Raw genomic sequence first — 52,380 nt, forward strand, 5'->3', positions numbered from 1 at the left:
TGCGCCAACTGCTGGAAAATGAGATGGGCCTGGTGTGGCTCAGCGCTGAAATTTCCAATTTCACTCAGCCCGCTTCCGGTCACTGGTACTTCACTCTGAAGGACGATGGCGCGCAGGTGCGCTGTGCCATGTTCCGCAACAGCAATCGACGCGTCAGCTTTCGCCCGCAGCACGGTCAGCAGGTGCTGGTGCGTGCCAGCATCACGCTGTATGAGCCGCGCGGCGACTATCAGCTGATTATCGAAAGCATGCATCCGGCCGGTGAAGGGCTGCTGCAGCAACAGTTTGAGCAGCTGAAAGCCCGGCTGGCGGCGGAGGGGCTGTTCGACCAGCAGTTTAAACAGCCGCTGCCGGAGCCGGCGCGCCAGGTGGGTGTGATCACCTCCGCCACCGGCGCGGCATTGCACGATGTGCTGCGCGTGCTGCATCGCCGCGATCCCTCGCTGCCGGTGGTGATCTATCCAACCGCAGTGCAAGGCGTTGATGCGCCCGCCGCCATCGTGCGCGCCATCGAGCTGGCCAACCAGCGTGACGAGTGCGACGTGCTGATCGTCGGTCGCGGCGGCGGTTCACTGGAAGATCTGTGGAGCTTCAACGACGAGCGCGTGGCGCGGGCCATCTTTGCCAGCCGCCTGCCGATCGTCAGCGCCGTTGGGCATGAAACCGATGTCACCATCGCCGACTTTGTTGCCGATCTGCGCGCGCCGACGCCTTCTGCCGCTGCCGAACTGGTGAGCCGCAACCAGATCGAGCTGCTGCGCCGTTTGCAGTCTCAGCAGCAGCGCATGGAGATGGCGATGGACTATTACGTGGCGCAGCAGCAGCGCCGCTTCACCCGACTGCAGCATCGTCTGCAACAGCAGCATCCGCAGCTGCGCCTGGCACGCCAGCAAACCACGCTGATTCAGCTGCAGCGTCGTCTGCAGGAAGCGGCCGATCAGCGGCTGCGCCTGGCGCATCGCCAGCAGGATCGCCTGCTGCAGCGCCTGCAATCCCAGCAGCCGCAGGGACGAATTCTGCGCGCTCAGCAGCAGTTACAGCAGTGGCACTACCGGCTGCAGCAGGGCATGGAAAAACAGCTCAATCACAGCCGGCAGCGTTTTGGTACGCTGGCAGCACAGCTGGAAGGCGTGAGTCCGCTGGCGACGCTGGCGCGCGGCTTTAGCGTTACCACCGATGCTCAGGGCCAGGTGGTGAAAAAGACCCGTCAGCTGCATACCGGCGATCTGCTGCGTACCCGGCTGGATGATGGCTGGGTGGAGAGTCAGGTGACAGCGTTACAACCACAGAAGACGCGCAGCCGTAAGGCGTGATAATCTTTTCAGCCGCATAAATGGTTGATAACCCCCCGTAAATCGCGCGGGCTGCAGACGCAGCGGCGCGCGATTGATAAGCGGGTCTATACTTTCTGACATACCCATCCGTCAGGGAGTCCGACATGCCTTACAGCGTTATTCCTCCGTACATTCTGCGAAACATCATCGATAACTGTTCCGGCGCACAGCAGGATTACGCGCGGCGCACCCTCACCCACGTGCAACAGCTGATGGCGGAACATCCTCACACCGCCAGCGCAGCCAGCACCGCGCAGCCCGGCAGTGTTTTGCGTGCTATCTACGACGCGGGTAATACGCAAAATCTGCCCGGCACCCTGATCCGTGAGGAAGGCCAGCCCGGTAACGGTGACGTCGCCGCCGACGAAGCGTGGAACTATCTCGGCATCACCTATGATTTCTACTGGCAGATCTACCAGCGCAACTCGCTGGACAATAAAGGCCTGAAACTGGATGGCACCGTGCATTACGGCAAGGAGTACCAGAACGCCTTCTGGAATGGCCAGCAGATGGTATTTGGCGACGGCGACGGTGAGATCTTCAATCGCTTTACCATTGCCATTGATGTGGTCGCGCACGAGCTGACGCACGGCGTGACCGAAACCGAAGCCGGGCTGATTTACTTCCAGCAGGCGGGTGCGCTCAACGAATCGATGTCCGATGTGTTCGGCTCGCTGGTGAAGCAGTATCACCTTAAGCAAAGCGCCGACCAGGCCGACTGGATCATCGGCGAAGGGCTGCTGGCGGCGGGTATTAAGGGCAGCGGCCTGCGCTCGATGTCCGCGCCCGGTACCGCCTATGACGATCCGCTGCTCGGCAAAGATCCGCAGCCTGCCGATATGGATCACTATATCGACACGCGCGAAGACAACGGCGGCGTACATCTTAACTCCGGCATTCCCAATCGCGCCTTCTATCTGGCGGCGACCGCGCTGGGCGGCTTTGCCTGGGAACGGGCCGGTCAGGCATGGTACGACACGCTGTGCGATAAGGAACTGCCGCAGGATGCCGACTTCAGCACCTTTGCGCGCTTTACCGTACAGCATGCCGCAAAACGTTTTGATAATACGGTGGCACAGGCGATCCAGTCCGCGTGGCACGAGGTAGGTGTAAGGTGAATATTCAGCTGACCGATGACGCCATCATTGAGCTGGCGCGTGAAGGCGGCATTGCATTTATCCCCGGCCTGCGCAGCGAGCGGCGATTTGCGCTGGCGCAGCTGCCGGAACCGCAAAAGCAGCGCGTGTGCAACGTGCTGGAGCAGGCGCTGCCGCTCGGCGAGCCGGAGGAACAGGCCGCCAGTATCGGGCGCGGCGACCAGCGCTATTTTCGCATCCAGATAAGCTACGCGACCCACCGCGAAGCCGGAACGATTGTGATTCTGATTCCGGAAAACGTTGCGCCTCCTGAACTGCAGGCGCTGTGGCGCGATGGCGAAGAATAACTTAGACAGTTCCCACAGCATCGCCGTAACTAACTGACTATACTGGATAACGTGGCTAGCTAGTCCACATCAAAGAAAATACCCTTAGATGAGGTCTCTGCTATGACACAAACCAAGCAACGAGGCGGTGCCGGGAACTTTGCAGAGGACCCGGAGCGCGCCAGGGAAGCCGGTAGCGCGGGCGGCAAAGTCAGTGGGGGCAATTTCAGGAACGATCCTGAGAGAGCCAGGGAAGCTGGAAGAAAAGGAGGTCAAAAAAGCCGTCGCCCCTCTAAGCAGAAGTAAGTAAGGATCCTTACAGGAAGGAGTACGCCACGGACGGTTAATAAAAAAGGCCGACATCATGATGTCGGCCTTTCTTTTACTGCGGCTTACTTGCTGTCGGGCAGCGCGTAAGCAATCACGTAATCACCGCGATCCGGCGACTGACGCGCACCGCCTGCAGAGATCAGGATGTACTGTTTGCCGGTTTTCGGCGAAACATAGCTGATTGGTCCGCCCTGGCTGCCCACCGGCAGACGTGCTTTCCACACTTCTTTACCGGTTGAGCTGTCGAAGGCGCGCAGGTAGTAATCCTGGGTGCCGGCAATAAATACCAGACCGCCCTGCGTTGCCAGCGTACCGCCCAGCGTCGGCATACCGACCGGCATCTGCGCATGCATTTTGATACCAAACGGACCGGTATCCTGCACCGTACCCACCGGCACCTGCCACACAATCTGACGGGTCTTCATGTCGATGGCCGACAGCGTACCGAACGGCGGTGCCTGGCATGGAATGCCCAGCGGCGACATGAAGCGGTTTTTGTTTACTGCGTACGGCGTGCCTTTCAGCGGTACCGCACCCATGCCGGTGTTGATGGCTTCACCGCCGTTGCTGGCAGCCGATTTGGTGGTGTCCTGCGGAATCATCTGCACCCACAGGCCGAGACGCATATCGTTAACGAACATGTACTGGTTGTTCAGATCGAACGAGATGCTGCCCCAGTTCATGCCGCCGAGCGAGCCCGGGAAGCTGAGCGAAACATCGGTGTCCGGCACCGTGAACAGGCCGTCATAACGCATGCCTTTAAAGGCAATACGGCAAGCCAGCTGGTCAAACGGCGTCGCACCCCACATGTCTGACTCGGTCAGTTTCTGATTGCCAATGTTTGGCATTTCTACCGAGTGCGGCTGAGTTTTGGTGTACTGCTCGTTCGGGATATGGCCCTGCGGCATCGGCAGCTCTTCAACTTTGGTTAAAGGCTTGCCGGTCAGGCGATCCAGCACCCAGATCATGCCGGTTTTCCCGCCGATCACCACCGCAGGTTTGGTGGTACCGTCCTTCATCGGGAAGTCCACCAGGCTCGGCTGCATTGGCAGGTCGAAATCCCACAGGTCATTGTGGACCGTCTGATACACCCACTTCTCTTTACCGGTGGTGGCATCCAGCGCCAGCACCGACGCGCCATATTTGTGGTCCAGCGCGGTACGGTTGGCACCCCACAGGTCCACCGACGAACTGCCCATCGGCAGGAACACGGTGTTCATCGCCGGATCGTAAGAGATTGGCGCCCATGAGTTTGGCGTGCTGCGGGTGTAATCCTGACCCGGCATCAGCACGGCATTCGGATCTTCATTGCCCGGGTCAAACGCCCAGCGCATCTGGCCGGTGATGACGTCGAAGCCACGCAGAACGCCGCCAGGCATGTCTGTCTGGACGTTATCCGCGACGCGACCGCCCACCACGACCGTGGTGCCCGCCACCTGCGGCGGCGAGGTCAGCTGATACTGCGGGTCCGGCGCGCTGCCAAGACCTTGCTTCAGATCGACCACGCCGTGGTTGCCGAAGTTTTCACACAGCTCGCCGTTATCGGCGTTGATGGCAATCAGACGTGCATCGATGGTGTTCATCAGGATGCGACGCTGGCAGCTATCGCCCGCCGCCAGCGTTACCGCTGGCACCGGCGTGGAGCCCGGCTGCGTTGGCTGCTGTACCGGTTTGGTGGCATCAAAGTACGCCAGACCACGGCAGCGGTTCCACACCTGCGCCTGCGCATTGATTTCGCGCTTCCAGATCTGCTTACCGCTGTCAGCTTCCACCGCAATCACGTTGTTGTGCGGCGTACACAGATACAGGGTGTTACCCACCTGCAGTGGCGTTTCCTGATCTTCTGCACCGTTACCGGTCGGGCTGATCGGCGTGTCGCCGGTATGGAACGTCCAGGCAACCTGCAAGTCTTTCACGTTGTCGCGGGTAATCTGGTCGATAGCGGCAAAACGGTCACCCTGCGGCGTACGGCCGTAGCTGCTCCAGTCCTGCTGCGGTTTGCTTTTATCTACCGGGATCAACGGCAGCTGCTTGCCGGTGAAAGCCACAGTCGGATGCGGCTGGAACATCTGGACAAAGGTGACCACCATACCAACGGCAATCACTGCTGACAGCGCATACGAAAGCTTCGCCAGCGAGGCCTTGCCTTCACGCTTACGCAGCGCCGGCCAGGTAATAAACGCCAGCACCATCAGGCCGGCCGGCACCATCAGGCGCGACACCAGCGGCCAGAACTGCCAGCCAGCATCGTACAGCGCCCAAATCAGCGTACCGGCGAAGACCAGAATGAACAGCGTAACCGCCGAGGATTTACGGCGAAAGAACTGAATCGCCGACAGTAACATGACGATACCGGCAATGAGGAAGTACCAGCTGCCGCCCAGGGCCACCAGTTTACCGCCACCGATCGCGAAGAACAGGCCGATCGCCAGCAGGACCAGCCCGAATAACACGGACCAGAGACTCAACCCTTTACCGGGACGAGCGGAATTTTCTGCCATAACACAAACTCTCCTGAAAAAATAACGCGTGGCGGCCGGAATGCGGGAGCAGCCGGTCAATGTCTTCCTGACTGAGCAGGGACAGGAAGTTATCCGTTACGCTTTATTTTATATCTGTTGGTACGGGAGCTACGCCCGTTATGCAGCGCTTGTGAGCGAGGCCGCAGGATCAACATCCGCTGGCATTCGCGACAAGGCGGGCAGGATTGTACCATCCGGTACAATTAAAAGTGAACATCCATAACGCGGTGGTTACTGGGCAATAGCATTTTTGCTACAAACGCAGCGCGAAGCGAGCAGCCAGCGCCACTTCGCGCTATCGCAAACCCTCATTCGATGACGTCTTCCGGGCGATAATGCACGCGCCTGCTGGAGATCAGGCCGTGACCGTGGGTACAGAAATAATCTATGGCACCGCACGCCTTCAGCACCTGCAGCGGCTGCTGGCAGTCGGGACAGCAGGCCAGCGCGGGGAAATGACGCTGGCAGTGCGGGCAGTCGAAGCGTTGTTCGCTGTAAGTGAGCGGTTGCTGACAGTGAGGGCATGGGGTGAGCATGATGACTCCGGAATCGTGGCTGAGAATCGTGATAAACCGGATGTTACGCCATAAAAAGAGGGCCCATCCGGGCCCTCATCATGTTTAGCGTTTGTTTTTCTTCAGATGCGATATCAGACGCTTACGCTTACGCTGCTGGGTTGGCGTCAGCAGGTTACGTTTGCCCGCATACGGGTTATCGCCCTCTTTAAACTGGATGCGAATCGGCGTTCCCATCACGTTCAGCGAGCGGCGGAAGTAGTTCATCAGATAACGCTTGTAGGAATCCGGCAGATCCTTCACCTGGTTACCGTGAATCACCACAATCGGCGGGTTATAACCACCGGCATGCGCATATTTGAGTTTCACGCGGCGGCCACGCACCAGCGGCGGCTGATGGTCGTCAGCAGCCATGTTCATGATACGCGTCAGCATGGAGGTATTTACGCGTTTGGTCGAGCAGTCGTACGCTTCGGTCACGGATTCGAACAGGTTGCCCACGCCGCTGCCGTGCAGTGCCGAGATAAAGTGCACGCGCGCGAAGTCGATAAAGCCGAGACGAAAGTCCAGCGTCTCTTTCACTTCATCTTTAATCTCCTGCGACAGGCCATCCCACTTGTTGACCACAATCACCAGTGAGCGCCCACTATTCAGGATAAAGCCGAGCAGCGACAGGTCCTGATCGGAAATGCCCGCGCGCGCGTCAATCACCAGCATCACCACGTTGGCATCTTCAATCGCCTGCAGCGTTTTGATGACGGAGAATTTTTCCACCGTATCAGTGATTTTGCCGCGCTTACGCACGCCCGCGGTATCAATCAGAATGTACTCGCGGTCATCTCGCTCCATCGGAATGTAGATGCTGTCGCGCGTGGTGCCCGGCATGTCGTACACCACCACACGGTCTTCACCGAGGATACGGTTGGTAAGCGTTGACTTACCTACGTTGGGACGCCCGACAATCGCCAGTTTGATCGGCAGACCGGTCGGATCGAAGGCTTCTTCCTCTTCTTCCTCCAGCGCTTCACCGTTCTCTTCGGCGGCTAACGCGGCCCAGTAGGCTTCGTTTTCGTCCTCTTCGCTGACTTCCCGCGGCGCGATGTCATCCATCCACGGCAGCAACGCGGTTTCCAGCAGGCTGGTGACGCCACGACCGTGCGACGCGGCAATCGGGTGAATCTCACCCAGGCCGAGCGCGTAGAAGTCCAGCACCGCAGCATCCGGATCGAGACCGTCGGTTTTGTTGGCAACGAGGAACGTCGCTTTATCGCGCGAACGCAGATGATTGGCGATCTGCTGATCCGCCGGCATGACGCCAGCGCGCGCATCGACTAAAAACAGCACCACATCGGCCTCTTCAATCGCCAGCAGCGACTGCTCCGCCATGCGGTTTTCCACGCCTTCCTCGGTGCCATCAATACCGCCGGTATCGATAACAATAAATTCGCGCCCTTCCACTTCGGCGCGACCATATTTGCGATCGCGAGTCAGTCCAGGAAAATCCGCTACCAGCGCATCACGAGTGCGCGTTAAGCGGTTAAATAGCGTAGATTTTCCCACATTGGGACGCCCAACCAGCGCGACCACAGGTACCATAACACTTGCCTCAGTTTTAAAAATAAATCGCCCGAATGGCGTGATTATAACGGCATTTGCCGTCAGGTTCAGGCCGCAGGCGCCAAGAATATCATGCCTGACTAAAAACAGAACGGCCCCTGACGAATCAGGAGCCGTATCAATGCGTGCGAAACGCTGCCCGTCGGGCCATCGCCTTAACGGGTGATGGCGTAGACCTCACCGCCTTTCGCCTGGATCAGCAGCTTGTCACCGGCCACGACCGGCTCGGTCTGGAAGCCATCGCTGTCCAGTTTCTGCTGCGCCACGAAGCGGCCGTCAAGGGTGTTGATCCAGTGCACGTAGCCTTCGCTATCGGCAACCACCAGGTAACCGTTGAACAGCACCGGAGACGTCAGGTTACGGTGCAGCAGATCGCTCTGACGCCAGATCGCCACGCCGCCATCGGCGTTGAGCGCAATCACGCGGTCATCCTGATCCACCAGATAGATGCGACCGGCATCGACGATCAGATCTTTGACGCCGCCGATTTCACGCTTCCACAGAATCTGACCGGAACGCAGATCCAGCGCCGTCAGGTTACCGTTGTAGGCCAGCGCATAGACCACGCCATTGACGATCACCGGCGTGGTGTCGACATCGTTAAGACGATCGATCTCGGTCGCACCGCTTGGCTGGGAGATACGCTGCTGCCAGATCAGCTGGCCCTGGTTCATGATCACCGCGCTGACGCGACCGTTATCACCGCCAACAATCGCGCCGCCGAACGCTACTGCCGGCGCCGATTCACCGCGCAGCGACAGCGCTGGCATATCCAGATTCACGCTCCATTTCACCGCGCCGCTGCTCTGATCGAGCCCCTGCAGCATACCGTTGCTGGTGTGAATCAGTACCAGGCCATCGCTGACCACCGGACGCGACAGCGCTTCACCGGCCACTTTGGTCTGCCAGGCAATGCTGCCGTCGCTGCTGTTCAGGGCAAATACCTGCCCCCGCTCGCTACCGATGTAGAGGCGATCGCCATTGGCCGTGATACCGCCAGACAGCAGTGCCGAAATGTTTTTCGAGAAGAAGCCGGTCTTCTCAGAGAGGTTCACTTTCCACTTCTCTTTGCCGTTGCTGGCGTCGAGCGCTTTCACGATACCGAAGCGGTCGGCGGCATACACGGTGCCGTCCTGCCAGGCGGGATGCAGATTGGAGTAGAAATCACCCACGCCGTCACCGACCGAGGTGCTCCACGCGGTTTCCGGCGTGAACTGGTTTTCAACCTTCGGCAGCGGGGCCATTTTCACTACATCTTCTTCGCCGCTGAACAGCGAGCAACCGCTGAGGAGGGTGACTGAAATCAGCCCTGGCAGCAGGTATTTACGTAATTCCATGTGCGCTCTCTTGACTGGCTTAACTTAAGTTATTCATCTTCATCTGCAGCATCTGCTTCAGCGCAGGAGAAGCCTGCGATTCCGCACCTTTGCTCCAGGCATCACGGGCGCCCTGCTTATCGCCTTTGCTCAGCAGTGCTTCGCCACGAATGTCCGCCACAATGGCTGTCCAGCCATCACCCTTCACATTGTTCAGGGTAGTAAGGGCGGCATCGGCCTGATTTTGCTGCAGTTGAATGCGTGCCAGACGCAGGTTGATCACCGCCTGCAGATTGGCATCTTTGGTGTCTTTCAGCCCGCTCTGTAACAGCGTGATGGCTTTGTCTAACTGATTGGCGGCAACGTACTGTTTAGCCAGATCCAGCGCGGCCAGCGCACCGTAGGTGTTGTTGTTCTCGCTGGCGAAGCTGGCGACCGCTTCCAGCGTCTGCGGCTTGTCTGCCTGCATGGCGCTGGTCAGCTGCTGATACTGCGCCGACGCGGCTTTGTCCGCTCCTTCCTGATGGCTGCTCCAGAAACGCCAGCCACCCAGCGCAGCGATACCGACGATGACCCCGACCGCCAGCGCTTTGCCATTATTGGCAAAGAAGCGACGCAGCGCATCAACCTGTTCGTTTTCGTTGCTGTAAACTTCCACGCAATCCCTCTCCTTAAAATGCCTGTTGCAGTGCTGCGCTTACTGCAGCAGCGTGTGCAGCGTCGCGGCGGCGTCGCTCTGCGCCAGCGTCTGCTGATCGCCGGTGCGCAGGTCTTTAATCACCACCTGGCCCGCTTTCACTTCGTCTTCGCCCAGCACCAGCGCAATGCGTGCGCCCCACTTGTCTGCACGGCCAAACTGCTTCTTGAAGTTACCGCCACCGAAGTTCGTCATGAGCTTCAGTGCCGGATCAGCATCACGCAGTTTTTCCGCCAGTTGCATCGCGGCAGACTGAACGCCCTGCCCCGAAGCGATAACATAGACATCAACAATGCGCGTCGGTTCAAATTCCGGATTCACCGCCTGCACCAGCAGCACCAGACGCTCGAGCCCCATCGCAAAACCGACCGCCGGCGTTGCGCGGCCGCCCAGTTGCTCCACCAGACCATCATAGCGACCGCCGCCGCACACGGTGCCCTGCGAGCCGAGGCTGCTGGTCACCCATTCGAACACGGTGCGGTTGTAGTAATCGAGGCCGCGCACCAGGCGCTGATTGATGCGGTATTTGATGCCGGCATCGTCGAGAAGCGCGCACAGGCCGCTGAAGTGTTCACGTGACTCCTCGTCGAGGAATTCACCCAGCGTCGGCGCGTCGTTAAGCAGCGTCTGAATATCCGGATTTTTGCTGTCCAGCACGCGCAGCGGATTGGTATACATGCGGCGTTTGCAATCTTCGTCCAGCACCTCTTTATGCTGTTCGAGGAAGGCCACCAGCGCGCTGCGGTAGTTGGCGCGCGCGTCCAGTGAACCGATGGAGTTCAGCTCCAGCTCAACGTGGTCAGCAATACCCAGCGCTTTCCACCAGCGATGGGTCAGCATGATCAGCTCGGCGTCCACGTCCGGCCCCTGCAGGCCAAACACTTCGACACCCATCTGGTGGAACTGGCGATAGCGCCCCTTCTGCGGACGCTCGTAGCGGAACATCGGACCGATGTACCACAGGCGCTGCTCCTGATTGTACAGCAGACCATGTTCGATACCGGCGCGCACGCAGCCTGCGGTGCCTTCCGGACGCAGCGTCAGGCTTTCGCCGTTGCGGTCTTCAAAGGTGTACATCTCTTTTTCAACCACGTCGGTGACTTCACCGATCGCGCGGCTGAACAGGGGGGTTTGCTCGACGATTGGCAGACGGATTTCACTGTAGCCGTAGCTGGCCAGCACCTGCTTCAGGGTGCCCTCAATACGCTGCCAGATGGCGGTATCTGCCGGCAGGTAATCGTTCATCCCGCGAATCGCTTGAATATTCTTCGCCACGTTAGAATCTCTTAATACAAAAAAACCTGTCCGGCATCATACCTTATGAGGATGAAACCGCACAGGTTCAATCACAACTGGCGTGCGCCGGGCGCACACCGTCCTTTATTTTTCCAGCTGCTGCACGTTGATGCGGCGGCTCTCGTCCAGCATGGTGGCTTTCGCACGGATGCGCGCTTCCAGCTGATCGATCATGTCATTGTTGTCGAGGCGATCGCGCTGGCGCACGCCATCTTCGTAGAAACCGCTCTTCTTGTTGCCACCGGTCACGCCGAGCGTCGAGACCGTGGCTTCGCCGGGACCGTTCACCACGCAGCCAATGATCGAGACGTCCATCGGCGTGATGATGTCTTCCAGCCGCTCTTCCAGTGCGTTCACCGTACCAATGACGTCAAACTCCTGGCGCGAACAGGTCGGGCAGGCGATGAAGTTGATGCCGCGTGAGCGGATGCGCAGTGATTTCAGGATGTCGTAGCCGACTTTGACCTCTTCAACCGGGTCGGCGGCCAGCGAAATGCGCAGCGTATCGCCAATCCCTTCCGCCAGCAGCAGACCAAGGCCGATCGCTGATTTCACCGCTCCCGCACGCGCGCCACCGGCTTCGGTGATGCCAAGGTGCAACGGCTGATCGATGGCTTTTGCCAGCAGACGGTAAGATTCCACCGCCAGGAACACATCGGAGGCTTTGACGCTCACTTTGAACTGGTCAAAGTTGAGGCGATCGAGGTGATCAACATGACGCATCGCGGATTCGAGCAGCGCCTGCGGCGTTGGCTCACCGTATTTTTCCTGCAGATCTTTTTCCAGCGAACCGGCGTTAACGCCGATACGGATCGGAATATTGTGGTCACGGGCGCAGTCCACTACCTGGCGAATACGCTCGTTGTTACCGATGTTGCCCGGGTTAATGCGCAGGCAATCGACGCCGTACTCGGCCACTTTCAGAGCGATGCGGTAGTCAAAGTGAATGTCCGCTACCAGCGGCACGTTGACCTGCTGCTTAATCAGTTTGAAGGCTTCCGCCGCATCCATGGTGGGCACGGACACACGCACGATATCCACGCCGACGCGCTCCAGCTGACGGATCTGATTCACCGTGGCTTCGACGTCCGTGGTACGGGTGTTGGTCATTGACTGAACGGCGATAGGCGCGCCATCACCAACCGGCACCTTGCCGACGTAAATACGTGTAGATTTGCGACGGATAATGGGTGCTTCGTTATGCATATTCTCTCTCCACAATTACCCGGAAAGCGCGCTGCGCGTTATTGCGCACCCAGCGTCAGACGGGCAACCTGGTTATTACGGATAAAACGACTTAAATCAACGGGCTGATTCTGATATTGCACGTCAACCGCACCCGGAGCGCCAATTTTCAGACGATACGGAGCGGTGCCGGACAGGCTGAGTTTACCGCCGCTACGTTGCAATCCGCTGAACAGCTTCTTACCGGTCGCATCGGTGACCTCCAGCCAGCAGTCAGCTTTGAAGTTCATCACCACGGCGTTAGGATCGCCCGCGGGCTGGCTGACGGCAGCGGTACCGGTTGGCATTGAGCCTGCCGGCACGCTGTTGGCCGGCGCCGGTAAGGTGGCCGCTGGCGGTGCGTTATCAATCGGCGCCTGGCTCGGAGACACCACCGCGTTGTCGCTGCTGGTTGCCGTGTTGCTGCTGGTCGCTGCTGGCGCACTGCTGGTACTGCCAGCGTTGTCTGGCGTGCTGACCGCACCGGCACCGGTGTCAATCGGCGTACCGGCTGCGTTAGTGTCGCTGTCGGTAGTGCTGTCCGTGCTGTTATCACCCAGCGGAATCGACTGGCTGTTGTCGCTGCTGCTGCCGTTCTGGTCAGCCATCGACACCAGATCCGCCTGTGAGGCTTTATGGTTCTGCCACCACCAGGCGCCGGTCAGGCCGACCACCACAAAAATCACCAGCCAGGTGAAGATCATCAACCAGCCGTCACGCTTTTTACGACGCTTACCCAGTGAGAAGCTCTGCATCGGCTCAATTTTCGCCGCACGCACCGGAGCCTGCTTTGCCATCATCGGCAGCAGATCATCTTCAGGTACATGCACCAGACGCGCATAAGAGCGAATGTAGCCGCGCAGGAAGGTCGAGGCCAAATCCGCCGGGGATTTATCCTCTTCAATATCACGCACGGTAGAAAGTTTCAGGCACAGGCGCTCAGCGACGTTTTGCTGGGTCAGCCCCATCTGCTCACGGGCCAGACGCAGGCGTTCACCTGTGGAATGTACTGCAGAATTCTCTTGAGTGGCTTCAGTATTCATTAGCTAAATAACGCTGGTACTGTATCGATTGTGGAAAACTTCGCGCCAACCGGTCGCCATAACGTGTAACGTCAGCAGCGTTTCCCTGTTGCGCGGCGAAACGTATCTGTAACCCCAGACTCTCTGCCGTTGCCGGCAAATGCTGATGGTAAACTTCTAAAAGCAGCGGCACTGAAGCCCACTGCTGCTGTTCAAGCCGTCGTTCCACTTCCGTCAGCAGCATACTGCCCTGCTCCGGTGCGGCATCCAGCGCGAGATCGAACTGCTGGCGCGCGGCGCGATCCTCTCCCGCCTGCAGGTAACAATAGCCCGAAAACAGCAGGGCATCCTGAGCGGCGTCGCTGTGCTGCGCTTCAGTTGCCAGCTTAAACTGTTGATGCGCTTCGTCATACTGCCTCAAACCGCAGAGAAACGCACCGTAATTGTTAGCCACATAACCATTCAGCGGCGCTAACTGCTGCGCGCGCTGGTAGTAATGGCGCGTCCGGGCATTATTCTGCTGTGCCTGCGCGACGCGCGCAAGCGCCAGCGGCACCCGGTAATCGCGCGGCGCGGCCTGCTGCGCGCGCAGCAAATTGCGCTGCGCCGCGGCATAATCCTTCACCGCCAGATAGTGCAATCCCAGCTGCAGCCGGATATCAGCCGCGCCGTGCCGCGCCGGTGCTTCGACACACCCGGTTACAACAAAGCCGGCCAGCAGCGCGGCGGGTAATCCTTTACGCATCTCAGTCTCTCCCTGTCAGTTCAGCGCAGAGACTGCCATGCCTGACGCCCGATGCGTAGCAGCGGGCGCGATCTTTCAGAGCGCCTTCACAGAGATGGCTTCACCGGCCATTTTTTTACGCAGCGTACGCTTGGTGCGGTCGATAACATCGCCGGCCAGCTGACCACAGGCGGCATCAATGTCGTCGCCGCGCGTTTTACGCACGATGGTGGTGAAACCGTACTCCATCAGCACTTTGGAGAAGCGGTCAATACGGCTGTTCGAGCTGCGGCCATACGGCGCGCCCGGGAAGGGGTTCCACGGAATCAGGTTGATCTTGCACGGCGTCTCTTTCAGCAGCGCCGCCAGCTCATGCGCATGTTCGGTGCTGTCGTTGACGTGATCCAGCATCACGTACTCAATCGTCACGCGGCCCTGATTAGCGTTGGATTTGCCAATGTAGCGCTTCACCGCCGCCAGGAAAGCTTCGATGTTGTACTTTTTGTTGATTGGCACGATGTCATCGCGGATGGTGTCATTCGGTGCGTGCAGCGAAATCGCCAGCGCCACGTCGATCATATCGCCGAGCTTGTCCAGCGCCGGCACTACGCCCGAGGTCGACAGCGTCACGCGACGTTTGGAGAGGCCGAAACCGAAGTCATCCAGCATGATCTCCATCGCCGGCACCACGTTGGTGAGGTTAAGCAGCGGCTCGCCCATGCCCATCATGACCACGTTGGTGATCGGACGCTGGCCGGTCACTTTAGCGGCACCGATAATTTTTGCCGCACGCCATACCTGACCGATGATTTCAGACACGCGCAGGTTACGGTTAAAGCCCTGCTGCGCGGTCGAACAGAATTTACACTCCAGCGCACAGCCTACCTGCGAGGAGACGCACAGCGTGGCGCGGTCGGCTTCCGGGATATACACGGTTTCCACCAGCTGATCGCCGACGCGAATCGCCCACTTGATGGTGCCATCGCTGGAGCGCATCTCTTCCGCCACTTCCGGCGCACGAATTTCAGCGCGCTGCATCAGCTTGCCACGCAGCACTTTATTGATGTCTGTCATCTGCTCGAAATCATCGCAGCAGTAGTGATACATCCACTTCATGACCTGATCGGCACGGAACGGTTTTTCGCCCATCTCAACAAAGAATTCGCGCATCTGCTGACGGTTAAGATCCAGCAGGTTAATTTTTTCGTTTTTTGGGGAAACAACCACGGGGGAAGCGGACGACGGCGTCACAATCTGTTCGGACATAATGTTCTCTGGCCTCGTTGTTACACGTTACGGCTCTGGTTAAGAATAGGAAAAAAACAGCGCCCTCGCTGAGCCGGGCTCAACAAGGGCGCATAATTGTACTACATCTGCTGCGTGATGCCAGGGGAACGTCTTAGCCACCGGTTACAAGGTGTAAAGACGCCTGTCCGCATCCGCTACCGCGCACTTAGCGGGTACGTGGGCAGACTTCGTTTTCTGCGAAGAAGTAAGCGATTTCGCGTGCCGCAGATTCTGCAGAGTCAGAACCGTGGGTGGCGTTTTCGGTGAAGCTGTCTGCGTAGTCAGCACGCAGCGTACCGGCCAGCGCGTTGTCCGGGTTAGTTGCACCCATCAGATCGCGGTGACGCTGGATAGCGTTTTCGCCTTCCAGAACAGATACCACAACCGGGCCAGAAGTCATGAACTCAACCAGACCATCAAAGAACGGACGGCCTTTGTGCTCCGCGTAGAAGCCTTCAGCCTGCTCTTTGGTCAGGTGCAGCATTTTCGCACCAACGATTTTGAAGCCAGCGCTTTCGAAACGGTTGTAGATAGCACCAATCACGTTCTTAGCGACGGCGTTTGGTTTGATGATGGAGAAAGTGCGTTCGATTGCCATGATTACCTCTGATTAGCATCCTGAAGAAACCGGGAACCCGCTCCCGGTAAGAAAACGCGCCGATTATAGGGAGATCGGCGCGCCTTGCCTATGAGTGAAGAGAGGAATTATTGAAAATAATTGATTTCTGTCGGGGCAAACACGCAAAAAATATGCCATAGCGCTGCGTTTAGCCACGCGTGAAGGACACCGAAGCCAGCTGCCCGGCCTCATCCATCACCACCAGCTGATAACGACCGGGCTCGCGCAGCACCAGCGAGGCGCTGTTTTTTCCCGCCGCCAGTTCCACCGGCTGCCCGTTTAAAAACCACCAGCGCTGCGTACCCTGCCCGCCCTGCACCGCCACCGGCAGCAGCAATACGACCTTACCGGGCAGCGGCTGCACGCGCTGGCCATTGATCACGCCGGTCACCAGCAGCGGCGCGCTGTCCCCCTGATTCAGCGGCGGACAGGTCGCATCCACCGGCGGCAGGCGCTGCGCCCGCCATTCGCCCGGTGGCAGCCACGGCTCAAGCGGCAGCGGCCACATCACGCGTTCCCGGCTTTGCGCATCCGGACAATCCGCCGCCACGCGCAGCCCTTTGCTGTTTTGCCAGAAGCGCTGGCGTAAGCCATTGACGCCCTCCTGACCCGGCGCCAGCAGCGTTGGCGGCACGGTCTGATTCAGCACCCAGCTGTAACGCCGCTGCCGGCAGTTCTCGTCGCCGGCGGGCAACGGCTGGCCGCCGGGCCAGCAGATACTGACGGCGCTGACCGTCGCCGGGCGCGGATCGCCGGGTACGCCGCGCGCCGGCAGGTGTCCCGCCAGCAGGTGATTAACCTGCTGCATCACCGGCACCGCCGACGCGTAACCGAACTGGCCGGCAACCGGCGTGGCATCCGGCCTGCCCACCCAGACGCCAATCAGATAGCGTGGCGTGATACCGACGCTCCAGGCGTCGCGATAGCCGTAGCTGGTGCCGGTTTTCCACGCCAGCGGCACGATATCGGCGACCGCCCCGCTGGCGGCAGGCTGCGCCTCACCGGCGAGAATGCGGCGCACAATCCACGCCGCGCCGGGCGACAGTAACGGGCGCTGCAGCAGCGGCTGCTGCGGCAGCCAGCGCAGCTGCGCAGCATTACCGTGGCGGGCAAAGGCGCTGTAGGCGGCGACAATGTCGTCCAGCCGCGCGCCGGTGCCGCCCAGCACCAGCGACAGATTCGGTTCACCGCCCGCCGGAAAGCGCAGATTCAGGCCGACGTTGCGCAGCCGCGCGGCGACGTTTTTCGATCCAAGCGCCTCCAGCAGCTGCACCGCCGGCAGATTGAGCGAACGCTGCAGCGCTTCGCTGGCGCTGACCGGGCCGTGAAAGCCGCTGTCGAAATTGCCGGGACGATAGTCACCAAAGCGGCGTGGCACATCCTGCAGCAGCGATTCGCCATGAATCAGGCCATCATCCAGCGCCATGCCGTAGACAAACGGCTTGAGCAGCGATCCCGGCGAACGCACGCTGGCAATCATATCCACATGGCCAAAGCGGCTGTCGTCATTGAAAGACACCGAGCCGACGTAGCCGCGCACCTTCATGGTGCTGTGGTCGACAACCAGCAGTGCCAGCGAGGTGCGCGGCGGCAGCCGGGTTTGCAGCGACGCAGCGAGGTTCTCCAGTTCGCGCTGCAGCGACACATCCAGCGTGGAGGTAATTTTGCTTTCGGGCGACAGCGACAGCAGCCGGCGCGCCAGCAGCGGTGCCAGCTGCGGCAGCTGGCGCGGCGGCAGCCATACCGGCTCCTGTTTGATTTCGGCGACGGTCTGCGCCGGCCACACCTGATACTGCGCCAGGCGGTCCAGCACTTTATTGCGGGCAGCTTCAGCGCGCTGCGGCCAGCGGTCCGGGCGCAAACGGCTGGGTGCCTGCGGCAGCACCGCCAGCAGCGCCGCCTCGCCGCGGGTAAGCTGCGACGCCGGTTTGCCCAGCCACATCCAGCTGGCGGCGCCGACGCCCTCGACCGTGCCGCCAAACGGCGCGCGGTTGAGATACAGCGTGAGGATCTCGCGCTTCGACAGGTGCCACTCCAGCTGCAGCGCGCGCCACGCCTGCACCACTTTGCCACGCAGGGTACGCGGCTGCGGATCAATCAGCCGCGCCACCTGCATGGTCAGCGTGCTGCCGCCGGAGACAATGCCGTGCTGCAGCAGGTTTTGCCCGACGGCGCGCACTATCGCCAGCGGATTAATGCCGGGATGGTGCCAGAACCAGCGGTCTTCGTAGGTCAGCAGCGCCTCGATATAGGCCGGTGACACCTCGTCCAGCGTCACCGGATAGCGCCACACACCCTGTCGATCGGCAAAGCGCCACAGCGGCGTGCCATCTTCCGCTACCACCACCCGCGCCGGCTGTAACTGGCGCAGCGGCAGCGGATCGAGCCGGTCCAGTAGCCATACTGCGCCCACCAGCAGCAGTAACAGCAGCGCCAGCCCGCACAGGCGTCGGTGGCGCTGCGTCACGGGCGCTTAACGCACATGAAGTTTTTCCGGCGTGGTGCCGATGGCGCGCCACGCGGGCACATACATCGACTCCACCTGCGGTGGCGGCAGACGATAGCTGCCCGGCGTCACCGCGCGCGCCAGATACAGCAGCGTGCCGGGCGTGTAGCCATCCAGCGCCAGCGCGGCGACAAAGCGGTCGTCGCGGAACTCAAGATGTTTAATGTTTGCCTGCTGCATGTCCATCATGCTCTCTTTCAGCGCATCGGCACTGTCGCCCAGGCTGGCGCTGCTGTCGCTCAGGTTTTGATTTTCCAGCTCCAGTCCGGCCGGCAGCAGATCCACCACCAGCGCATCGCTGACGCGCTGACTGGCGCCCACCTTCAGCCGCACCACCAGCAGCTCGCCGCTCTTAAGGTTATTGAGATCGGCCGGTTTACCGTCCAGCGTGAAGTATTCGCGACTGATGCTGAGCACGTTGCTGACCGGTGACGGCGCGGTACGCGGATAGCCCACCACATTGAGCGTACCGTACAGCGGCGACGGTGTGTCGCTGGTCACCGTCAGGCCCTGCTGCAACTGCTGCGCGCTCAGCCCGAGACTCAGCGGCCGATCGCTGCGCAGCGGCTGGTCCTGCAGCGTGGCCTGCCAGGCTTCACCCGGATGCTGCTGCAGCGTCCGCGCGGCGAGGAACAGCGCATTGTTCTCCTGAGTGGAGAACCAGCGCTGCCCGTGCAGCGTTTGCGCCAGTTCAATCAGCAATGGCCCCTGCTGCGCCGGCAGCAGCTGATTTTCCCTCAGCAGCGCCAGCGTCAGCGCGCGGTCACGCAGCGGGCTGCCGTAATCGCCCAGCCACATGTCAGGCTGGCGTTGCAGCGCGATGCCCTGCATCAGCGCCAGCTGCGCGCGCTGCGTATCGCCCGTCTGCTGTAGCGCCACGCCAAGCTGCACCAGCGCCAGTCCGGACTTCGCCTGGGCGCGTTGGTCATACAGCGCCCGCAGCGCGCCGAGCGGCGCCTGCTGCTGACGCGCCAGTACCAGCCCCGCATAGGCCTGCACGCTAAAACGCAGCGCATCGGCATCGCTACTCCAGCTGGTTTCGATTTGCGCCGGATCCTGCAAATAACGCAGCAGGCGCTGGTCGGCGCGATTAATCACGCCCTCCGGCACGCTGTAGACTGCTTCGCTGGCGCGCAGCAGGAAGTCAGTGACGTAAGCGGTGAGCCAGAACTCCTCGCTGCTCTCTTTGCTCCACAGGCCAAAGCTGCCGTTACCGCGCTGCATGCCGGCCAGGCGCGCAATGCCGGTGTCAATTGCCGCGCGGCGCGCCTCATCGCTGCTGGTTTTGATGCCCATCGCGCTGAGCTGGGCGTGATTAGTGAAGAGTGAAGGCCAGATACCGCTGGCGGTCTGCTCCAGACAGCCATAGGGATAAGCGTATAGCTGGCTGATGTAGCTGGCGATATTCAGCGGCGGCTGAGAACTCAGCGACAGCTGGCCGCTCAGCGTGCCAGCCTGCAGGCCGTTGAAAGCGCTTGCCATCACCTGCCAGCGCTGCCCGCTGTTCATTACGTTATCGAAACTCAGGGTTTGCGCCGGATAAGCCGGACGCACGCCAATCTTCCAGCGGCGCACGCTCGGTGCCAGCGTCTCGTTCGGCAGGCTCAGCCCCGAAACGGTCACCTGCACGTCGCCCTCACCAAAACCGTCCTGCGCTTTAACCGGAATCGCCAGCGTGGTTCGCGCCCCCTTCGCCAGCTGCACCCTGGCCGGGATTTGGCCGTTGAGTGCAATCAAGCCGCTGGTGTTAACCGTGACGTTCAACGTTTGTGGTTGATCGGTGAGGTTGGTCAAATCCAGCGCCAGTGTTGATTGATCGCCGCTGGCAAGAAAGCGCGGCGTCGCCAGTTCGCTTACCAGCGGTGCGGCGACCACCATTTTACGATCCGCCGCGCCGAAACTGTCTTCGCTCCACACCTGCGCCATCAGCCGCAGCTCGCCGTTGAAGGCCGGTACCGGCAGTTCCAGCGTGCCCTCGCCGCTGGCATCCAGCGTCACCGGTTGCAGCTGCTGCGTCACAATCTGCGCCTCGGTGACCGGCTTTTTACCGCCGCGCGACAGCGCATCGGCATCATCCCCGTCACCGCCAAAACGCAGCGCCGCCAGTTTGCCACCGCCCTCAATCAATTGCCCGAACACGTCATACTGATCGGCGTTGTAGCGCTTGCGGCCAAAGAAGCCGTTCCACGGATCGGGGGTGGCATAGTCGGTAATGCTCAGCACGCCGCTGTCCACCGCCGACAGCAATACCTGCACCTGCTGCGGCAGCGCACCGCCCTCGCGGCGGGCTTTAACCTTCACTTTCACGGTTTGTTCCGGCCGAATCCTGTCCGGTGCCTCAAGTGCCAGCGTCAGGCGGCGCGCGGCGGTTGCCATCGGCAGATGCAACAAGCCGACCGCGCGTTTTGGCGTGGTGCCGTTCGCTTTGTCGCCGTCGCGCACCACAATCGCGCTGAGATACAGATCGTGGCGTTTCCACTCCGCACTGACTGGCACATTAATGGTTGCGCCGCCCGCCGGCACATCCAGCGGTTGCCACCACAAGGTGCCGCTGCTCGACTCCACCAGCAGATAGCCTTTGCCGGCCGCCGGGGATTCCACCGTGACACGCGCGGTGTCGCCGGGTTGATAGGCGGCTTTGTCGATCTTCAGTTTGACCTGATCCGGACGCAGCGCGCCGGTGCCGTTGGTGTTGTCCTGCCACCAGTAACCTGCCTGGAAACGCACGCTGCTGACGATGTTGTCACCGGCATGCACTTCAAGACGATAGGTGCCCCACTCCACCGGGAAGCTGACTTTCTGGGTGCCGCCCGCCGCAATGCTGATGCGCTGCTGCTCTTCCTGCAAATCTTTTTCATCGTAACGTGACTGCCAGCCTTCGCTGTCGGAGAAGCTCCAGAAGTAGTCGCGACGTTCGTGGATCAAACGCACATCAAGATCCTGCGCCGCCAGCTTTTCGCCCTGCGCATTGGCGTACACCACGTCAAATTCGGCGAGGCTGTTTTCCGGCACGGTTGGCTCATCGTTATAACGATCGGTGCGATAGTCGTACACTGATTCGCTGTTAAACAACGGACGAATGCCCGGCAGCGCGGCCGCAGGCCAGATCGCTTGCGTGGCACGCCGCGTTACCGGACGACCGCCGGTCTCCAGCAGGCTGGCCTGCAAAATCAGGTTGAGCGGAGAGTGGCTCTCCGCCCAGCTGCTTTCAACCTTAAGCTGCAGCCTGCCGCTGTCGTCCAGCTTTTCATCCACATCATCAAGGCTACGTTTCAGTTCCTCAGTGATGTCGCCAAACTGATAACCTGGCAACGCAGCGACCGCTTCACGCGCCGGGCGCAGGAACAGCTGGCCTTGCAGTTCGTTGCCTGTCGCTGGCGCGCCATACAAATAGCGACCTTCGACAGCAAAGGTGACGTCGGCATCTGGCGACAGAGGCTGAGTGTTGCTTTTAAGCGACAGCGCCATCCGTTCGGGCAGGAAATCTTCTACATTGAACGGCCAGCTGCGCGGCTGGTTGTCGCCGCTGTTAATACGCAGCGTCCATTTACCGGTCATCGCCGAGGCCGGTAAGGCAAAACGTTGTTGATAAACGCCGTTCTCTGGCTGCCAGACGAAGGTTTGTGCCACTTCACCATTCGGCTGCACCACTTCAGCTTTCACCGGCTGCGGCGGCAGTGGTTTGCCATCGGCATCGCGCAGCAGCGCATTAACGATGACCGTTTCGCCAGGACGATAGAGATCGCGCGGGCCAAAAATGAAGAACTGTTTGTCGTAGCCTTGCGGACCATCAATTGGGAATTCGGCCAGATCCAGCGCCGGGCGATTAAGGTCGATGAGCGAAGTCTGGCCTTTACTGGTCGCCAGCAGCAGCTTGCCTTTGGCGTTAGCCGCTAAACGCAGATGCCCCTCGCTGTCGCTGCTGCCGCTCGCCAGCTGTTGGCCTCTTTCATCCAGTAGCTGAATGGTGACATCTTCTAACGGCGCACCGCTGGCAAGACTTTGGCTAAAGAGTTCGAGCTGGCCCGGGAAGCGATGCAGCGACAAACCAATGTCGCTCAGGGTGAACAGTGTCGCCGGTTGCGTGTAGTTGTAGGTGCCGGCCTGTTTCATCACCGCCAGATAGACACCCGGCTGTTTCAGCGCCGCGACGTCGCCGAGCGGCAGCTGCATTTTTTCCCGCGTATTGCGTGCCGGGTTGAGATCGAAGCGGCCGCTGTAAACCAGATCGGCGTTTTTCAGCAGATCGCGCGATTCCCAGTACGACAAATTGTTGCCGTAATTCCACTGGGCGAGAAAATCCGCCAGCGAGGCATTTTTCACCCGGAAGAAATCAACATCGATCTGGTTAACGTTGAGCGCCAGCACCGGCAGTCCCTGCGCCAGGCGCAGCGGCAGCAGCGAGCCACGACTGGCGAAACCGACCATCGGCTGGATGTCGCGCGTGGTGAGTGTCTGGCTGAATGGGCTGGCTAAGGCACTGCCATCCGCGGCCTTCAGGCCGGCATTGACCGTGACGGTGAGCTTGCGCGCCGGCTGCGGATGGCGGAAGCGCAGCACTTTGCCGTTCTGCGCCAGCTCCCAGCCTCCGTCGACCTTGCCGCTGCTGTCATCGGTGAGGCTGATCCAGTGGTTGAAATCCTGCTGACCGTCGAGCGCGCGGTTGAAGGTCAGTACCAGCGCCGCCGCGCCGTCCAGCTGCAGCTCGGAAAGGTCGATCACCGCGAGAGCGTGTGTCGCGGCCTGCGGCGCAGGCGTATCAGCCGCCTGCAGCGACGGCTGCGCGCCGCCCAGTAATGCGCCGCCGATCAGCACGCTGAACAGCAGTCGTTTTACACATCTTGCCATGGTAATTCCCTCACCAGCCCCAAAAGGTTAAACGTGTTGTGCTGCGCAATTTCACATCAAGCCGCCAACTTTAGCAATGTTACCCTTGAGATAGCCTTCACATTCCCGGACACTGGGCCTTTGCCGCTGATGGAGAAGAGGTTGCTATGACAGCCATGTTTGTGTCCGCTGATTGGTTGAATGAACATTACCACGAAGAGCGTTTGCAGGTGCTGGATGCCCGCATGCTGCCGCCAGGTCAGGAAGCGGTGCGCGATATCACGGCGGAGTATCTGGCCGGGCATCTGCCGGATGCGCCTTTTTTCAACATCGAAGCGCTGTCCGATCACACCAGCCCGTATCCGCATATGATGCCGCGCGCAGAGACCTTTGCCGTGGCGATGCGCGAGCTGGGCATCAGCCAGGATAAACATCTGGTGGTGTACGACGAAGGCAATCTGTTCTCCGCGCCGCGCGCCTGGTGGATGCTGCGCGCCTTTGGCTGTGAACAGGTGTCGATTCTGGCGGGCGGCCTGCAGGGCTGGAAAGCCGCTGGCTTCAGCCTGGCTACCGGTCCGGTGAATCTGCCTGAAGGCGAGTTTGACGCGCAGTACGACAGCAGCCAGGTGAAGCGCCTGACCGATGTGCTGCTGATCAGCCACGAGGGCGGCGCGCAGATTGTCGATGCGCGCGCGGCCAACCGTTTCAATGCCGAAGTGGATGAGCCGCGTCCCGGCCTGCTGCGCGGCCATATCCCGCACAGCCTGAATATGCCGTGGAACGATCTGGTGGCCAACGGTGAGCTGAAACCGGCCGCCGAGCTGCGCGATCTGTTTGCAAAGGCAGGCATTAAGCTGGATCAGCCGATTGTCGCCAGCTGCGGCTCCGGTGTGACGGCGGTGGTGGTGATTCTGGCGCTGACCGCGCTGGGCGTGCGTGATGTGACGCTGTACGACGGTTCGTGGGGAGAATGGGGCAGCCGCGACGATTTACCGATTGAGAAATAAGTGTCGGATGTGGTGCGTATAACCGGTCGCCGTAAACGGCGACCCTACACGTAGGGTGCGCATTTATGCGCACCTGGGTGAAATCGGTGCGATTTTGATGACGCATTTATGCGCACCTGGGTGAAATCGGTGCGATTTATCGGCGCACTGATGCGCACCGGCACTAAATAATCCGCTGGCTGCCTTTGAAATCGCGCAGGAAACTGCCCCAGCGGCGCTCATAAAACGGCGTAATGTGCGCGGTGAAGAAATGGCTGACACCCTGTTCGTTGCTGACCACTTCACAGATATCAATTGGCGCGTCATCGGGCAGCGTATCGGTCGCCACGCTGCCGGCCGCCTGAATAATCGCATCAATATCGCTGTCGGCTTCAATCCCAATCAACAGATTCGCCTGTTCATCGGCACGCTCACGAATGCTGGCAACGTAGGCGCGACGCACCTGTTTGTATTTCGCAAACAGCTGGGTCAGCGAATCGATCATCTGCGCCGGCGGCTCGGCCACTTCGGACAGCAGCAATGCATGACCGCCCTCCAGCACCGTTTGCTGGCTCAGCGCACTGCCCTCTTCGCCCAGCAGATGCGCGATCTCGCCGGGTGAAAACTCTTTGCCGGCCGGCAGTTTCGGGTTGAGGAACAGCGCTTCACCCAGCGTCATTTCAAACAGCGTGCGCGTCGGTAAACGCAGGTACGGCTGCTCACCCTGGATAGCTTCGCTCATCGCTGCTTCTGAGGTAAAGAAAGGGATCACGCTGCCGCCGCCCTCTTTTTCCCAGTGCTGTAATTCTACCGGCGAGGTGGCATCAAATTGCTCCGCGGGACTTTCGCCCGGCACCCAGACATCGGCCTCCAGCAACAGCTGGAAAAATTCCGGACGGTGCGCAGGCTCGGTGGCCGCCAGCTTCAGCACCTCTTCAAGACGGTTACTCATAAGGGATAGGCTTCCAAAAAAGACGGCAGGTTGCAGCCTGCCGTTGTCGGGATTATTTCAGTAACAGATTGGCAATGGTACGCACGCCAAGGCCTGTCGCACCGGCGGACCACTGATCCACCGCGCTTTTGCGATAGGTCGCGGAGCAGTCAATGTGCAGCCAGCCCTGCTGATAGTTGCTGACGAACCACGAGAGAAACGCTGCCGCGCTGCTGGCACCCGCCGCGTGGGCTGCGCTGGCGATGTTATTCAGATCGGCAAAGTTGGACGGCAGATGGTTGCGGTGGAACTCGGCCAGCGGCAGACGCCAGAAGGCTTCGTTCTCGCTGGTGGCACTGCCCAGCAGCGACTCCGCCAGCACGTCGTCAAAGGTAAACAGCGCATGGTAATCGTTGCCCAGCGCGGTTTTCGCGGCACCGGTCAGCGTGGCCGCATCAATCAGCAGCTGCGGACGCTGTTCGCTGGCGTCGATCAGTCCATCGGCCAGTACCAGACGCCCTTCGGCATCGGTGTTCATCACTTCAACGGATTTCCCGTTGCGATAGCGGATGATGTCGCCAAGGCGGAACGCGTTGCCGCTGACCATATTATCGGCGCAGCACAGGAACAGCTTCACGCGTTTATCCAGGCCGCGCGAAATCGCCAGCGCCAGCGCACCGGTCACCGTTGCTGCGCCGCCCATGTCGGATTTCATTGAATCCATAAACGCGCTCTGCTTCAGGCTATAACCACCGGTATCAAAGGTGATGCCTTTGCCCACCAGGCAGGCGTACACCGGTGTGCTGTCGTCGCCGCCGGGGTTGAAGTCCAGCGTCAGCAGCACCGGCGGACGCGTCGAGCCGCGGCCTACGGTATGAATTCCGGCATAGCCCTGCTCACGCAGATCCTCACCTTTGATGATGCGATAGCTCACCGCGTCACCGCCTACTTCGCTGATCAGATCGATGGCGCTGTGCGCCAGCTGCTCCGGGCTCAGATCTTCCGCAGGCAGGTTGATGGTGTCGCGCACCCAGTCAACGATCTTCAGGCGACGATCGAATTCGGCCTGATCGGCCTCACTCAGCGTCGGCCATTCGACCTGACGCTGGCCTTTCGGGCTGCGGAAACCCTGCCAGAACGCCCAGCATTTCTCCAGATCCCAGCCTTCGCCGCTCAGCGCGACGTGGCGGATGCCCTGACCGTCCAGCTTGCGTCCGGCACGTTGAATGCTCATCAGCGCATCGGCACCGGTCAGGTGAACGGTCATGCCACTTTCATTGCTGCTCAGCAAAGCTTTCTCGCCCCAGCGCGCGTCGGCGGCCTGGGAGCTGAGCGTAATCGTCATGGGTTGTGTTGTCATCGCGTGGCTCCGTTTGCGTTTGTTATCCCTGCGCACTGACCGGCGCAGGGCGAAAATTTAGCGGGAAGTGGCCGGCGTCAGCGCCCGTAAGCGCGTTACCGCCTTATGTACCACCCCGATGGCATAATCGATCTCTTCCTGCGTGGTAAAGCGACCCAGCGAAAAGCGCAGCGAGCTGTAAGCCAGCTGCTGATCCACGCCCATGGCGCGCAGAACGTAGGAAGGTTCAAGGCTGGCAGAAGTACAGGCGGATCCCGACGACAGCGCCAGATCTTTCAGCGCCATGATCAGCGATTCGCCATCGACGTGGGCAAAACTGATATTGAGGATATTCGGCGCGCCCTGTTCGAGTGAACCGTTGAGCTGTACGTCGCTTAGCGTGCTGATGCCCTGCCACAGACGATGGTGCAGCGTAGCCAGGCGCGCGCTCTCGTCCGCCATCTCTTCGCGCGCGATTCGATAGGCTTCGCCCATGCCGACAATCTGATGCACCGGCAAGGTCCCCGAACGCATGCCGCGCTCGTGACCACCGCCGTGCATCTGCGCGTCGATCTGCAGTTTTGGTTTACGCCGCACCCACAGCGCGCCGATGCCTTTCGGCCCGTACAGTTTGTGCGCTGAGAACGACATCAAATCCACCGGCAGCGTGCTGACGTCGAGCGGCAGCTTGCCCACGCTTTGCGTGGCGTCCACGTGGAACAGGATGTCGCGCGCGTGACACAGCGCGCCCAGCGCGGCGATGTCCTGAATCACGCCGGTTTCATTATTGACGTGCATCAGCGACACCAGCACGGTGTCGTCGCGCAGTGCCGCTTCCAGCATCGCAGGCGTGACGATGCCGTCCGCGCCAGGCTGCAGAAAGGTGACCTCAAAGCCTTCGCGCGCCAGCTGAGCACAGCTGTCGAGCACCGCTTTGTGTTCGGTCTGACTGGTGATGATGTGTTTACCGCGCGCCTGATGCTGCTGCGCCGCGCCTTTGAGCGCCAGGTTATCGGCTTCTGTGGCACCGGAGGTAAACACGATTTCGCGTGGATCGGCGTTGATCAGTTCGGCAACCTGGTTGCGCGCCACGTCAACGGCCTCTTCAGCCTGCCAGCCAAAACGGTGGGAACGGGAAGCGGGGTTACCGAAGGTGCCATCCAAAGTGAGGAACTGCATCATTTTGGTGGCGACACGCGGATCGGCAGGCGTTGTCGCTGCGTAATCCAGGTAGATCGGTAATTTCATTGCGCTAAAACTCCGTATAAAAAATCATACGTCTTTATAGCACGATTCAGCCTCTCCTGGGTTAACAGCAGAGGCTGAACGGGAGAGGATCAGGCGCGCAGATTGACGTTGATGGTTTCCTGCACGCGATGCTGCTGGAAGCGACGGTTATCAACGCTGTTCTGGCGATCGGCCACGTCGAGGATCTCCTGGTTATTAACCAGTTCCGCCAGCGTGATGTTGTTGAGGAAATCGCTGATGCGCTCGCTCAGGTCGCGCCACAGAACGTGGGTCAGGCAGCGCTCGCCGCCCTGGCAACCCTCTTTACCCTGGCATTTGGTGGCGTCAACGGATTCGTCCACCGCGGTGATTACCGCGCCAACTGCAATCGCCCCGGCGTCTTTGCCTAACAGATAACCGCCGCCCGGACCCCGCACGCTGGCCACCAGACCGTGCTTACGCAGACGCGAGAATAACTGCTCCAGATAGGAGAGCGAAATGCCCTGACGCTCTGAAATATCGGCCAGCGGTACCGGGCCCTCGTGCGAGTGCAGGGCAACGTCCAGCATAGCGGTTACGGCATAACGTCCTTTGGATGTCAGTCTCATAGCATACAACCTCGTAAGCGTCCGCCAGCGAGTCGGCGGGTTATCTGAAGAATGGAGGTCAGTCTGACATTCCCGAGTATTTTGGTCAACTATTTAACCGAGTATTTCGCTCAACTATTTAACCTGGTGTTTTACTCAACTATTACCCTTGTCGTTTTTGGGTTTTTCAAACGACGACAGCATGCCGCGCAGAATGTTGAGTTCGTCGCGCTCCGGACGCGCACGGGTATAGAGGCGACGCAGTTTGCTCATCACCTGGCTCGGTGTGCCCTGGCGGATAAAGCCGCTGTTTAGCATCATCTGCTCGATGTGCTGATAGAAGCGCTCCAGATCGTCAACCAGCGGATACGGCGAGGCTTCGTACTGCGGCTGCGGACTGGCTTTCTCCTGCGCGTCCAGCCACGCCATGCGCACTTCATAGGCAATAATCTGCACCGCCATCGCCAGGTTGAGCGAGCTGTACTCCGGGTTGGCCTGAATGGCGACATGATAGTGGCACTTCTGCAGCTCTTCGTTGGTCAGGCCCACGCGTTCGCGACCAAACACCAGCGCTACCGGCGCCTGCTGGCCCTCTTCCACGCTTTTGATGCCGCATTCACGCGAGTCAAGCATCGGCCACGGCAGCGAGCGCGAGCGGGCGCTGGTCCCCACCACCAGGCTACAGCCGGCAATCGCCTCATCCAGCGTATCGACGATCTTCGCCTCACCGATCACATCGCTGGCACCGGCAGCCAGTGAAATAGCCTGCGAGTCCGGTTTCACCAGCGGATTGACCAGATACAGGTTGCTTAAGCCCATGGTTTTCATGGCGCGGGCAACGGAACCCATGTTGCCGGTGTGCGAGGTTTCTACCAGTACGATTCGGATATTTTGCAGCATAATAGATAGCGATAAGGAAATGATGGCGCGCATCCTAACATAAAAGCAGGACATTTGCTGAACACCCTGATATACTCCGCGCCGTTTTCACCCGTTCTTTAACATCCAGCGAGAGATACCGATGCATCCGATGCTCAACATCGCCGTGCGCGCAGCGCGCAAGGCCGGAAATTTAATTGCCAAGAATTATGAAACCCCGGACGCTGTCGAAGCCAGCCAGAAAGGCAGCAACGACTTCGTTACCAATGTTGACCGCGACGCAGAACGTCTGATTGTCGAAGTGATTCGCAAATCCTACCCGCAACACACCATCATCACCGAAGAAAGCGGTGAGCTGGCGGGCGACGATCAGGATGTTCAATGGGTAATCGATCCCCTGGATGGCACCACCAACTTCATCAAACGTCTGCCCCACTTTGCTGTTTCTATCGCCGTGCGCATCAAAGGCCGCACCGAAGTGGCGGTGGTTTATGATCCAATGCGTAACGAACTGTTCACCGCTGTACGCGGTCAGGGTGCGCAGCTTAACGGCTATCGCCTGCGCGGCAGCACGGCGCGTGACCTCGACGGCACCATTCTGGCTACCGGCTTCCCGTTCAAGCTGAAGCAGCACGCCACGCCGTTCATCAACATCGTGGCAAAACTGTTTACCCAGTGCGCTGATTTCCGCCGTACCGGCTCTGCTGCGCTGGATTTGGCCTATGTGGCCGCAGGTCGCGTTGACGGTTTCTTTGAGATTGGCCTGAAGCCATGGGATTTCGCTGCCGGTGAACTGCTGGTGCGTGAAGCGGGCGGTCTGGTGACCGATTTCACCGGTAACCACGGCTATATGCTGTCTGGCAACCTGGTGGCCGGTAACCCGCGTGTGGTGAAGGCGATGCTGGCCAGCATGCGCGAAGAACTGAGCGAAGCGCTGAAGCGCTAAGCAAAAAAAGGCGGCTAAATCAGCCGCCTTTTTTATTACTGACTTTGTTACCGACGCTCGTGGGTTAACACGGTGCGCGGCTGGGTACGCCGACCGACACCACCGAGGACCGCCGCCAGCACCGCCTCGATCAGCATCATGAAGAAGGCAAACCAGCTGGCTTTCGCCGTTGCCGCCGCGGCTTTCTCTGCGGCTTCACGCGCTTTCTGCTCCGCTTCCTGCTTCAGTTGCTGATATTTCTGCATCGCCTGTTGATAGCTCTGCTCAGTCTGATTAACGATCTGCTCCGCTTCCTGATCGCTTTTTCCGGTCCGCGCTTTAATAATGTTTTTCAGCGCATCACGGTCTGCAGCCTGCAGCGTATCGGCATGACGACTCAGTACACCACGGATCCAATTGGCAATATCATTGTCGGCATTCTGTGGATTCTGTGCCGTCTGTTTCGCCTGGTTTTGCGCATTATTCGCTTCGCTATTTACATCCTGCTGTAAATTTTCCGGCTGCAGTTCCGGTTTGCCGGTTTGACGCAGCGTGGTTTGCAATTCATTTTGCAAATCATCCAGGTTGATATTATTTTCCTGCAGCTTCTCTTTCGCCATATTGGTCACCGATGGCGCTACCGCAGAAATACCGTTCCCCAGGGCATTAAAACCGGAGCCTAAAATATTAAAGGCGCCGCCGATAATACCGCTGGCAAGTGAAATCGCCAGCCACAGCGTAATCAGGGTACTGACACCAAACATCAGCAGACCGTGCAGCGCACCTTCGCGCTGAGCCAGCCGTCCGGCAACGTAGCTACCGACCGCCAGCGCAATCAGCATGCTGGCCCCGGTCCAAATCAGCGCCCCTGTCCCCAGGTGTTCCAGCGGATTTTGTTCCTGCTGGGGATCGATGGTCGTGGCGCCGATCGCGGTTCCCAGCAGCCCCAGTAAAATATGAATGATTAATGCCGCAATCACCCCTGCAAATACGGCACTCCAGGAAATGCGTTTCAACGGTAAACCGCCGTGCGTTTCCACCACCGTTTCCGTGTTGCCATTATTAGTCCAGGTTTCAGGCATATTTATTTCCTCACAAACATTGACGATAAAGAGTAACGCATATAAGAGCACACCCTGTCCTTTTTGATATTATCTAGCGTAGACAGAGAAAACTCTTTTCACCAGATCGTCGGGCAAGAGAAATTAAACTCTGCGTCGCGGGCAAAAAAAAAACGCAGCATATTCAGGGAACATGCTGCGCTTATTTTTTAAAGCGTATTAATTAAAAAGGACGCAGACCGCCACCGAAGCCGGGCGTAGCACTGTGCCATAAAATAAAGCCGGCCAGCAGCAACAGCAGGCTGCCAGCCAGCATCACGGCCGGCAACAACCACTGCGCAGTCCCTCTGTTGCTGACCCTGCCGAGGCGCACCGCCAGCACGCGCGAGCGCTGCACCAGCAAACCCAGCAGCGACACGGTGAGCGCGGTGCCCAGCGCCATGGTCAGCGCCGAGGCCACGCCCCAGCCATATACGCCAATCACTTTGGCAAACAACAGCATCATGATGGCACCAGAACAGGGCCGCAGCCCCATCGACAGCACCACCAGCGCCTGGGTTTTGCCGCTCACCGCACCGGCCAGCTGTTGCGCGCTCGGCAGGTGGGCATGACCGCAGCCGCAGTCAGCATGATGCTGATGATGTGGCCGTACCGCGCGAATCTGGAGCCCGGTCGCCGGACGGAACGCGCGGCGTAACCCCTGCAGCGCGCGCCAGCCCACCCAGACGCCGAGCGCCATCACCAGCAAATAGCTACCTTTCTCCAGCCAGTAACTGGTGAGATGCAGCTGGCGCGACGAGGTTTGCAGCACCACCAGCATCAGCGTCACCAGAGCAATCGCCACCGCGCCCTGCAACAGCGCCGCCAGCAGCGTCAGCTTCATGCTGGTTTTCAGCTGCGCCGGATGGGTGGCGAGAAAGGTGCTGATCACCACTTTGCCGTGGCCCGGCCCCAGCGCATGCAGCACGCCATAGGCAAGGCTGAACAGCATCAGCGTGACACCGGCCTGCTGCGGCTGCTGCGCCACCTGTTGCAGGAGCTGCGTCATCTCACGGTGCAGAACCTTTTGCCACAGTACGCTTTGCAGCAGAATCTGCGGCCAGTGCAGCCACAGCAAAGCGCCCGCGGTAATCAGCAGCGCAGCCAGCAGCCACAGCGGCCACCAGCGACGGGAAGCGCCAGGCAGTGAAATCAACGACATGTCAGGGTTACCGTCTGAGCAAACTGCTGGCCGAGATCCATATCCTCGGGCGGTGCGTCAGCTTTATCCAGCGACAGCGCGTACTGTTTTAGCGAGTCATTCGGTTTGGGCGTGTGTAAGTCAAACTGGCAATGGGCTTTCACGGTCTCATCCATGGTGATGGCTTGCGGATTGTCATAATACATATCAACAAAGTAACTGGGATCGAAGGTCTGGATGCGGTATTGCCTGGCGCTTAACGACTGCGGTTCGCCGAACGGCACAATGAACTCCAGCACCGCTTTATTGCCCTTGCGCGACAGCTGATACTCCTGCGGCAGGTTGAGAAATTTCACCCGATTTTTATCCTGCCACACTTCGGTAAAATAGTGCTGGCCCAGCACATTGGCCATTACCTGTGCCGCCAGCTTTTTCCACACCACCTCGCCGGGTTTGGCGTTGCCGGCATCGTACAGCAGATCGGCGGAAGTGATTTCATCCATGGTCCATACCATCTTCATCGCGCTGAGATGATCGTCCTTACCGATCAGTTCGGTCTGCATATCAATAAAGCTGTGTGGATGCGCCCACACGGCGCCGCTGAACAACAGCGTAAAGCTAACGAGCGCAATTTTCATATGTTATAAAGTAACAAATTTTAAAGTCAGAAGGATACCGGGCCAGAAAAAACTGTGACCCGCCCTGAAGCTCTGAACAAAAGTCATGACAAAGGCCAGGGTCAGCGCGTGGAGTTGGCTATTCTTAGCTGAAAAATGACCTGCGGATAACACGATTGATGAGTTCAGCGCATTCTACTGCTCCCCTCTTCAGCCGCGCCCAGCGTCGTTGCCATCTGCTGTTGCTGCTGTTTCTGCCTGCTCCCGCGTTAACGCTTGAAAAGCTCTGCCAGTTGAATGGCGTGGACCCTGTTGTCGCCCGACAGGATATCGCGGATGTCGGAGATGAGATACAGCGCTTTCACCAGCTGGAATTACACCAGATGGTGGATGGCAGCTTTCGCATTCATGGCACGGAACTGGACCGGCGTCTGTGCCTGCTGCACTGGCTGCGCCGCGCGCTGCGCCTGTCGCAGGATTTCGTCTGCACGCATTTTGCGCCGGCACTGCGCCAGCGGCTGAAGGTGCTGAAAATTGAGAAAGCGCTGTGGGATGAAACCAATTTGCAGGCGCTGATCCAGCATTGCAGCCTGCGGCTGGCGCGCGATTTCACGCCTCGCGACCGGCTGTTTCTGCAAATCTTCATGAAATATGCGCTGTGTCAGCGTCAGACGGCGCTGTTCAGCGAGCGCCAGCGCGCCTGGCTGGCGGCGAAGATTGAACGCAGCGCAGCGGATGACGTGATCCATCACTGGCAAAAACGTTGCCATCTGGCACCGGACGTCAGCGAAACCGATTTCTGGACGCTGCTGTTCAGCCTGATTCACGCGCCAGACGGCAGCCAGCTGGCGGACAGTCAGGCACACAAGCTGATGGCTGCGGTGGAAGCGCTGATTGCCCGCTTTGAGCAACTGGCGCAGACGCGCATCAAAAATCAGCAGCAGCTTAAGCTGCAGCTCTATACTCACCTGGCGCAGGCGCTGGATCGTAGCCACTTTGCCATCGGCATTGATAACAGCGTGGCGCTGGACGTAGCGCGTCTCTATCCGCGCCTGCTGCGCACCACGGCGCGCGCGCTGCAGCACTTCAGCAGCGATTTCGGCACGCAGTTTAGCGCAGAAGAAGTGAGCCTGGTGGCGGTGCAGTTTGGTGGCTGGCTGATGCAGGAGAGCGCGCTACAGGAGAAACAGGTGCTGTTACTGACCGGCGCTGACGCGGCGCTGGAACAGCTGCTGGAGCAGCAGCTGCGGGAAATGATGCTGTTGCCGATCAATATTACCTATCAGGATATGCTGCACTTTCAGCGTGAAGGCGCACCGCGCGATGTGGCGCTGGTGGTGACGCCCTACGCCACCGCCCTGCCGCTCTATTCGCCGCCGCTGATCCACGCTGAGCTGCCGCTGAGCGATCACCAGCAGCAGCGCATTCGTCAGCTGCTGGAGTCTTAAGCCGCGCGTGGCCGCAGGAACAGCGCCGGCAGCGCCACCAGCGCCATTACCCAGAACAGCTGGCCGTGCAGGTGGGTAAACAGCACGCCGCACACCATCGTCATCACCGCGATGCCGCCGCCCATTGCCAGCGCCGAATAGAGCGACTGCAGACGAATCACCTCTGCGCCTTTGCGCGCGGCAATAAAGCGCATCGCCGCCAGATGGCAGACGGTAAAGCTGCCGCAGTGCAGAATCTGCGCCACAATCAACAGCGGTAGCGCTGTGCTGGCACCCAGCAGCGTCCAGCGCACCAGCGCGCACACGCCGGACAGCAGTAGCAGATCGCGCGCGCTCCAGCGGCGAAACAGCCGGTTACTCAGGGCAAAAATCACGATTTCGGCCACCACACCCAGCGACCACAGGTAGCCCACGACCGACGCGGAGTAGCCCGCTTCCTGCCACCAGATGGCGCTGAAGCTGTAATAAGCAGCGTGCGCGCCCTGCATCAGCGTTACGCACAGCATGAAACGCCAGACACTGTTCTCGCGCAGCAGGTCGCGCCACGCCGCCCAGCCACCGCTCGCGCCCTGGCGTAGCTCACCCTGCGGTCGGGTTTGTGGTGGCAGCAGCATGCCGGACAGCATCGCCAGCGCGCCTGCGCTCAACAGCAGCAGAATCACCTGCGATGACCAGGCGCTGACCAGCATACCGGTAAGCGCCGAGCTGATAACAAACGCCAGCGAGCCCCACAGCCGTACCGGACCATAGGCCAGCCCGATTTGCTGTGTCCAGGTGGCCGCCAGCGCATCACTCAGCGGCACCAGCGGCGAGAAGAACAGGTTAAAACCAATCATCACCAGCAGCAGCCATAGCCACTGACCGCCCAGCCAGAAACCGAGCGCGAACAGACAGGTCACCAGCGCCAGCAGGCGCAGCGCAACAATCAGCTGCGCTGGATTTTTCACCTGCGAAGCAATCAACAGGCTGCCGGCAAAGCGCGCCACCATGCCACAGCCGAGCAGCAGACCAATTTTTTCCGCATCCAGCCCGTTGCCCTTCAGCCACACGCTCCAGAACGGCAGATAGATGCCATAGCAGAAAAAGTAGGTGAAGTAGCTCAGTCCCAGCCACCTGGCCGATCCGATGGTCATGTTTCCTCCTGTTGACGCTCCGCCGTGCGCGGAATGGCCGTTACTTTCTCAAAGCCGCCTGCGAAAGGGAATAAAAAAAGGATGGCTTGCGCCATCCTTCTTCACACTGCGGGTTTGGCGCTTATCAGGCATAAACCGGCAGACGGGCACAGATATCCAGCACTTTCTGTTTGGTGCGCTCGATAGTGGCTTCGTCGTTGATGTTGTCGAGAACGTCAGCGATCCAGCCCGCCAGTTCGCGCACTTCCGCTTCTTTGAAGCCGCGACGGGTCACTGCTGGCGTACCGATACGCACACCGGAGGTCACAAACGGGCTCTTCGGATCGTTAGGTACGCTGTTTTTGTTCACGGTGATGTTAGCGCGGCCCAGAGCGGCATCCGCCTCTTTACCGGTCAGACCTTTGCTCACCAGATCGATCAGGAACAGGTGGTTGTAAGTACCGCCTGAGACGATGTTGTAACCGCGCTCCAGCAGCACTTCCACCATCGCTTTGGCGTTCTTCGCGACCTGCTGCTGATAAGCCTTGAACTCCGGCTCCATGGCTTCTTTGAACGCGACGGCTTTACCGGCGATAACGTGCATCAGCGGGCCGCCCTGACCACCCGGGAACACCGCGGAGTTCAGTTTCTTGTACAGCTCTTCGTCGCCGTTTTTCGCCAGGATCAGGCCACCGCGCGGGCCGGCCAGCGTTTTGTGCGTGGTCGAGGTCACGATGTGCGCGTGCGGTACCGGGTTCGGATACACATCAGCAGCGATCAGACCGGCAACGTGGGCCATATCAACAAACAGCCAGGCGCCGATGCTGTCGGCGATTTCACGCATTTTGGCCCAGTCGCACACGCCAGAGTAAGCAGAGAAGCCGCCCACGATCATTTTTGGCTTGTGGGTCTGCGCCAGTTCGGCCAGCTCTTCGTAATTGATTTTGCCGGTTTCATCGATGCCGTAAGGGATAACGTTGTACAGCTTACCGGACAGGTTGACCGGCGAACCGTGGGTCAGGTGACCACCGTGTGCCAGGTTCATGCCCAGAATGGTGTCGCCCGGCTGCAGCAGCGCGGTGTACACCGCGAAGTTAGCCTGGGAGCCGGAGTGCGGCTGCACGTTAGCGTAATCCGCGCCGAACAGCGCTTTGGCGCGATCGATCGCCAGCTGCTCAACGATATCCACATATTCACATCCGCCGTAGTAGCGTTTGCCCGGATAGCCTTCGGCATATTTGTTGGTGAGCTGTGAACCTTGCGCCTGCATAACGCGTGGGCTGGTGTAGTTTTCAGAAGCAATCAGTTCAATGTGCTCTTCCTGACGCACCTTCTCTTGCTCCATAGCCTGCCACAACTCGGCATCATAATCGGCAATGTTCATATCACGCTTTAACATCCGCATCTCCTGACTCAGCAACTTTTTAACGGCAGTTTAAGCCCCGGCTAAGGGGCGAAGGCCAACAGTGTAAACGGTTTTGCCAGGGGACGGTAGCGCCAATCCCCTCTTTTTACGCAAACGATTGGCAAGGCGCTGGCACGGGATTTTTACGCTTTTTAGCCGGGGAAGAAAACCGGATATTTGTTCATCAGCAGCGGGAAAATTTTTCAGCTTTGCGCGCCCGCCAGCAGATTGGCACTCGTCACCCCAGACAAAACGGGGGATTTACAGTGCGCGGCAACAGGCATAACATGCATTTAAAATACATGTTTAAAATTACCCTGAGGATCAGCCTATGCTTGACGCGCAAACCATCGCCACCGTGAAATCTACCCTGCCCGCGATTGCTCAACTCGGCCCGCAGCTGACCGGTCACTTTTATCAGCGGATGCTGACGCAGCATCCCGAGCTGAAGAACGTGTTTAACATGAACAACCAGCGCAGCGGCAATCAGCGTGAAGCGCTGTTTAACGCGATCTGCGCGTACGGTAGCAATCTGGAAAACCTCGCGGTGCTGCTGCCGGCGGTGGAGAAAATTGCGCAGAAGCATGCCAGCTTGAATATTCAGCCGGCGCAGTACGCGATTGTCGGGGAAAATCTGCTGGCGACGATTAAAGAGCTGCTCAATCCAGGCGATGAGGTACTGGCGGCGTGGGGCAAAGCCTATGGCGTGCTGGCTGAGGTGTTTATCCAGCGAGAAGCAGCGATTTACCGTGCGTCGGAAGAAAAGGTCGGCGGCTGGCGCGGCGCGCGCGATTTTCGTATCCGTGCGATTACCGCGCAGAGCTCGGTGATCAAAAGCATTGAGCTGGTGCCGAATGATGGAGAGCCGGTGTCGGACTTCCTGCCCGGCCAGTATCTGACCCTCAGTCTGCGCCCGGCGGACAGCGACTACATTCAGCACCGCCAGTATTCGCTGACGCATCTGCCGGATGGCAAAGCCTATCGCATTGCGGTGAAGCACGAAGCGCAGGGCAGCGTCTCCGGCTGGCTGCATCAGCATGCGAAGGTCGGCGATATCGTGCAGTGCGCCGCGCCGGCCGGGGATTTCTTCCTGCAGGCAACAGCGCAGACGCCGGTAACGCTGATCTCAGCAGGCGTCGGGCAAACGCCGCTGTTAGCCATGCTGGCCAGCCTGGCGGAGCAGCAGCATCCGGCCGCAGTATGCTGGCTGCACGCCGCCGAAAACGGCGCACAGCACGCGTTTGCTGATGAGGTCGCAGCGCTGGGTGCGCAACTGCCGCGCTTTAGCCACCACGTCTGGTATCGCCAGCCGCAAGCTGACGACGCGGGACGTTACGACGCGCAGGGTCTGATGGATTTAGCCACCGTCTCAACCGCCCTGACCCAGTCCGAGGGTGAGTTCTGGATTTGCGGCCCGCTGGCATTCATGCAGTTTGTCGCGCGCCAGCTGACCGACGCCGGCATCAGCGCCGACCGCATTCACTACGAGGTGTTCGGTCCGCACAAGGTGCTGTAAATGAAAAAGCCTGCACGCGGCAGGCTTTGTGTCTGGTGAGGAGCGAAGGGCTCAGATGGCCTCTTCGTCTTCCTCGCCGGTACGAATACGCACGACGCGCGCCACGTCAAAGACAAAAATTTTGCCGTCGCCGATTTTACCGGTCTGCGCGGTTTTCATGATGGTTTCTACGCAGGTATCGACGATATCATCGCCCACCACCATCTCGATTTTCACTTTTGGCAGAAAATCGACCATGTATTCGGCACCGCGATACAGCTCGGTGTGGCCTTTCTGACGTCCGAAGCCTTTCACTTCGCTGACCGTCATCCCGGTGATGCCCACTTCCGCTAAGGCTTCACGCACATCATCGAGTTTGAATGGTTTGATAATTGCATCGATCTTTTTCATGACAGATCCTTTTTTCGCTCCCTCCATGATGGACGGGTAACTATGAGTATAAGTGTTCCTGACGCTGCCGCAGCAAGCTACTCTTTAAATTCGCTGGCGTCCAGTTCGTGGCGCGACAGCAGCTTATAAAACTCGGTACGGTTGCGTCCAGCCAGACGCGCCGCATGCGTAACATTACCCTTGGTCATCTGCAGCAGTTTGCGCAGATAGTTAAGCTCAAACTGGTTGCGTGCTTCGACAAAGGTCGGTAGCGCCGTGTTCTCGCCAGCCAGCGCCTGCTCTACCAGCGCGTCACCAATCACCGGCGACGTAGTAAGCGCCACGCACTGCTCAATCACGTTAACCAGCTGGCGCACATTTCCCGGCCAGCTGGCACTCACCAGCCGTTTCATCGCATCGACCGAGAAGCTGCGCACAAACGGTTTGTGGCGATCGGCCGACTGGCGCAGCAGATGGTTGGCCAGCAACGGGATGTCTTCGGCGCGTTCGTGCAGTGCCGGGATCCTGAGATTCACCACGTTGAGACGATAGTAGAGATCTTCGCGGAAGCTTTTCTTCTCCATCGCCTTCGGCAGATCGCGGTGCGTGGCAGAGATGATGCGCACGTTGATGTCGAGATCGCGGTTGCTGCCCAGTGGGCGCACTTTGCGCTCCTGCAGCACGCGGAGAAGCTTCACCTGCAGCGCCTGCGGCATGTCGCCAATCTCATCGAGAAACAGCGTGCCGCCTTCCGCCGCCTGAAACAGCCCTTCGCGCGCACTTACGGCACCGGTGAAGGCGCCTTTGGCGTGGCCAAACAGCTCAGACTCCAGCAGCTGTTCCGGCAGCGCGCCGCAGTTGATGGCAATGAAAGGTTTACCGGCGCGCGGACTGGCAGCATGAATCGCCTGCGCCAGCACCTCTTTACCGGTGCCGCTCTGGCCGTTAATTAATATACTGACGTCAGATTGCGCCACCATGTGCGCCTGCTCCAGCAGCCGCAGCATCAGCGGATTACGCGTGACGATCGCTTCGCGCCAGCCGTCATCGCTGACCGGCGCGCGCTGCGCCAGTGCTTCGTCAATCGCTTTGTATAGCGCATCGCGATCGACCGGTTTGGTCAGAAAGCTGAACACGCCCTGCTGCGTGGCGGCTACCGCGTCCGGAATCGAGCCGTGCGCGGTCAGAATGATGACCGGCAGTCCGGTATGGCGCTTCTGGATTTCAGCAAACAGCGCCAGGCCATCCATTTCATCCATGCGCAGATCGCTGATCACCAAATCGACTTTCTCTTTCTGCAAATGACGCAGGGCTTCCGGCCCGCTGGCCGCGGTCGCTACCTGATAGCCTTCACTGCTGAGACGCATACCGAGCAGCTTGAGTAAGCCCGGATCGTCATCCACCAGCAGTAAGCGTGCGGCCTGTTTCATGATTACTGCTCCTCGCTTTGGGCATCGCTGGCACCGTGTGTGCTGTCGCCGCTGTCCGGCGCTTTGCGCGATGACAGCTGACGCTCGATGTCAGTCAGTCGCTGCAATTTACGCTGGGTATCGTCCAGCGTTTGCCGCAGTTGCGTTTGCTGCTGACGCAGGCGATCCAGTTCGGCGTCATTGCTTTGCTGCAGCGCGGCGTAGCGGCCGCGCGCCTCGCTCAGCTCCAGCTGCGCGGCCTGGTTACTGCGCCACAGCTGCAGCAGCGGACGCACCGCCGCCGGATAATCCGCGCTGTAGCTGTCGAGCGTATCAACGTACTGACGGCGCTCCACCGGCGTCACGTTGCCGTTCGCCAGCAGGATGCCCTGCTTAAAGGCGCGCGCCCAGTTCTGTACCGGCCAGCGCCGCGCTTCCGCCCGCGCTTCGGCCGCCGACAGCCGCTCACCGCAGTCGATAGCGCGCTGCCAGTAAAGTGGATTGCTCATGGCCGCCGGTGCTTCAATCTGCCAGACATTCTGGCAATCGGTGGCCAGATAATCCGCCAGGCGCACGTCCGGCTCCGGCAGGTTCACCGCACCGCGCGGCATACTGCTCTGGGGTGGCGCCTGACAGGCGCTCAGGCCGATGGCGATCAGTGCGCCGACGAGAAATCGGCTGGATGTGAGTTTCATTAATCAGACATTCCCGGCGCTGGTAGTCAAAATGATACGAAAACAGACGTCCGCGTCCGTGCGCGTGACCAACTGCAAATCACCCTGCATCCTGCGCAGGCAATCTTTGGCGATGCTTAATCCCAGCCCGCTGCCTTTCACCGGCCCTTTGCGCTGCTGGCTCCCCTGATAAAAGGGCTCAAAGATCATCGCCTGCTCTTCAGCCGGAATCGGCGTGCCGGTGTTGGCCACCTCAATCCACACCTGGTTGCCCTTCTGCTGGCTCTGCAGCCAGATGTTACCGGATTCGCTACCGTAGTTCACGGCGTTCGAGTAGAGGTTATCAATCACCCGCTGCAACAGCGTCGGTTCCGCCAGACAATAGCGGGCCTGCAGATCGATATGCGTGTGCATCTGGCGCGCGCTGGCGGGCAGTGAGTGCACCCTGACGACGCTATCAATGATAGCGTCGATAGCCACCGGTTCCAGCCGCATTGGGCTGTCCGCCAGCCGGCGATTGTAGTCGAGCAGCTGTTCAATCAGTCGCTGCAGATGACGGTTGCTGGTGTCGAGAATGGCGACAACTTCCTGCTGCTCCGCATTGAGCGGGCCGGCAACCTGGTCGGCCAGCAGTTCGGTGCCTTCGCGCAGGCTGGCCAGCGGTGTTTTGAGTTCGTGCGACAGGTGGCGCAGAAACTCATGCCGCTGTGCCTCCAGCCAGCTAAGACGTTCGCTGAGCCAGACAATGCGCTGTCCCAGCGAGCGAATTTCGCGTGGCCCGCGAAAACTGACGCTATTGCCCAGCGTTTTGCCCTCACCCAGCCGGTTAATCATGCGTTCGACGCGCTTAACCGGGCCGATAATCATGCCGGTGAACAGCAGTACCAGCACCAGACTGATTAAAAACAGTATCAGCGCCTGCCAGCCAAAAAACTGGCCGCGATCGGCAATTTCGCGCTGCAGCTGCAGGCCGCGTGAAAACACCACTTCACGCGTGGCCTGTACCATGCGGGTGTTGGCGGCGGAGAATGCCTCCAGCGCGCTCGCCGCCGGTGCCAGCAGATTGCCGTTATCACACTGCAGCTTTTCCAGCTGCGGCAGCGCGCTCTGCAATATTTTGAACGTGGGCAAATCGGGCAGGCTGGCGGCATGGCTGCTGAGCATCTGGCCGTAGCGGCTCCACTGCGTTTGATACAGGCGTGCCAGACTGGCATCGCCCAGCACACAATACTGGCGATAGCTACGCTCCAGCTCCAGCGCCGTGCGCGCCATCGCCTCGCTGCGACGCACGTCGGTGAAGGTGTTGCGGTTGGTGTCCGCCGCCTGATTACTCAATGCTGAAAGGCTTTCCCACGCCTGCCATGCCAGCACCAGCAGCGGCAGCAGCACCAGCAGAAAGGCCATTAAAACCAGTTGCCGCAGGGATCGGGGAAACAGACGCCATCTCTTCACAACCGCGCTTCCTTTGAGGTGAGTTGCAGGCATGCTAGCGAAGTCCGGCAAGGTTAGAAAGGCTGAAAACGAAAACGGCAGGCCTTTTGGCCTGCCGTGAGAGCGACGCCGCAGCATCGCCTGCAAAATAGGTGGAGCCTAACTCAACGTTGCGTCCGGTGCTTGATAACGTTGCAAAGCAAGCGATTATCGGTTGGGTGGACGGCAGGCTCCGTTTGGTGCGTCATTCGGTATTTTATGAGCTCAACCGCAGTGCGGGGCAATCATAGACAGGAGAATGAGCAACGTAATGAGTATAGCAACTATCGTGCCAGAAAATAAATAGCCTTGTTAATCAGCATACTGCCAGCTCAGAGAGGGAATTAACGACGCTTTCGGACCGACTGGTCTGGAAAAAGTGTCGCCGATTAGCAACGGCTTTAACGCGCTAACTTCGCGCCCATAAAAAACAACGATTTAAATGTCACCTTTTAGCGACAGTTCAGTTATGGGATTGTCGTCATTTTCCGACATGCCACAGATGTCAGCGAATCACAGCGGATCGAGAGCAGTGCCCACGCGACAAAAAATAAAAAAGGCCGCGTTGAGCGGCCTTTGCACGGTGCCCGTGAATGGGCACCGGTAAGAGACAGGATTCAGGTTTAACCCAGCTGCTTGCGCGCGTTGCGGAAAATCCGCATCCACGGGCTGTCTTCGCCCCACTCCGCCGGGTGCCACGAATTGCTGACGGTGCGGAACACGCGCTCCGGATGCGGCATCATGATAGTGACGCGACCGCTTTCGTTGGTCACGGCGGTGATGCCGTTCGGTGAGCCGTTCGGGTTCGCCGGATAGGTCTCGGTGACTTTACCGAAGTTATCGACGAAGCGCAGCGCCACTAGCCCTTTCGCTTCCAGCTCAGCCAGATGCGCACCGTCACGTACTTCAACAAAACCTTCACCGTGCGAGACGGCAATCGGCATGCGAGAACCGACCATGCCGTCCAGCAGCAGTGACGGGCTGGCGGCCACTTCCACCAGGCTGAAGCGAGCTTCAAAGCGCTCGGACTGGTTACGCACAAAGCGTGGCCACAGCTCGCTGCCCGGAATCAGTTCACGCAGATTCGACATCATCTGGCAGCCGTTACACACGCCCAGCGCCAGCGTCTGCGGACGATGGAAGAAGTTTTCAAACTCGTCACGCACGCGGCTGTTGAACAGAATCGATTTCGCCCAGCCTTCGCCCGCACCCAGCACGTCGCCGTAGGAGAAGCCGCCACAGGCGACCAGCGCGTGGAATTCCTCAAGACCACGACGGCCCGCCAGCAGATCGCTCATGTGCACGTCAACCGCGGTGAAGCCTGCGCGGTGGAAGGCAGCGGCCATCTCAACGTGCGAGTTCACGCCCTGCTCGCGCAGCACGGCAACGCGCGGACGCGCGCCGGTGGCGATCATCGGTGCCGCCACATCCTCCTCCGGACGGAAGGTCAGCTGCACGTTCAGGCCAGGATCGTTATCGTCTTTCTTCGCTTCATGTTCCTGATCGGCACAGGCCGGGTTATCGCGCAGGCGCTGCATCTGCCAGGTGGTTTCAGCCCACCAGGTACGCAGGGTGGTACGGCTTTCGCTGTACACCGCGCTGTCGCCGGAGCGGATAACAAAACGGTCGCCCGGCAGCGCTTTACCGATGACGTGAACATTGCTGCTCAGACCGTGATCGGCAAACACTTTTTCCACGGCCGCGCGGTCGGCAGCGTTAATCTGCAGTACGGCGCCCAGCTCTTCTGTAAACAGAGCTGCCAGCGCATCGCTGCCCAGCGCGGCGATATCCGCCTCAACACCGCAGTGGCCGGTGAAGGCCATTTCAGCCAGCGTGACCAGCAGACCGCCATCCGAGCGGTCGTGGTAAGCCAGCAGTTTCTGCTCGCTGACCAGCGTCTGAATTGCATTGAAGAAGCCAGCCAGCTGCGCGGCATCGCGCACGTCGGCCGGTTTGTCGCCCAGCTGGCGATACACCTGCGACAGCGCCGTAGCGCCGAGGGTGTTGGCGCCGTTGCCGAGATCCACCAGCAGCAGCAGGTTGTCGCCTTCCGGCTGCAGCTGTGGCGTCACGGTGCGACGCACATCTTCAACGCGTGCAAAAGCCGTAATGACCAGCGACAGCGGCGAGGTCATTACGCGCTGTTCAGTGCCCTGCTGCCAGCGGGTTTTCATCGACATGGAGTCTTTACCCACCGGAATGGTGATCCCCAGCGCCGGGCACAGCTCTTCGCCCACCGCTTTTACCGCGGCGTACAGACCTGCGTCTTCGCCCGGGTGACCGGCTGCAGCCATCCAGTTTGCCGACAGCTTCACGCGCTTCAGCGAACCGATCGCGGTCGCGGCCAGGTTGGTCAGCGCTTCGCCCACCGCTAGGCGGCCGGACGCGGCGAAATCCAGCAGCGCTACCGGGGCACGTTCGCCCATGGCAAACGCTTCACCGTGGTAGCTGTCAAGGCTGGCGGTGGTCACGGCGCAGTTCGCCACCGGGATCTGCCACGGCCCGACCATTTGATCGCGCGCCACCATGCCGGTTACGCTGCGGTCACCGATGGTCACCAGGAAGGTTTTTTCCGCCACGGTTGGCAGGTGCAGCACGCGGTTTACCGCATCGGCAATGGTAATGCCGTCCCGCACCAGCGCATCACCTTTCGCCTGCTGGCTGGCCACGTCGCGCGTCATTTTTGGCGTTTTACCCAGCAGCACGTCGAGCGGCATGTCGATCGGTTTGTTATCGAAATGGCTGTCGGCAAGGTTCAGGTGCTGCTCCTCGGTCGCTTCACCAATCACCGCGTACGGCGCACGTTCGCGCTGGCACAGTTCATCGAACAGCGCCAGTTTGTCCGGCGCAACCGCCAGCACATAACGCTCCTGCGACTCGTTACACCACACTTCCAGCGGGCTCATGCCTGGTTCATCGCTGAGGATGTCGCGCAGGTTGAAGTTGCCGCCGCGGCCACCGTCGCTCACCAGCTCCGGCATGGCGTTAGACAGGCCACCGGCACCAACGTCGTGGATAAACAGAATCGGGTTGGCTTCGCCCAGCTGCCAGCAGCGGTCAATCACTTCCTGACAGCGACGCTCCATCTCCGGGTTATCACGCTGCACCGAGGCGAAGTCGAGATCGGCATCCGACTGGCCGGACGCCATCGAGGACGCCGCACCGCCGCCAAGGCCGATATTCATCGCCGGACCACCCAGCACAATCAGCTTGGCGCCAACCACGATTTCACCCTTCTGCACGTGATCGGCGCGGATGTTACCAATGCCGCCGGCCAGCATGATCGGCTTGTGATAGCCGCGCAGCTCAACGCCGTTATGGCTGTTGACCTGCTCTTCATAAGTACGGAAATAGCCGTTCAGCGCCGGGCGACCAAATTCGTTGTTAAACGCGGCGCCGCCTAACGGGCCTTCGGTCATGATATCCAGCGCGGTAACAATGCGATCCGGCTTGCCGAAATCCTCTTCCCACGGCTGTTCAAAGCCGGGAATACGCAGGTTGGAAACCGAGAAGCCGACCAGACCCGCTTTCGGCTTCGCGCCGCGTCCGGTGGCGCCTTCGTCACGAATTTCCCCGCCGGAACCGGTGGCGGCGCCCGGCCATGGCGAAATGGCCGTCGGATGGTTGTGGGTTTCCACCTTCATCAGGATATGCGCGGCTTCCTGATGGAACTCATATTCGCCCTGCTGCGCATCCGCGTAGAAACGCCCGACCTCGGAGCCTTCCATCACCGCGGCATTGTCTTTATACGCCGACAGGACGTGTTCCGGATGCTGCTCAAAGGTGTTTTTAATCATTTTAAACAGCGACTTTGGCTGTTTTTCGCCGTCGATAATCCAGTCGGCGTTAAAAATCTTGTGACGACAGTGCTCGGAGTTCGCCTGGGCGAACATATAGAGCTCGATGTCGTTCGGATTGCGGCCCAGTCTGGTGAAGGCATCGAGCAGGTAATCAATTTCGTCATCGGCCAGCGCCAGGCCGAGCGTGCGGTTAGCCTGCTCCAGCGCCTCGCGCCCTCCGCCCAGCACGTCTACGCTTTTCAGCGGCTGCGGCTCATGATGCGCGAACAGCTGTTCTGCCGCGCTGAGCTCCGTGAACACGGTTTCCATCATGCGGTCGTGCAGCAGGCTGGCCAGCTGCTGCCACTGCGCGTCAGTCAGCTGCGGTGCCTGTACATAGAAGGCCAGACCGCGCTCCAGGCGCAATACCTGTGGCAGGTCGCAGTTGTGGGCGATATCGGTGGCTTTCGATGACCAGGGAGAAATGGTGCCGGGACGCGGCGTCACCAGCAACAGACGCCCTTGTGGCGCATGTTCGGCGAGAGAAGGACCGTATTTCAGCAGACGCTGCAGGCGGGCTTGCTGTTCCGCGCTGAGCGGTGCGCTGACATCGGCGAAATGGACGTACTCGGCGTAAATATCACTCACCGGCAGATGAGCGTCCTGAAAGCGGGTCAGCAGTTTGTTTACACGAAATGCCGACAGAGCGGGCGAACCACGCAGAATTTCCATCATCAAAGATCTCTCGTCTTTGAAGCGCCGGGCGACGCTTCATTGGGCGCAACAGGGGAAAACGGGCGGTATTATAGAGAAACCTCGCGGGTTACGAAACCGTTTGCGCATAAAATCTGGCACTCAGCATTTGGCTGAATTTTGCGCAATTCTTGCTATATAAGTTGCCCTGTTGCGCTTTGTTGCGCAAAATGCCCCTCGCTCTGGGAGTGCAAAACAACATAAATACTGCCTTTAAAAGACAGAGGCCTGTGAGCCATTACGAGACAACTATTTGAAACGCCTGAAATTAAATTATCTGTTTATCGGTCTGATCACCGTGCTGCTTGCGCTGGCGCTGTGGCCGTCCATCCCCTGGTACGGGGGCGGAAAAGACGCGTTATCACAGATCAAATCGCGGGGAGTGTTGCGCATCAGTACCGTCAACTCACCGCTGACTTACTACACCATCAATAATGCACCAGCCGGTATGGACTACGAGCTGGCGAAGCGCTTCGCCGATTATCTTGGCGTGAAGCTGGAAGTCACGGTGCGGCCCAACCTCGGCGACCTGTTTGACGATCTCGACGACGGCAAAGCCGACCTGCTGGCCGCCGGGCTGATCTACAACAGCGAGCGCCTCAGCCGTTATCAGAGTGGCCCGAGCTACTATTCGGTGTCGCAGCAGCTGGTGTATCGCATCGACAAGCCGCGGCCCAAAAACCTTGGTGATCTGAAAGGCCGGCTGATTGTGCAGTCCGGTTCAGCCTATCTGTCAACGTTACGTTCCGCCAAAGCGGACAGCTACCCCGATCTCGACTGGGCCATTTCCACCGATATGGGCCAGAAAGCGCTGCTGGAAGCGGTTGCCGACGGCAAGCTTGACTATACCGTGGGGGATTCGGTGACCATCGGCCTGCTGCAGCGCATCCATCCACAGCTGGCGGTGGCGTTTGATATTACCGATGAAGAGCCGGTAACCTGGTATCTGCCGCGTAACGATGACGATAGCCTGAACGCCGCCATGCTCGACTTCTACAGTCAGATGGGGGAAGAAGGCACCATGGCGCGGCTGGAAGAGAAGTATCTCGGCCACGTCGGCACCTTTGATTATGTCGATACCCGCACCTTCCTGCGGGCGATTGATAACACGCTGCCGGATATCAAGCCGCTGTTTGAGAAGTACGCGTCCAGTATCGACTGGCGCCTGCTGGCGGCGATTTCCTACCAGGAGTCGCACTGGAATCCGCAGGCGACCTCGCCCACCGGCGTGCGCGGCATGATGATGCTGACGCGCAATACCGCTGACAGCCTCGACGTGAACGATCGTCTCGATCCGGAACAGAGCATTCGCGGTGGCAGCGAATACCTGCGGCGCATGATGGAAAAAGTGCCGGAGACCATTCCGGAAGATGAACGCATCTGGTTTGCGCTGGCGGCCTACAACATGGGTTACGCGCATATGCTGGATGCACGCCGGCTGACCCTCAAACAGGGTGGCAATCCGGACAGCTGGGCCGACGTTAAGCTGCGCCTGCCGATGCTGAGCCAGAAGCGCTATTACGCGCAGACCACTTATGGCTATGCGCGCGGCCACGAAGCTTATAACTACGTTGAGAACATCCGTAAGTATCAGATCAGCCTGGTAGGCTATCTGCAGGAGCAGGAGAAACGGCTGGCGCAGCAGTCGGCGCTGGAAGCGGAACTCGGTGCCGGTTATCCGGCTGTCGAACCGAAGATTGCGATGAACTAATCGGCGCGCAGCGCCTGCCGCTGTGCGCGCTTCTGTTCCCGGCGCATACGGAAGAAGTCGCTCAGCAGCGTGGCGCACTCCTCTGCCAGCACGCCATGCGCAATCTCTATCTGATGATTCATGCCCGGATGGCCGATCACATCCAGCAGCGAACCGGCGGCACCGGTTTTCTCATCCTTCGCGCCATAGACCAGACGGGTAATCCGGCTGTGCACCATGGCACCGGCGCACATCACGCACGGCTCCAGCGTCACGTATAAGGTGGTGTCGAGCAGCCGGTAGTTATCAATCACTTTTCCGCCCTGACGCAGCGCCATAATCTCGGCATGCGCGGTGGGATCGCACTGGCTAATCGGCCGGTTCCAGCCCTCGCCAATCACTCTGTCGCCCTGCACCAGCACCGCACCGACCGGCACTTCGCCCTGCTCCCACGCACGCCGCGCCAGTTCAAGCGCGTGGCGCATCCAGTATTCATCAGTTTGTGGGTTCAACGGGCAACTCCTGCGGATTAACAAGGCGGCGCATTATAGACGGAATCCAGCTGCGATTCACTCCAGCTGTTGCAGTTCACCGCGCGGCGTCACGCGCCAGCGGTGCTGGCAGAAAAACAGCAGCGGGTTATCCTGCTTGCTGTCGCTGTAGCCGCTGTATAGCTGCAGCGGCGTACCGATTTTTTCCTCGAGCTGCGCCACTTTTTCATGGCCAAGACAGCGCATGGCTAATACCCGGCCGCCACGGCCCGGTTTCATCTGGCTGGCGATCAGCTTCACGCGCGGCAGAAACGCGGAATCAAAATAGACCTGCTCCACCAGTGACTGCGGCGAGCCGGTAATCAGCCAGACATCGGCGTCTTCACTGCTGAGGTAGTCAGTCAGCCGCTGCTGCACCACCGGAAACGCGGTAACGCGCTCGCGAAACCAGCGGGCAAATTCGGCCTCACGCTGGCGCAGCGTGGCCTCACGATGGCCAAAGGTGATAGCCCACAGCAGCAGGCTCATCGGCCAGCGCGCGGCGCGGCCCTTTATCAGCATACCTATGCCGATGACCGGCAGCAGCGGCACCACCAGCACCAGATTGAGCGGCTGGCGGCGCAGCAGATAACGCATAAATGTGCCAAACATGTCCTGCTGATGCAGCGTGCCGTCCAGGTCAAAAAATACCACGCGGCGATGCGAACCCTTTGTCAAACCCGACTCCTTTTTCTAAACGCGGCGATACCTGCTCTACAGTGTAGCCAGCATCGCGCGCCGGGGCGAAAGCTGTCATTTTTAATTCCAGTGGCTACAATGCCATTTGAATAGTTTATTCTCTGCGTCGGCGCGATGTCATCTGACATTCCTGGCCAGACATTTCCTTCCGCGAGCGGCTAAGCTGTGTGCGGGACTATGGATTAAGGATCGGACATGAGTTCATTGCTGCGAATTCGCCAGCTCTACCCACGCCTGGCGCTGAACGAGCGTCGGCTGGCGGATTTTTTGCTGTCGCAGCCTGATCGGGCACGGCATCTGAGTTCACAAAAACTGGCGGAAGAGTCAGGCGTCAGCCAGTCGAGCGTGGTGAAGTTCGCCCAGAAACTGGGTTACAAAGGCTTTCCGGCGCTGAAGCTGGCGCTGAGTGAGTCGCTGGCCGACCGCGATGCCATCACCGTGCACAACCACATTCTGAGTGACGATCCGCTGAAAGTGGTCGGCGAAAAGCTGCTGACGGAAAAAATTTCGGCGATTCGCGCCACGCTGGATATCAACAGCGAAGAGAAACTCACGGAAACGCTGCAGCTGCTGAAAAACGCCAACCGCATTCTGCTGGTCGGCATTGGCGCTTCCGGGCTGGTGGCGAAAGATTTTTCGTGGAAGCTGATGAAGATTGGCATCAACGCCGTCGCCGAGCAGGACATGCACGCGCTGCTGGCCAGCGTTCAGGCGATGGCACCCGGCGATGTGCTGCTGGCAATCTCCTACACCGGCGAACGTCGCGAGATCAACCTCGCGGCGCAGGAAGCCGCAGCCATTGGCGCCGATGTGCTGGCGTTTACCGGCTTTACCCCGAATTCGCTGCAGCAGTGCGCCACGGTCTGCCTGTACACCGTCGCCGAGGAGCAGAGCACGCGCAGCGCGGCCATCTCCTCCACCAGCGCCCAGCTGGCGCTGACCGATCTGCTGTTTATGGCGCTGGTGCAGAACGATCCGGAACGCGCCTCCAGCCATATTCGTCACAGCGAGGAGCTGGTGAAAAAGCTGGTCTGATTGCCCCATGCTCAGGATATTCCCCCCTGCCTTAGCCCGAAATTGATCATCGGGCGGGGCAATGCTTTTGTTGCCTGTCGCTATCCTTGTTTCGGCCCGATTAAACGCATTTTCAGCATCGGGCTTGCAGGATAATTTCCGATGTATATGATCAGGGCAAATTTACTCATCTCTCTCGTCATGCTGAAACTTATTTCCCGTTATGCAGGAATTGGCGTTATCAACACCGCGATTCACTGGACGGTGTTTGCGCTTATTCTCAAGCTGTTCGAGTCCGGCCAGGCTATGGCAAACTTTGGTGCATTCTGCGTTGCGGTGACGTTTTCTTTTTTTGCTAATGCCCGCTGGACCTTCTCTTCTGCAGCCACGCCCTTGCGTTACCTGCTTTATGTCAGCTTTATGGGAGGCATGGCGGCGCTGGTTGGCTGGATGGCCGACGCCTGCACGCTTTCCCCGATGATTACCCTGATACTCTTTTCCTTTATTAGCCTGGGTTGCGGCTTCATCTACTCTAATTACATCGTTTTCAGGGAAGTAAAATGAAATTGTCTCTCGTCGTGCCCGTCTTCAATGAAGAGGAGACCATTCCGCTCTTTTATCAGGCGGTTCGTCATGAATTAGCCGGCTATCAGGTGGAAATTGTTTTTATCAATGACGGCAGTAGCGATGGCAGCGAAAACATCATCAATGCCCTGGCCATCTCGGATCCGCTGGTCATTGCGCTGTCATTCACCCGCAATTTCGGCAAAGAACCCGCGTTGTTTGCCGGACTGGAGCATGCCACCGGTGACGCGGTTATCCCGATTGATGTTGATCTGCAGGATCCCATCGCCGTTATCCATCAACTGGTTGAACGCTGGCAAGCGGGTGCCGATGTGGTTCTGGCTAAACGGAAAGATCGCAGCGCCGATGGGCATGTCAAACGTAAAACAGCCGAGTGGTTTTATCACTTCCACAACCAAATCAGCTCGCCGAAAATAGAGGAAAACGTTGGCGATTTTCGTCTGCTATCGCGCGAGACGGTAGAACAGATAAAAAGCCTGCCGGAAAGAAATCTGTTCATGACGGGCATTTTATCCTGGGTTGGCGGTAAAACAGCGATTGTGGAATATGATCGGGCTGAACGCGTCACAGGGATGTCGAAATTTAATGGCTGGAAATTATGGAATCTGGCATTAGAAGGATTAACCAGTTTTTCAACCTTCCCCTTGCGCATCTGGAGTTACATCGGCGGTAGCGTCGCGTTACTCTCCTTTCTTTATGGATTCTGGATGATCATCGATAAACTGCTCTGGGGCAATCCGGTGGCGGGTTACCCTTCGTTGCTGGTTTCCATTCTGTTTTTGGGTGGAGTGCAACTTATCGGCATCGGTGTTCTGGGCGAATATATTGGCCGAATCTACATTGAGTCCAAACAAAGACCACGCTACGTGATTAAGAGCAGGAAATGAAAAAAACAGTTTTTGAGAGTCATCCCTCCACCATGTATCTGATACTTGC

Annotated in this window: 42 protein-coding genes; 12 read left to right on the plus strand and 30 right to left on the minus strand. The window is 59.3% G+C overall.

Annotated elements, in window-relative coordinates:
* The 4 genes from xseA to QMM04_RS02255 all read left to right on the plus strand — a co-directional run.
* The coding region (gene xseA, locus QMM04_RS02240; protein WP_282995564.1) for an exodeoxyribonuclease VII large subunit at positions 1 to 1,313 on the plus strand (1,313 nt) is incomplete at its 5' end.
* A gap of 125 nt (positions 1,314 to 1,438) precedes the next feature.
* Positions 1,439 to 2,452: a M4 family metallopeptidase gene (locus QMM04_RS02245; RefSeq protein ID WP_021506566.1), complete on the plus strand. Its 1,014-nt coding sequence runs from the start codon at positions 1,439 to 1,441 to the stop codon at positions 2,450 to 2,452.
* Entirely contained in the window at positions 2,449 to 2,778 is a 330-nt protein-coding gene (locus QMM04_RS02250) for a protealysin inhibitor emfourin (RefSeq protein WP_021314501.1), read from the plus strand. Before QMM04_RS02245 ends, QMM04_RS02250 begins: the two co-directional genes overlap by 4 nt.
* Before the next feature lie 102 nt (positions 2,779 to 2,880).
* Complete coding sequence (locus tag QMM04_RS02255) at positions 2,881 to 3,063, plus strand: general stress protein (protein WP_071813581.1); 183 nt, start codon at positions 2,881 to 2,883, stop codon at positions 3,061 to 3,063.
* Positions 3,064 to 3,149: 86 nt separating this feature from the next.
* Here QMM04_RS02255 and QMM04_RS02260 read toward each other — a convergent pair whose 3' ends face one another.
* From QMM04_RS02260 to QMM04_RS02320, 13 genes are all read right to left on the minus strand, one after another.
* Positions 3,150 to 5,588, minus strand: coding sequence for a glucose/quinate/shikimate family membrane-bound PQQ-dependent dehydrogenase (locus tag QMM04_RS02260; RefSeq protein WP_282995565.1), 2,439 nt, complete (start codon positions 5,586 to 5,588; stop codon positions 3,150 to 3,152).
* 329 nt (positions 5,589 to 5,917) lie between these two features.
* Positions 5,918 to 6,145, minus strand: a complete 228-nt coding sequence (locus tag QMM04_RS02265; RefSeq protein ID WP_104094083.1) for a zinc ribbon domain-containing protein — start codon at positions 6,143 to 6,145, stop codon at positions 5,918 to 5,920.
* A gap of 84 nt (positions 6,146 to 6,229) precedes the next feature.
* Positions 6,230 to 7,720 carry a ribosome biogenesis GTPase Der gene (gene der / locus QMM04_RS02270; protein ID WP_021506563.1) on the minus strand — a complete coding sequence of 497 codons (1,491 nt, stop codon included), beginning with the start codon at positions 7,718 to 7,720 and terminating at the stop codon, positions 6,230 to 6,232.
* Between the two features lie 176 nt (positions 7,721 to 7,896).
* On the minus strand, positions 7,897 to 9,078 hold the full coding sequence (bamB, locus tag QMM04_RS02275) for an outer membrane protein assembly factor BamB (RefSeq protein ID WP_282995566.1): 1,182 nt from the start codon (positions 9,076 to 9,078) through the stop codon (positions 7,897 to 7,899).
* A gap of 19 nt (positions 9,079 to 9,097) precedes the next feature.
* The gene (locus tag QMM04_RS02280; protein ID WP_021506561.1) at positions 9,098 to 9,715 is read right to left on the minus strand and encodes a YfgM family protein; all 618 of its coding nucleotides are present in this window, start codon (positions 9,713 to 9,715) and stop codon (positions 9,098 to 9,100) included.
* A 39-nt stretch (positions 9,716 to 9,754) separates the two neighbouring features.
* Positions 9,755 to 11,029 (minus strand): histidine--tRNA ligase, encoded by a 1,275-nt coding sequence (gene hisS / locus QMM04_RS02285; RefSeq protein WP_282995567.1) that lies wholly within the window; start codon positions 11,027 to 11,029, stop codon positions 9,755 to 9,757.
* A 105-nt stretch (positions 11,030 to 11,134) separates the two neighbouring features.
* A complete protein-coding gene (gene ispG / locus QMM04_RS02290) occupies positions 11,135 to 12,256 on the minus strand; it encodes a flavodoxin-dependent (E)-4-hydroxy-3-methylbut-2-enyl-diphosphate synthase (protein WP_021506559.1) in 1,122 nt (373 codons plus the stop codon).
* A 38-nt stretch (positions 12,257 to 12,294) separates the two neighbouring features.
* Positions 12,295 to 13,317 carry a cytoskeleton protein RodZ gene (gene rodZ / locus QMM04_RS02295; protein ID WP_282995568.1) on the minus strand — a complete coding sequence of 341 codons (1,023 nt, stop codon included), beginning with the start codon at positions 13,315 to 13,317 and terminating at the stop codon, positions 12,295 to 12,297.
* Positions 13,307 to 14,041 (minus strand): type IV pilus biogenesis/stability protein PilW, encoded by a 735-nt coding sequence (gene pilW, locus QMM04_RS02300; protein WP_058770850.1) that lies wholly within the window; start codon positions 14,039 to 14,041, stop codon positions 13,307 to 13,309. The genes rodZ and pilW overlap by 11 nt, the downstream gene beginning before the upstream one ends.
* Before the next feature lie 75 nt (positions 14,042 to 14,116).
* On the minus strand, positions 14,117 to 15,286 hold the full coding sequence (locus QMM04_RS02305; RefSeq protein WP_021506556.1) for a bifunctional tRNA (adenosine(37)-C2)-methyltransferase TrmG/ribosomal RNA large subunit methyltransferase RlmN: 1,170 nt from the start codon (positions 15,284 to 15,286) through the stop codon (positions 14,117 to 14,119).
* Between the two features lie 187 nt (positions 15,287 to 15,473).
* Entirely contained in the window at positions 15,474 to 15,905 is a 432-nt protein-coding gene (ndk, locus tag QMM04_RS02310) for a nucleoside-diphosphate kinase (protein WP_021506555.1), read from the minus strand.
* A 169-nt stretch (positions 15,906 to 16,074) separates the two neighbouring features.
* Entirely contained in the window at positions 16,075 to 18,393 is a 2,319-nt protein-coding gene (pbpC, locus tag QMM04_RS02315) for a peptidoglycan glycosyltransferase PbpC (RefSeq protein WP_349253907.1), read from the minus strand.
* Between the two features lie 6 nt (positions 18,394 to 18,399).
* Positions 18,400 to 23,280, minus strand: coding sequence for an alpha-2-macroglobulin (locus tag QMM04_RS02320; RefSeq protein ID WP_282995569.1), 4,881 nt, complete (start codon positions 23,278 to 23,280; stop codon positions 18,400 to 18,402).
* A 146-nt stretch (positions 23,281 to 23,426) separates the two neighbouring features.
* On the opposite strand from QMM04_RS02320, the gene sseA reads away from it, so the two are divergent.
* Complete coding sequence (sseA, locus tag QMM04_RS02325; protein WP_021506552.1) at positions 23,427 to 24,266, plus strand: 3-mercaptopyruvate sulfurtransferase; 840 nt, start codon at positions 23,427 to 23,429, stop codon at positions 24,264 to 24,266.
* A 163-nt stretch (positions 24,267 to 24,429) separates the two neighbouring features.
* On the opposite strand, the gene sseB is transcribed toward sseA, so the two are convergent.
* The 5 genes from sseB to trmJ all read right to left on the minus strand — a co-directional run bounded on the left by sseB (position 24,430) and on the right by trmJ (position 29,229).
* On the minus strand, positions 24,430 to 25,197 hold the full coding sequence (gene sseB / locus QMM04_RS02330) for an enhanced serine sensitivity protein SseB (protein WP_132464720.1): 768 nt from the start codon (positions 25,195 to 25,197) through the stop codon (positions 24,430 to 24,432).
* Between the two features lie 52 nt (positions 25,198 to 25,249).
* Positions 25,250 to 26,536, minus strand: coding sequence for an aminopeptidase PepB (gene pepB / locus QMM04_RS02335; RefSeq protein ID WP_282995570.1), 1,287 nt, complete (start codon positions 26,534 to 26,536; stop codon positions 25,250 to 25,252).
* A gap of 57 nt (positions 26,537 to 26,593) precedes the next feature.
* A complete protein-coding gene (locus QMM04_RS02340; RefSeq protein WP_282995571.1) occupies positions 26,594 to 27,763 on the minus strand; it encodes an IscS subfamily cysteine desulfurase in 1,170 nt (389 codons plus the stop codon).
* Positions 27,764 to 27,852: 89 nt separating this feature from the next.
* Positions 27,853 to 28,350 carry a Fe-S cluster assembly transcriptional regulator IscR gene (gene iscR / locus QMM04_RS02345; RefSeq protein ID WP_031279392.1) on the minus strand — a complete coding sequence of 166 codons (498 nt, stop codon included), beginning with the start codon at positions 28,348 to 28,350 and terminating at the stop codon, positions 27,853 to 27,855.
* 135 nt (positions 28,351 to 28,485) lie between these two features.
* On the minus strand, positions 28,486 to 29,229 hold the full coding sequence (gene trmJ / locus QMM04_RS02350; RefSeq protein ID WP_031279390.1) for a tRNA (cytosine(32)/uridine(32)-2'-O)-methyltransferase TrmJ: 744 nt from the start codon (positions 29,227 to 29,229) through the stop codon (positions 28,486 to 28,488).
* Positions 29,230 to 29,350: 121 nt separating this feature from the next.
* Here trmJ and suhB point away from each other — a divergent pair, with 121 nt between their 5' ends.
* Complete coding sequence (suhB, locus tag QMM04_RS02355; RefSeq protein WP_058758291.1) at positions 29,351 to 30,154, plus strand: inositol-1-monophosphatase; 804 nt, start codon at positions 29,351 to 29,353, stop codon at positions 30,152 to 30,154.
* A gap of 47 nt (positions 30,155 to 30,201) precedes the next feature.
* On the opposite strand, the gene QMM04_RS02360 is transcribed toward suhB, so the two are convergent.
* The 3 genes from QMM04_RS02360 to QMM04_RS02370 all read right to left on the minus strand — a co-directional run bounded on the left by QMM04_RS02360 (position 30,202) and on the right by QMM04_RS02370 (position 33,012).
* Positions 30,202 to 31,215, minus strand: coding sequence for an MFS transporter (locus QMM04_RS02360; protein WP_021506545.1), 1,014 nt, complete (start codon positions 31,213 to 31,215; stop codon positions 30,202 to 30,204).
* A 202-nt stretch (positions 31,216 to 31,417) separates the two neighbouring features.
* Positions 31,418 to 32,395 carry a nickel/cobalt transporter gene (locus QMM04_RS02365; RefSeq protein ID WP_282995572.1) on the minus strand — a complete coding sequence of 326 codons (978 nt, stop codon included), beginning with the start codon at positions 32,393 to 32,395 and terminating at the stop codon, positions 31,418 to 31,420.
* Positions 32,386 to 33,012, minus strand: a complete 627-nt coding sequence (locus QMM04_RS02370) for a DUF1007 family protein (RefSeq protein ID WP_059009930.1) — start codon at positions 33,010 to 33,012, stop codon at positions 32,386 to 32,388. Before QMM04_RS02370 ends, QMM04_RS02365 begins: the two co-directional genes overlap by 10 nt.
* 158 nt (positions 33,013 to 33,170) lie before the next feature.
* Between QMM04_RS02370 and csiE the strand changes: the two genes are divergently transcribed.
* Entirely contained in the window at positions 33,171 to 34,439 is a 1,269-nt protein-coding gene (gene csiE, locus QMM04_RS02375) for a stationary phase inducible protein CsiE (RefSeq protein WP_058770857.1), read from the plus strand.
* On the opposite strand, the gene QMM04_RS02380 is transcribed toward csiE, so the two are convergent.
* Entirely contained in the window at positions 34,436 to 35,572 is a 1,137-nt protein-coding gene (locus QMM04_RS02380; protein WP_166719563.1) for a 3-phenylpropionate MFS transporter, read from the minus strand. The two genes, csiE and QMM04_RS02380, sit on opposite strands and share 4 nt — an antisense overlap.
* Positions 35,573 to 35,696: 124 nt before the next feature.
* Entirely contained in the window at positions 35,697 to 36,950 is a 1,254-nt protein-coding gene (glyA, locus tag QMM04_RS02385) for a serine hydroxymethyltransferase (RefSeq protein ID WP_021506540.1), read from the minus strand.
* Between the two features lie 337 nt (positions 36,951 to 37,287).
* Here glyA and hmpA point away from each other — a divergent pair, with 337 nt between their 5' ends.
* Positions 37,288 to 38,472 carry an NO-inducible flavohemoprotein gene (hmpA, locus tag QMM04_RS02390; RefSeq protein ID WP_282995573.1) on the plus strand — a complete coding sequence of 395 codons (1,185 nt, stop codon included), beginning with the start codon at positions 37,288 to 37,290 and terminating at the stop codon, positions 38,470 to 38,472.
* Between the two features lie 51 nt (positions 38,473 to 38,523).
* Here the strand turns inward: hmpA and glnB are convergent, their stop codons facing one another.
* From glnB to purL, 5 genes are all read right to left on the minus strand, one after another.
* Positions 38,524 to 38,862 carry a nitrogen regulatory protein P-II gene (gene glnB, locus QMM04_RS02395; protein WP_007886217.1) on the minus strand — a complete coding sequence of 113 codons (339 nt, stop codon included), beginning with the start codon at positions 38,860 to 38,862 and terminating at the stop codon, positions 38,524 to 38,526.
* A gap of 77 nt (positions 38,863 to 38,939) precedes the next feature.
* Complete coding sequence (gene glrR, locus QMM04_RS02400; protein ID WP_058758284.1) at positions 38,940 to 40,271, minus strand: two-component system response regulator GlrR; 1,332 nt, start codon at positions 40,269 to 40,271, stop codon at positions 38,940 to 38,942.
* A 2-nt stretch (positions 40,272 to 40,273) separates the two neighbouring features.
* Positions 40,274 to 40,945 (minus strand): two-component system QseEF-associated lipoprotein QseG, encoded by a 672-nt coding sequence (gene qseG / locus QMM04_RS02405; RefSeq protein ID WP_058781722.1) that lies wholly within the window; start codon positions 40,943 to 40,945, stop codon positions 40,274 to 40,276.
* Between the two features lie 3 nt (positions 40,946 to 40,948).
* Positions 40,949 to 42,376 carry a HAMP domain-containing sensor histidine kinase gene (locus tag QMM04_RS02410; protein WP_282995574.1) on the minus strand — a complete coding sequence of 476 codons (1,428 nt, stop codon included), beginning with the start codon at positions 42,374 to 42,376 and terminating at the stop codon, positions 40,949 to 40,951.
* Positions 42,377 to 43,017: 641 nt separating this feature from the next.
* Positions 43,018 to 46,908, minus strand: a complete 3,891-nt coding sequence (gene purL / locus QMM04_RS02415; protein ID WP_282995575.1) for a phosphoribosylformylglycinamidine synthase — start codon at positions 46,906 to 46,908, stop codon at positions 43,018 to 43,020.
* A gap of 271 nt (positions 46,909 to 47,179) precedes the next feature.
* On the opposite strand from purL, the gene mltF reads away from it, so the two are divergent.
* Positions 47,180 to 48,637: a membrane-bound lytic murein transglycosylase MltF gene (mltF, locus tag QMM04_RS02420; RefSeq protein WP_021506534.1), complete on the plus strand. Its 1,458-nt coding sequence runs from the start codon at positions 47,180 to 47,182 to the stop codon at positions 48,635 to 48,637.
* Here mltF and tadA read toward each other — a convergent pair.
* Complete coding sequence (tadA, locus tag QMM04_RS02425) at positions 48,634 to 49,128, minus strand: tRNA adenosine(34) deaminase TadA (RefSeq protein WP_071813580.1); 495 nt, start codon at positions 49,126 to 49,128, stop codon at positions 48,634 to 48,636. The two genes, mltF and tadA, sit on opposite strands and share 4 nt — an antisense overlap.
* 57 nt (positions 49,129 to 49,185) lie before the next feature.
* Positions 49,186 to 49,824 carry a phosphatidylglycerophosphatase C gene (gene yfhb / locus QMM04_RS02430; RefSeq protein WP_059009946.1) on the minus strand — a complete coding sequence of 213 codons (639 nt, stop codon included), beginning with the start codon at positions 49,822 to 49,824 and terminating at the stop codon, positions 49,186 to 49,188.
* 216 nt (positions 49,825 to 50,040) lie between these two features.
* Between yfhb and QMM04_RS02435 the strand changes: the two genes are divergently transcribed.
* The 3 genes from QMM04_RS02435 (at position 50,041) to QMM04_RS02445 (ending at position 52,331) form a co-directional block, all read left to right on the plus strand.
* A complete protein-coding gene (locus tag QMM04_RS02435; protein ID WP_021506531.1) occupies positions 50,041 to 50,880 on the plus strand; it encodes a MurR/RpiR family transcriptional regulator in 840 nt (279 codons plus the stop codon).
* A gap of 180 nt (positions 50,881 to 51,060) precedes the next feature.
* A complete protein-coding gene (locus tag QMM04_RS02440) occupies positions 51,061 to 51,423 on the plus strand; it encodes a GtrA family protein (RefSeq protein WP_282995578.1) in 363 nt (120 codons plus the stop codon).
* The gene (locus QMM04_RS02445; protein WP_282995576.1) at positions 51,420 to 52,331 is read left to right on the plus strand and encodes a glycosyltransferase family 2 protein; all 912 of its coding nucleotides are present in this window, start codon (positions 51,420 to 51,422) and stop codon (positions 52,329 to 52,331) included. The genes QMM04_RS02440 and QMM04_RS02445 overlap by 4 nt, the downstream gene beginning before the upstream one ends.
* Positions 52,332 to 52,380 lie beyond the last annotated feature (49 nt).

The organism is Pantoea sp. Pa-EAmG (genome assembly GCF_030024295.1).
GTDB lineage: Bacteria > Pseudomonadota > Gammaproteobacteria > Enterobacterales > Enterobacteriaceae > Pantoea > Pantoea dispersa.

What these genes read in the sequence shown, in the direction of transcription:
- QMM04_RS02245 (WP_021506566.1), top strand. Translation starts at nt 1,439, where the DNA reads ATGCCTTACAGCGTTATTCCTCCGTACATTCTGCGAAACATCATCGAT.
- QMM04_RS02255 (WP_071813581.1), top strand. Translation starts at nt 2,881, where the DNA reads ATGACACAAACCAAGCAACGAGGCGGTGCCGGGAACTTTGCAGAGGAC.
- QMM04_RS02260 (WP_282995565.1), bottom strand. Translation starts at nt 5,588, where the DNA reads ATGGCAGAAAATTCCGCTCGTCCCGGTAAAGGGTTGAGTCTCTGGTCC.
- QMM04_RS02265 (WP_104094083.1), bottom strand. Translation starts at nt 6,145, where the DNA reads ATGCTCACCCCATGCCCTCACTGTCAGCAACCGCTCACTTACAGCGAA.
- der (WP_021506563.1), bottom strand. Translation starts at nt 7,720, where the DNA reads ATGGTACCTGTGGTCGCGCTGGTTGGGCGTCCCAATGTGGGAAAATCT.
- bamB (WP_282995566.1), bottom strand. Translation starts at nt 9,078, where the DNA reads ATGGAATTACGTAAATACCTGCTGCCAGGGCTGATTTCAGTCACCCTC.
- ispG (WP_021506559.1), bottom strand. Translation starts at nt 12,256, where the DNA reads ATGCATAACGAAGCACCCATTATCCGTCGCAAATCTACACGTATTTAC.
- rodZ (WP_282995568.1), bottom strand. Translation starts at nt 13,317, where the DNA reads ATGAATACTGAAGCCACTCAAGAGAATTCTGCAGTACATTCCACAGGT.
- pilW (WP_058770850.1), bottom strand. Translation starts at nt 14,041, where the DNA reads ATGCGTAAAGGATTACCCGCCGCGCTGCTGGCCGGCTTTGTTGTAACC.
- QMM04_RS02305 (WP_021506556.1), bottom strand. Translation starts at nt 15,286, where the DNA reads ATGTCCGAACAGATTGTGACGCCGTCGTCCGCTTCCCCCGTGGTTGTT.
- ndk (WP_021506555.1), bottom strand. Translation starts at nt 15,905, where the DNA reads ATGGCAATCGAACGCACTTTCTCCATCATCAAACCAAACGCCGTCGCT.
- QMM04_RS02320 (WP_282995569.1), bottom strand. Translation starts at nt 23,280, where the DNA reads ATGGCAAGATGTGTAAAACGACTGCTGTTCAGCGTGCTGATCGGCGGC.
- sseA (WP_021506552.1), top strand. Translation starts at nt 23,427, where the DNA reads ATGACAGCCATGTTTGTGTCCGCTGATTGGTTGAATGAACATTACCAC.
- sseB (WP_132464720.1), bottom strand. Translation starts at nt 25,197, where the DNA reads ATGAGTAACCGTCTTGAAGAGGTGCTGAAGCTGGCGGCCACCGAGCCT.
- pepB (WP_282995570.1), bottom strand. Translation starts at nt 26,536, where the DNA reads ATGACAACACAACCCATGACGATTACGCTCAGCTCCCAGGCCGCCGAC.
- QMM04_RS02340 (WP_282995571.1), bottom strand. Translation starts at nt 27,763, where the DNA reads ATGAAATTACCGATCTACCTGGATTACGCAGCGACAACGCCTGCCGAT.
- iscR (WP_031279392.1), bottom strand. Translation starts at nt 28,350, where the DNA reads ATGAGACTGACATCCAAAGGACGTTATGCCGTAACCGCTATGCTGGAC.
- trmJ (WP_031279390.1), bottom strand. Translation starts at nt 29,229, where the DNA reads ATGCTGCAAAATATCCGAATCGTACTGGTAGAAACCTCGCACACCGGC.
- suhB (WP_058758291.1), top strand. Translation starts at nt 29,351, where the DNA reads ATGCATCCGATGCTCAACATCGCCGTGCGCGCAGCGCGCAAGGCCGGA.
- QMM04_RS02360 (WP_021506545.1), bottom strand. Translation starts at nt 31,215, where the DNA reads ATGCCTGAAACCTGGACTAATAATGGCAACACGGAAACGGTGGTGGAA.
- QMM04_RS02365 (WP_282995572.1), bottom strand. Translation starts at nt 32,395, where the DNA reads ATGTCGTTGATTTCACTGCCTGGCGCTTCCCGTCGCTGGTGGCCGCTG.
- QMM04_RS02370 (WP_059009930.1), bottom strand. Translation starts at nt 33,012, where the DNA reads ATGAAAATTGCGCTCGTTAGCTTTACGCTGTTGTTCAGCGGCGCCGTG.
- csiE (WP_058770857.1), top strand. Translation starts at nt 33,171, where the DNA reads ATGAGTTCAGCGCATTCTACTGCTCCCCTCTTCAGCCGCGCCCAGCGT.
- QMM04_RS02380 (WP_166719563.1), bottom strand. Translation starts at nt 35,572, where the DNA reads ATGACCATCGGATCGGCCAGGTGGCTGGGACTGAGCTACTTCACCTAC.
- glyA (WP_021506540.1), bottom strand. Translation starts at nt 36,950, where the DNA reads ATGTTAAAGCGTGATATGAACATTGCCGATTATGATGCCGAGTTGTGG.
- hmpA (WP_282995573.1), top strand. Translation starts at nt 37,288, where the DNA reads ATGCTTGACGCGCAAACCATCGCCACCGTGAAATCTACCCTGCCCGCG.
- glnB (WP_007886217.1), bottom strand. Translation starts at nt 38,862, where the DNA reads ATGAAAAAGATCGATGCAATTATCAAACCATTCAAACTCGATGATGTG.
- glrR (WP_058758284.1), bottom strand. Translation starts at nt 40,271, where the DNA reads ATGAAACAGGCCGCACGCTTACTGCTGGTGGATGACGATCCGGGCTTA.
- qseG (WP_058781722.1), bottom strand. Translation starts at nt 40,945, where the DNA reads ATGAAACTCACATCCAGCCGATTTCTCGTCGGCGCACTGATCGCCATC.
- purL (WP_282995575.1), bottom strand. Translation starts at nt 46,908, where the DNA reads ATGATGGAAATTCTGCGTGGTTCGCCCGCTCTGTCGGCATTTCGTGTA.
- QMM04_RS02435 (WP_021506531.1), top strand. Translation starts at nt 50,041, where the DNA reads ATGAGTTCATTGCTGCGAATTCGCCAGCTCTACCCACGCCTGGCGCTG.
- QMM04_RS02440 (WP_282995578.1), top strand. Translation starts at nt 51,061, where the DNA reads ATGCTGAAACTTATTTCCCGTTATGCAGGAATTGGCGTTATCAACACC.
- QMM04_RS02445 (WP_282995576.1), top strand. Translation starts at nt 51,420, where the DNA reads ATGAAATTGTCTCTCGTCGTGCCCGTCTTCAATGAAGAGGAGACCATT.